Annotated in this window: 63 protein-coding genes and 8 pseudogenes (1 of these 71 cut by a window edge); 48 read left to right on the forward strand and 23 right to left on the reverse strand. The window is 62.6% G+C overall.

Annotation, left to right across the window (positions count from 1 at the left end; all coding sequences use genetic code 11):
* The coding region (locus AUQ37_RS03445; RefSeq protein WP_235584883.1) for a phosphoribosylformylglycinamidine synthase subunit PurQ at positions 1 to 235 on the forward strand (235 nt) is incomplete at its 5' end.
* 80 nt (positions 236 to 315) lie between these two features.
* Here the strand turns inward: AUQ37_RS03445 and AUQ37_RS03450 are convergent.
* The 3 genes from AUQ37_RS03450 to AUQ37_RS03460 form a co-directional block, all read right to left on the reverse strand.
* A complete protein-coding gene (locus tag AUQ37_RS03450) occupies positions 316 to 978 on the reverse strand; it encodes a DUF120 domain-containing protein (protein ID WP_235584884.1) in 663 nt (220 codons plus the stop codon).
* A gap of 99 nt (positions 979 to 1,077) precedes the next feature.
* Complete coding sequence (locus AUQ37_RS03455) at positions 1,078 to 1,347, reverse strand: hypothetical protein (RefSeq protein ID WP_058747419.1); 270 nt, start codon at positions 1,345 to 1,347, stop codon at positions 1,078 to 1,080.
* A 103-nt stretch (positions 1,348 to 1,450) separates the two neighbouring features.
* The gene (locus AUQ37_RS03460) at positions 1,451 to 2,077 is read right to left on the reverse strand and encodes a DUF998 domain-containing protein (protein WP_058747420.1); all 627 of its coding nucleotides are present in this window, start codon (positions 2,075 to 2,077) and stop codon (positions 1,451 to 1,453) included.
* Positions 2,078 to 2,251: 174 nt separating this feature from the next.
* On the opposite strand from AUQ37_RS03460, the gene AUQ37_RS03465 reads away from it, so the two are divergent.
* Positions 2,252 to 3,031 carry an ATP/GTP-binding protein gene (locus AUQ37_RS03465; protein WP_058747421.1) on the forward strand — a complete coding sequence of 260 codons (780 nt, stop codon included), beginning with the start codon at positions 2,252 to 2,254 and terminating at the stop codon, positions 3,029 to 3,031.
* Between the two features lie 28 nt (positions 3,032 to 3,059).
* On the opposite strand, the gene AUQ37_RS03470 is transcribed toward AUQ37_RS03465, so the two are convergent.
* Both AUQ37_RS03470 and AUQ37_RS03475 read right to left on the reverse strand, forming a co-directional pair.
* The gene (locus tag AUQ37_RS03470; protein ID WP_058747422.1) at positions 3,060 to 4,040 is read right to left on the reverse strand and encodes a radical SAM protein; all 981 of its coding nucleotides are present in this window, start codon (positions 4,038 to 4,040) and stop codon (positions 3,060 to 3,062) included.
* A gap of 8 nt (positions 4,041 to 4,048) precedes the next feature.
* Complete coding sequence (locus AUQ37_RS03475; protein ID WP_102134593.1) at positions 4,049 to 5,314, reverse strand: proteasome-activating nucleotidase; 1,266 nt, start codon at positions 5,312 to 5,314, stop codon at positions 4,049 to 4,051.
* 215 nt (positions 5,315 to 5,529) lie between these two features.
* On the opposite strand from AUQ37_RS03475, the gene AUQ37_RS03480 reads away from it, so the two are divergent.
* Complete coding sequence (locus AUQ37_RS03480; RefSeq protein WP_235584885.1) at positions 5,530 to 6,054, forward strand: multiprotein bridging factor aMBF1; 525 nt, start codon at positions 5,530 to 5,532, stop codon at positions 6,052 to 6,054.
* Between the two features lie 118 nt (positions 6,055 to 6,172).
* On the opposite strand, the gene AUQ37_RS03485 is transcribed toward AUQ37_RS03480, so the two are convergent.
* Positions 6,173 to 6,694, reverse strand: a complete 522-nt coding sequence (locus tag AUQ37_RS03485; protein ID WP_058747424.1) for a DUF2240 family protein — start codon at positions 6,692 to 6,694, stop codon at positions 6,173 to 6,175.
* 138 nt (positions 6,695 to 6,832) lie between these two features.
* Here AUQ37_RS03485 and AUQ37_RS03490 point away from each other — a divergent pair, with 138 nt between their 5' ends.
* From AUQ37_RS03490 to AUQ37_RS10785, 5 genes and pseudogenes are all read left to right on the forward strand, one after another.
* Positions 6,833 to 7,003 carry a DNA-directed RNA polymerase subunit K gene (locus AUQ37_RS03490; protein WP_058747425.1) on the forward strand — a complete coding sequence of 57 codons (171 nt, stop codon included), beginning with the start codon at positions 6,833 to 6,835 and terminating at the stop codon, positions 7,001 to 7,003.
* Between the two features lie 12 nt (positions 7,004 to 7,015).
* Positions 7,016 to 7,642 (forward strand): annotated as a pseudogene (gene rpsB / locus AUQ37_RS13490) (30S ribosomal protein S2).
* Positions 7,643 to 7,706: 64 nt separating this feature from the next.
* Positions 7,707 to 7,991: pseudogene (gene amrB / locus AUQ37_RS13495) on the forward strand (AmmeMemoRadiSam system protein B); the annotation flags it as partial.
* 115 nt (positions 7,992 to 8,106) lie between these two features.
* Positions 8,107 to 8,223 (forward strand): annotated as a pseudogene (locus AUQ37_RS13500) (AmmeMemoRadiSam system protein B); the annotation flags it as partial.
* Between the two features lie 145 nt (positions 8,224 to 8,368).
* Positions 8,369 to 8,524, forward strand: coding sequence for a hypothetical protein (locus AUQ37_RS10785; RefSeq protein WP_201013705.1), 156 nt, complete (start codon positions 8,369 to 8,371; stop codon positions 8,522 to 8,524).
* Positions 8,525 to 8,587: 63 nt separating this feature from the next.
* On the opposite strand, the gene AUQ37_RS03505 is transcribed toward AUQ37_RS10785, so the two are convergent.
* Complete coding sequence (locus AUQ37_RS03505; protein WP_201013706.1) at positions 8,588 to 9,535, reverse strand: RPA family protein; 948 nt, start codon at positions 9,533 to 9,535, stop codon at positions 8,588 to 8,590.
* Positions 9,532 to 10,878, reverse strand: a complete 1,347-nt coding sequence (locus AUQ37_RS03510; RefSeq protein ID WP_058747427.1) for a hypothetical protein — start codon at positions 10,876 to 10,878, stop codon at positions 9,532 to 9,534. The genes AUQ37_RS03505 and AUQ37_RS03510 overlap by 4 nt, the downstream gene beginning before the upstream one ends.
* A gap of 237 nt (positions 10,879 to 11,115) precedes the next feature.
* Between AUQ37_RS03510 and AUQ37_RS13505 the strand changes: the two are divergent.
* The 9 genes and pseudogenes from AUQ37_RS13505 to AUQ37_RS03545 all read left to right on the forward strand — a co-directional run bounded on the left by AUQ37_RS13505 (position 11,116) and on the right by AUQ37_RS03545 (position 18,955).
* Positions 11,116 to 12,188: pseudogene (locus tag AUQ37_RS13505) on the forward strand (formate--phosphoribosylaminoimidazolecarboxamide ligase).
* A 188-nt stretch (positions 12,189 to 12,376) separates the two neighbouring features.
* Positions 12,377 to 12,874 carry an aminotransferase class I/II-fold pyridoxal phosphate-dependent enzyme gene (locus AUQ37_RS12890; protein ID WP_255354876.1) on the forward strand — a complete coding sequence of 166 codons (498 nt, stop codon included), beginning with the start codon at positions 12,377 to 12,379 and terminating at the stop codon, positions 12,872 to 12,874.
* Positions 12,841 to 13,536, forward strand: coding sequence for an aminotransferase class I/II-fold pyridoxal phosphate-dependent enzyme (locus AUQ37_RS03520; protein ID WP_255354877.1), 696 nt, complete (start codon positions 12,841 to 12,843; stop codon positions 13,534 to 13,536). Before AUQ37_RS12890 ends, AUQ37_RS03520 begins: the two co-directional genes overlap by 34 nt.
* 207 nt (positions 13,537 to 13,743) lie before the next feature.
* The gene (locus AUQ37_RS12130) at positions 13,744 to 14,157 is read left to right on the forward strand and encodes a hypothetical protein (protein WP_235584890.1); all 414 of its coding nucleotides are present in this window, start codon (positions 13,744 to 13,746) and stop codon (positions 14,155 to 14,157) included.
* Entirely contained in the window at positions 14,157 to 14,756 is a 600-nt protein-coding gene (locus AUQ37_RS12135) for an aminotransferase class V-fold PLP-dependent enzyme (protein ID WP_235584891.1), read from the forward strand. Before AUQ37_RS12130 ends, AUQ37_RS12135 begins: the two co-directional genes overlap by 1 nt.
* Positions 14,756 to 16,336 carry a phosphoglycerate dehydrogenase gene (gene serA, locus AUQ37_RS03530; protein WP_058747428.1) on the forward strand — a complete coding sequence of 527 codons (1,581 nt, stop codon included), beginning with the start codon at positions 14,756 to 14,758 and terminating at the stop codon, positions 16,334 to 16,336. Before AUQ37_RS12135 ends, serA begins: the two co-directional genes overlap by 1 nt.
* Positions 16,337 to 16,340: 4 nt before the next feature.
* Positions 16,341 to 16,619 (forward strand): DUF6015 family protein, encoded by a 279-nt coding sequence (locus AUQ37_RS03535; RefSeq protein WP_235584892.1) that lies wholly within the window; start codon positions 16,341 to 16,343, stop codon positions 16,617 to 16,619.
* Positions 16,620 to 16,719: 100 nt separating this feature from the next.
* Positions 16,720 to 18,606 carry an ATP-dependent DNA helicase gene (locus AUQ37_RS03540; RefSeq protein ID WP_058747429.1) on the forward strand — a complete coding sequence of 629 codons (1,887 nt, stop codon included), beginning with the start codon at positions 16,720 to 16,722 and terminating at the stop codon, positions 18,604 to 18,606.
* 61 nt (positions 18,607 to 18,667) lie between these two features.
* Positions 18,668 to 18,955: a hypothetical protein gene (locus AUQ37_RS03545; protein ID WP_058747507.1), complete on the forward strand. Its 288-nt coding sequence runs from the start codon at positions 18,668 to 18,670 to the stop codon at positions 18,953 to 18,955.
* Between the two features lie 38 nt (positions 18,956 to 18,993).
* Here AUQ37_RS03545 and AUQ37_RS12895 read toward each other — a convergent pair whose 3' ends face one another.
* The 5 genes from AUQ37_RS12895 to AUQ37_RS03560 all read right to left on the reverse strand — a co-directional run bounded on the left by AUQ37_RS12895 (position 18,994) and on the right by AUQ37_RS03560 (position 20,978).
* Positions 18,994 to 19,323: a hypothetical protein gene (locus AUQ37_RS12895; protein ID WP_102134594.1), complete on the reverse strand. Its 330-nt coding sequence runs from the start codon at positions 19,321 to 19,323 to the stop codon at positions 18,994 to 18,996.
* A gap of 136 nt (positions 19,324 to 19,459) precedes the next feature.
* Complete coding sequence (locus AUQ37_RS13510; RefSeq protein WP_394325619.1) at positions 19,460 to 19,561, reverse strand: hypothetical protein; 102 nt, start codon at positions 19,559 to 19,561, stop codon at positions 19,460 to 19,462.
* Between the two features lie 53 nt (positions 19,562 to 19,614).
* Positions 19,615 to 19,791 carry a hypothetical protein gene (locus AUQ37_RS10795; RefSeq protein WP_201013709.1) on the reverse strand — a complete coding sequence of 59 codons (177 nt, stop codon included), beginning with the start codon at positions 19,789 to 19,791 and terminating at the stop codon, positions 19,615 to 19,617.
* Entirely contained in the window at positions 19,788 to 20,348 is a 561-nt protein-coding gene (locus AUQ37_RS03555; protein ID WP_058747430.1) for an exosome complex RNA-binding protein Csl4, read from the reverse strand. The genes AUQ37_RS10795 and AUQ37_RS03555 overlap by 4 nt, the downstream gene beginning before the upstream one ends.
* 36 nt (positions 20,349 to 20,384) lie before the next feature.
* The gene (locus tag AUQ37_RS03560) at positions 20,385 to 20,978 is read right to left on the reverse strand and encodes an METTL5 family protein (RefSeq protein WP_058747431.1); all 594 of its coding nucleotides are present in this window, start codon (positions 20,976 to 20,978) and stop codon (positions 20,385 to 20,387) included.
* Positions 20,979 to 21,110: 132 nt separating this feature from the next.
* Here AUQ37_RS03560 and purH point away from each other — a divergent pair.
* Positions 21,111 to 22,671, forward strand: a pseudogene (gene purH, locus AUQ37_RS13515) (bifunctional phosphoribosylaminoimidazolecarboxamide formyltransferase/IMP cyclohydrolase).
* 85 nt (positions 22,672 to 22,756) lie between these two features.
* Positions 22,757 to 23,131, forward strand: a complete 375-nt coding sequence (locus AUQ37_RS03570) for a hypothetical protein (protein WP_058747432.1) — start codon at positions 22,757 to 22,759, stop codon at positions 23,129 to 23,131.
* A gap of 59 nt (positions 23,132 to 23,190) precedes the next feature.
* Here AUQ37_RS03570 and AUQ37_RS03575 read toward each other — a convergent pair whose 3' ends face one another.
* The 7 genes from AUQ37_RS03575 to AUQ37_RS03600 all read right to left on the reverse strand — a co-directional run bounded on the left by AUQ37_RS03575 (position 23,191) and on the right by AUQ37_RS03600 (position 27,709).
* Positions 23,191 to 23,394 carry a hypothetical protein gene (locus AUQ37_RS03575; protein WP_058747433.1) on the reverse strand — a complete coding sequence of 68 codons (204 nt, stop codon included), beginning with the start codon at positions 23,392 to 23,394 and terminating at the stop codon, positions 23,191 to 23,193.
* A 36-nt stretch (positions 23,395 to 23,430) separates the two neighbouring features.
* Positions 23,431 to 23,766 (reverse strand): transposase family protein, encoded by a 336-nt coding sequence (locus tag AUQ37_RS03580; RefSeq protein WP_058747434.1) that lies wholly within the window; start codon positions 23,764 to 23,766, stop codon positions 23,431 to 23,433.
* Between the two features lie 50 nt (positions 23,767 to 23,816).
* Complete coding sequence (nadC, locus tag AUQ37_RS03585; protein ID WP_201013710.1) at positions 23,817 to 24,473, reverse strand: carboxylating nicotinate-nucleotide diphosphorylase; 657 nt, start codon at positions 24,471 to 24,473, stop codon at positions 23,817 to 23,819.
* On the reverse strand, positions 24,464 to 24,634 hold the full coding sequence (locus AUQ37_RS10800) for a hypothetical protein (protein WP_201013711.1): 171 nt from the start codon (positions 24,632 to 24,634) through the stop codon (positions 24,464 to 24,466). Before AUQ37_RS10800 ends, nadC begins: the two co-directional genes overlap by 10 nt.
* Positions 24,631 to 25,158 (reverse strand): transglutaminase domain-containing protein, encoded by a 528-nt coding sequence (locus AUQ37_RS03590; RefSeq protein ID WP_058747435.1) that lies wholly within the window; start codon positions 25,156 to 25,158, stop codon positions 24,631 to 24,633. The genes AUQ37_RS10800 and AUQ37_RS03590 overlap by 4 nt, the downstream gene beginning before the upstream one ends.
* A gap of 259 nt (positions 25,159 to 25,417) precedes the next feature.
* Positions 25,418 to 26,371 carry a hypothetical protein gene (locus AUQ37_RS03595; protein ID WP_058747436.1) on the reverse strand — a complete coding sequence of 318 codons (954 nt, stop codon included), beginning with the start codon at positions 26,369 to 26,371 and terminating at the stop codon, positions 25,418 to 25,420.
* Positions 26,372 to 26,467: 96 nt separating this feature from the next.
* A complete protein-coding gene (locus AUQ37_RS03600; RefSeq protein ID WP_082662386.1) occupies positions 26,468 to 27,709 on the reverse strand; it encodes an MBL fold metallo-hydrolase in 1,242 nt (413 codons plus the stop codon).
* A gap of 592 nt (positions 27,710 to 28,301) precedes the next feature.
* Here AUQ37_RS03600 and AUQ37_RS09885 point away from each other — a divergent pair.
* From AUQ37_RS09885 to AUQ37_RS03635, 9 genes are all read left to right on the forward strand, one after another.
* Positions 28,302 to 31,283 carry a hypothetical protein gene (locus AUQ37_RS09885; protein WP_058747438.1) on the forward strand — a complete coding sequence of 994 codons (2,982 nt, stop codon included), beginning with the start codon at positions 28,302 to 28,304 and terminating at the stop codon, positions 31,281 to 31,283.
* A 59-nt stretch (positions 31,284 to 31,342) separates the two neighbouring features.
* Complete coding sequence (locus tag AUQ37_RS09890) at positions 31,343 to 31,510, forward strand: hypothetical protein (RefSeq protein WP_157844268.1); 168 nt, start codon at positions 31,343 to 31,345, stop codon at positions 31,508 to 31,510.
* A 161-nt stretch (positions 31,511 to 31,671) separates the two neighbouring features.
* Positions 31,672 to 31,917, forward strand: coding sequence for an RPA12/RPB9/RPC11 RNA polymerase family protein (locus AUQ37_RS13520; RefSeq protein ID WP_394325620.1), 246 nt, complete (start codon positions 31,672 to 31,674; stop codon positions 31,915 to 31,917).
* 37 nt (positions 31,918 to 31,954) lie between these two features.
* On the forward strand, positions 31,955 to 32,692 hold the full coding sequence (locus tag AUQ37_RS03610; RefSeq protein ID WP_058747439.1) for a DNA polymerase sliding clamp: 738 nt from the start codon (positions 31,955 to 31,957) through the stop codon (positions 32,690 to 32,692).
* A 4-nt stretch (positions 32,693 to 32,696) separates the two neighbouring features.
* Positions 32,697 to 33,524: a transketolase gene (locus tag AUQ37_RS03615; protein WP_058747440.1), complete on the forward strand. Its 828-nt coding sequence runs from the start codon at positions 32,697 to 32,699 to the stop codon at positions 33,522 to 33,524.
* Positions 33,521 to 34,465 carry a transketolase family protein gene (locus AUQ37_RS03620; RefSeq protein WP_058747441.1) on the forward strand — a complete coding sequence of 315 codons (945 nt, stop codon included), beginning with the start codon at positions 33,521 to 33,523 and terminating at the stop codon, positions 34,463 to 34,465. Before AUQ37_RS03615 ends, AUQ37_RS03620 begins: the two co-directional genes overlap by 4 nt.
* Before the next feature lie 4 nt (positions 34,466 to 34,469).
* Positions 34,470 to 35,126: a fructose-6-phosphate aldolase gene (gene fsa, locus AUQ37_RS03625; RefSeq protein ID WP_058747442.1), complete on the forward strand. Its 657-nt coding sequence runs from the start codon at positions 34,470 to 34,472 to the stop codon at positions 35,124 to 35,126.
* A 6-nt stretch (positions 35,127 to 35,132) separates the two neighbouring features.
* Positions 35,133 to 36,278, forward strand: coding sequence for an NAD(P)/FAD-dependent oxidoreductase (locus AUQ37_RS03630; RefSeq protein WP_058747443.1), 1,146 nt, complete (start codon positions 35,133 to 35,135; stop codon positions 36,276 to 36,278).
* A 156-nt stretch (positions 36,279 to 36,434) separates the two neighbouring features.
* Complete coding sequence (locus AUQ37_RS03635) at positions 36,435 to 37,331, forward strand: class I SAM-dependent methyltransferase family protein (RefSeq protein WP_058747444.1); 897 nt, start codon at positions 36,435 to 36,437, stop codon at positions 37,329 to 37,331.
* Here the strand turns inward: AUQ37_RS03635 and AUQ37_RS10805 are convergent.
* Together AUQ37_RS10805 and AUQ37_RS10810 are read right to left on the reverse strand one after the other, a co-directional pair.
* Entirely contained in the window at positions 37,309 to 38,211 is a 903-nt protein-coding gene (locus AUQ37_RS10805) for a hypothetical protein (protein ID WP_201013713.1), read from the reverse strand. The genes AUQ37_RS03635 and AUQ37_RS10805 overlap by 23 nt on opposite strands.
* A gap of 8 nt (positions 38,212 to 38,219) precedes the next feature.
* Positions 38,220 to 38,810 (reverse strand): hypothetical protein, encoded by a 591-nt coding sequence (locus tag AUQ37_RS10810; protein ID WP_201013714.1) that lies wholly within the window; start codon positions 38,808 to 38,810, stop codon positions 38,220 to 38,222.
* A gap of 134 nt (positions 38,811 to 38,944) precedes the next feature.
* Here AUQ37_RS10810 and AUQ37_RS03645 point away from each other — a divergent pair.
* The 13 genes and pseudogenes from AUQ37_RS03645 to AUQ37_RS12170 form a co-directional block, all read left to right on the forward strand.
* Positions 38,945 to 39,841 (forward strand): annotated as a pseudogene (locus AUQ37_RS03645) (ribose 1,5-bisphosphate isomerase); the annotation flags it as partial.
* Between the two features lie 76 nt (positions 39,842 to 39,917).
* Positions 39,918 to 41,168, forward strand: a complete 1,251-nt coding sequence (locus AUQ37_RS03650) for a RuBisCO large subunit C-terminal-like domain-containing protein (protein ID WP_058747445.1) — start codon at positions 39,918 to 39,920, stop codon at positions 41,166 to 41,168.
* A 26-nt stretch (positions 41,169 to 41,194) separates the two neighbouring features.
* A pseudogene (locus tag AUQ37_RS12915) lies at positions 41,195 to 41,347 on the forward strand (molybdopterin dinucleotide binding domain-containing protein); the annotation flags it as partial.
* Between the two features lie 49 nt (positions 41,348 to 41,396).
* Complete coding sequence (locus tag AUQ37_RS12150; RefSeq protein WP_235584893.1) at positions 41,397 to 42,368, forward strand: hypothetical protein; 972 nt, start codon at positions 41,397 to 41,399, stop codon at positions 42,366 to 42,368.
* Positions 42,329 to 42,679, forward strand: coding sequence for a hypothetical protein (locus AUQ37_RS12155; RefSeq protein WP_235584909.1), 351 nt, complete (start codon positions 42,329 to 42,331; stop codon positions 42,677 to 42,679). The genes AUQ37_RS12150 and AUQ37_RS12155 overlap by 40 nt, the downstream gene beginning before the upstream one ends.
* Entirely contained in the window at positions 42,676 to 43,515 is an 840-nt protein-coding gene (locus AUQ37_RS03660) for a polysaccharide deacetylase family protein (protein ID WP_235584894.1), read from the forward strand. Before AUQ37_RS12155 ends, AUQ37_RS03660 begins: the two co-directional genes overlap by 4 nt.
* 92 nt (positions 43,516 to 43,607) lie before the next feature.
* A pseudogene (locus tag AUQ37_RS13525) lies at positions 43,608 to 44,488 on the forward strand (bifunctional 5,10-methylenetetrahydrofolate dehydrogenase/5,10-methenyltetrahydrofolate cyclohydrolase).
* Entirely contained in the window at positions 44,485 to 45,099 is a 615-nt protein-coding gene (locus tag AUQ37_RS03670; RefSeq protein ID WP_235584910.1) for an RNA 2'-phosphotransferase, read from the forward strand. Before AUQ37_RS13525 ends, AUQ37_RS03670 begins: the two are co-directional and overlap by 4 nt.
* A 48-nt stretch (positions 45,100 to 45,147) precedes the next feature.
* Complete coding sequence (locus tag AUQ37_RS03675; RefSeq protein ID WP_058747446.1) at positions 45,148 to 46,110, forward strand: DUF1743 domain-containing protein; 963 nt, start codon at positions 45,148 to 45,150, stop codon at positions 46,108 to 46,110.
* 93 nt (positions 46,111 to 46,203) lie between these two features.
* Positions 46,204 to 46,353 carry a hypothetical protein gene (locus tag AUQ37_RS10815; protein WP_201013716.1) on the forward strand — a complete coding sequence of 50 codons (150 nt, stop codon included), beginning with the start codon at positions 46,204 to 46,206 and terminating at the stop codon, positions 46,351 to 46,353.
* The gene (gene uppS, locus AUQ37_RS03680) at positions 46,341 to 46,901 is read left to right on the forward strand and encodes a polyprenyl diphosphate synthase (protein ID WP_235584911.1); all 561 of its coding nucleotides are present in this window, start codon (positions 46,341 to 46,343) and stop codon (positions 46,899 to 46,901) included. Before AUQ37_RS10815 ends, uppS begins: the two co-directional genes overlap by 13 nt.
* Positions 46,879 to 48,300, forward strand: coding sequence for a TIGR04190 family B12-binding domain/radical SAM domain protein (locus AUQ37_RS03685; protein WP_235584897.1), 1,422 nt, complete (start codon positions 46,879 to 46,881; stop codon positions 48,298 to 48,300). The genes uppS and AUQ37_RS03685 overlap by 23 nt, the downstream gene beginning before the upstream one ends.
* On the forward strand, positions 48,297 to 48,638 hold the full coding sequence (locus AUQ37_RS12170; RefSeq protein WP_235584898.1) for a hypothetical protein: 342 nt from the start codon (positions 48,297 to 48,299) through the stop codon (positions 48,636 to 48,638). Before AUQ37_RS03685 ends, AUQ37_RS12170 begins: the two co-directional genes overlap by 4 nt.
* Before the next feature lie 77 nt (positions 48,639 to 48,715).
* On the opposite strand, the gene proC is transcribed toward AUQ37_RS12170, so the two are convergent.
* Complete coding sequence (proC, locus tag AUQ37_RS03690) at positions 48,716 to 49,522, reverse strand: pyrroline-5-carboxylate reductase (RefSeq protein WP_058747447.1); 807 nt, start codon at positions 49,520 to 49,522, stop codon at positions 48,716 to 48,718.
* 220 nt (positions 49,523 to 49,742) lie between these two features.
* Between proC and AUQ37_RS03695 the strand changes: the two genes are divergently transcribed.
* The 7 genes in view from AUQ37_RS03695 to AUQ37_RS03720 are tightly spaced (at most 9 nt apart) and all read left to right on the forward strand, a layout consistent with a single transcriptional unit that may run on beyond the window.
* Complete coding sequence (locus tag AUQ37_RS03695) at positions 49,743 to 50,039, forward strand: NADH-quinone oxidoreductase subunit A (protein ID WP_201013717.1); 297 nt, start codon at positions 49,743 to 49,745, stop codon at positions 50,037 to 50,039.
* Complete coding sequence (locus tag AUQ37_RS03700) at positions 50,030 to 50,593, forward strand: NADH-quinone oxidoreductase subunit B (protein ID WP_058747448.1); 564 nt, start codon at positions 50,030 to 50,032, stop codon at positions 50,591 to 50,593. The genes AUQ37_RS03695 and AUQ37_RS03700 overlap by 10 nt, the downstream gene beginning before the upstream one ends.
* A gap of 9 nt (positions 50,594 to 50,602) precedes the next feature.
* The gene (locus AUQ37_RS03705) at positions 50,603 to 51,085 is read left to right on the forward strand and encodes an NADH-quinone oxidoreductase subunit C (protein WP_058747449.1); all 483 of its coding nucleotides are present in this window, start codon (positions 50,603 to 50,605) and stop codon (positions 51,083 to 51,085) included.
* Positions 51,076 to 52,317, forward strand: coding sequence for an NADH-quinone oxidoreductase subunit D (locus AUQ37_RS03710; RefSeq protein ID WP_235584899.1), 1,242 nt, complete (start codon positions 51,076 to 51,078; stop codon positions 52,315 to 52,317). The genes AUQ37_RS03705 and AUQ37_RS03710 overlap by 10 nt, the downstream gene beginning before the upstream one ends.
* A 6-nt stretch (positions 52,318 to 52,323) precedes the next feature.
* A complete protein-coding gene (locus tag AUQ37_RS12920; RefSeq protein ID WP_201013718.1) occupies positions 52,324 to 52,956 on the forward strand; it encodes a complex I subunit 1 family protein in 633 nt (210 codons plus the stop codon).
* On the forward strand, positions 52,953 to 53,513 hold the full coding sequence (locus AUQ37_RS12925) for a complex I subunit 1 family protein (RefSeq protein WP_201013719.1): 561 nt from the start codon (positions 52,953 to 52,955) through the stop codon (positions 53,511 to 53,513). Before AUQ37_RS12920 ends, AUQ37_RS12925 begins: the two co-directional genes overlap by 4 nt.
* A protein-coding gene (locus AUQ37_RS03720) for a 4Fe-4S binding protein (protein ID WP_235584900.1) crosses the window boundary here: on the forward strand, positions 53,510 to 53,767 show its beginning. It continues 489 nt past the right edge of the window; 258 of the gene's 747 nt are visible here — the first part of the coding sequence; its start codon is at positions 53,510 to 53,512; the stop codon falls past the right edge of the window. Before AUQ37_RS12925 ends, AUQ37_RS03720 begins: the two co-directional genes overlap by 4 nt.

Raw genomic sequence — 53,767 nt, forward strand, 5'->3', positions numbered from 1 at the left:
GGAGGATGCCGACCAGGTCGTCTTCAGGTACGCAGGCCCGGACGGAGGGCCCGCCCCGTACCCGTGGAACCCCAACGCTCGCCCTCGGGCCATCGCCGGGATATGCAATTCCCAGGGCAACGTCATGGGCATGATGCCCCACCCCGAGAGGGTCATGACCGCTTACAACAATGCGGATTGGACCGCGGGCATGCATCTGAGGACGGCGACGGGAAGGCCGTCTTCGAGTCTGTGATGGATTATCTCTCTAAGAGGTGAGGGAGCGGGCGGGTCCCGCCCCCATCTTCCCGCCGCAAACGCGGCGGGATCTTTTTTTCAAAGGACGATCTTAACTTCGACCTTGTCGCCGGTGCTCAGGCCTAGAGTGCGCCTGATGTGGTACTGGCAGATGATCTCGATGACGTCCGCATAGATCGTCCTCTCCGGGACGACGACGGCGCATTCGAGGTTCTTGATGCTCGCTTTGTAAGCGATGACGTTTCCGAAGGTCCTCCCGTCGTGGGTGAACCCTTTGATGAAGATCCCGGCGGTGGCGCGGATGACATCGAGCTTCCCGATGTCCTCCTTGTCGACGGCGACATTGAACGTGCCGTTGAACGGCTTGAAGCCGAGCTTGTCGACGAACTGGTCGACGTACCCCTTCTGGCCGATGTAATATCCTCCCTCGCCGAGCCCGTCCTTGACGGTGCCGTGTATGGTTATGTGGTCCGTAAGTTCGAAGATCCTCCTGTATTCATTATATTCCTGTTTAAGGGCCTCCGAACCGGACGGCGTGATCTTTATGCGCTGCTTCCTGGCCCCCAGGTCGCGCACGATGAGGCCTTGGTCGAGAAGTTCGAGGATGCGTTTGGATGCCGACTGCTGGCTCATTTCCAGGGCATCTCCGAGCTCCCTTGAGGAGACGGCGATGTAGTCATCGAGCCCTCCGAGAAGCGCGAGTTTCCGCAAAGCGAAGGTGTATTTCTCGTCCAAGGACATTGCCCGACGAATGTTGGTTCAATTGTTTAAAGATAACTAAATCTCCGAAGGAGAATGAACATAAAAGTACCGGCCCGAAGGCCGGTGTTGAAGTTTGGATCAGGCCTCGTGGGGCTCGGCAGTCCAGAGTTTGCCGTCCTTGCTGTAGGAGATCACGCAGATGAGCGCGATGCAGACGAACTCGACGCATCCGAACCAGAGCTCGAAGTACTGGGCGGCGGTGGCGCCGGCGATGACTCCGAGGGTCAGGAAGTTCATGAACATGAGGAGGTTCCAGTTCCACTGCCCGTGCATCCCGAACGCGCCTGCGAGGGCGAAGGACAGGCACATGACGAGCAGCATGAGGGCCGCGGTCCCGAGGGAGTCCATGCGCCGTCGCCTTCGAGGTCCAGATACAGTACGAGTCCGATGACGGCGATGATCCCGCCGATGATGCCGAGGGCCTGTCCGGCCTTGATGGTGCTGTTGAGTTTCATTCGACGGCCTCCTTGCCGATAGCGGAAACGGGGTTCTTAGGCTGGACGTTCACGCCGATCGTGTAAGAAGCGGCGATGAAGAGCCAGACGAGCCCGGCGACGATGCTGATGACCTCCCACTCCTCCTCCGCGAAACCGAACGCGCTGAAGAGGGAGACGCAGAAGAGGACCACTGCCGCACCGGCGACGATGACCTTCCCGTCGTACCAGGTCTGGGCGGCCCAGGACGCGGCGGCGAAAGCGAAGAGCGTCGCGGCGAGGACGGCGAAGAATTCGTGGATGTCCCCGCCCTCGTAGTCCGAGTCGTAGAATCCGACGAAGATAAGGCATATCCCGGCAAGCGCGAGGAGGATCCCCTCGGCCAGATATCCGGATTTTCTCTTGTCGTTCAGGGCCTCGCCGACTCCGAAGAAGGCGAGAAGGATGGCAGAAATGACGCATCCCCATTCAAAATAAGTCGCGGCGTCGGTATCGGATACCCCGAAGTCAGAGAGAGCGTTGGTCCCCCATTCCCAGGAGGAATCCGCGCCGTAACAGGCGAGCCACATAAAGCAGAAAGCGACTCCTGCGCAGATTCCGAACCATCCGAAAGCGGCGGCGTGCTTCTTTGCATCCGCATTCATGGGAGCCACGTATTCTATGTTATTTTATTAACCTTGCTCACACCCAACCGCCCCTAGACTCCGGAATTTCCCCGTGCCGGCCGTGCGCCTGACAGGGGCCGGGGCTTACCTTCCGCGGCCGATGCGAAGGAAAGTGCTATATCCGCTCCTTCCGTCCTCACGGGCGAGATACTCATGAACAACGTTTACTTCGTGGGAACCGCCGGGAGCGGGAAGAGCACCATGGTCGGGGCCTTCAAGAGGTGGCTGGACGACAACGAGATCGATTCCTGCACCGTCAACCTCGATCCCGGGGCCGAGAAGCTCCCCTATCAGCCGGACATAGACATCAGGGAGTGGATAAACCTCGACGAGGTGATGTCCCAGTACGGCCTCGGTCCCAACGGGGCGCAGATCGTGGCGGCCGACCTGATGGCGGTCAACATCAGCAAGGTCAGCGACGCCCTCGACTCCTACGACGTGGACTACGTCCTCATAGACACGCCCGGACAGCTGGAGCTCTTCGCCTTCAGGGAGAGCTCCAACATCGTCATCGACGCCCTCGGCAAGGACAGGTCCATCATCGCGTACCTCTCCGACCCGACCCTCTACAAATCCGCCAACGGCTTCGTCTCGGCCATGACCCTGGGCGCCCTGGTGCAGTTCAGGCTCGACATGCCGATGATCAACCTCCTCTCGAAGGTGGACACCCTCAGGGAGAAGGACTCCGACAGGATCATCGACTGGTACAACAACCCGGACACCCTGTACGGCGACCTGCTGGACGAGGACAAGGACCCCCAGTCCGTCATCGGTATGGAGCTCTTCCGCGCGCTAGAGGACACCGGCGTCTTCGGCGAGATGAGGGGAGTGTCCGCGGAGAAGGAGATCGGCCTGCAGGAGATATACGCGGCCGTCCAGCTCCAGTTCCACGGCGGGGACGACGCGGAGAAGGACGACTCGGACACCGAGTGAGCTCAGGCTCACATCGAGCCCGTCTGCTTCAGGTATGCCAGGGTGAGGTCGGCACGCTTGCCGTCAGCCCTGGCGATTCCGTCGTAGCCGGCATTGAACAGCTTCCTGCGGGCCGCCCTGAGCTCTTCTTTTCCGTTCGCGCCGTAGACGAAGTTCGCCACGTTTCTGCCCTCGACGAACGTGCCGCGGTAGGCTCGAACGCCGGGAAGTCGTAACGGGACATGGCCAGGGTCAGCACGGCGCGTATCTGGGACATGCGGGCCGGGAGGATCTTGCCGTTACCGCAGAGGGGCGCGCCCTCGGCCGGTTCGCGCGGGTATACCTGCATTCCGTCGCATCCCATCCCGTCGGTGGCGTAGAACAGGTCGACGATCTCCTTCGGGGTGTGCTCGGGCCCTATCGGGCCGGTCCCGGCCACCGTGCGCAGGCCCGCCGAGATGAGGGTCCTTATGGTGTCCAGGCGTTTCTCGGCCGAGACGCCGGTCTCCGTTCCCTCGCCCAGGCGGACCGAATGGTAGGCGCCGGTCACGCCGGCATCCTTCAGGGTGCCTGCTTCGGAGGCGTCGAGGTCGCGGGTGTCGACGTAGATCTCGGTCCCTTTGGGCGCGGAATCCGCCGCGATGCCGGCGAGCTCCGCCAGCCTGCCGATGTCCGCGTCCCCGATGGTGGACAGCCTGATCCTCCTCACGTCGGAGAACGCCCCGAGCTCCCGGCATCTGCGGGCGAGGTCATCCCCGTCTATGTCCCAGAAGAGCGAATCGGTGGTGCTTTCGGCCCACTTGCAGAACCTGCAGCCCACGGGGCAGGGTCCGGTGGAGACCGGGATCTCGGCCACCAACAGGCCGGTCGATTTGCATTCGGACCTGGTCAGCCTGTCCGCCAGGGAGACGGCCATGGCCGCCTCGGGAGACCTGTCCCTGAAGGTCAGGAGGTACTTGCATTCGTCAGGCTCCAGGCGTTCCTTGTAATAGCCTTTGGAGAGCAGGTCCGCCGCTCTGCTGTCGAACATGGGCGGCATTATCGAGAAGAACCGATAAAAGGTTTGAGGGATGTGCCAGGAGGGGAAGGCTCCCCTTCCGGCTCATCCGTAGAGGTACGCCGGAGGGGCCTTAACCTTGTTCCTGTCGGTGGCGATGACCTTGTCCCTGGCCTCGGCGAAGTCTCGGGGCTGACGGTGTCGCGGCCCGCTCTGATGGCCAGCATACCGGCCTCGGTGCAGATGCTCTTGATCTCCGCTCCGGAAGCGCCCTCGGTCGCCTCGGCGAGCTTCTTCGCGTCCACCTTCTTGGAGACGTTCATGTGCTTCAGGTGGATCTTGAAGATCTGCTCCCTGCCGTCGATGTCAGGCAGGCCGACCTCGATGATCCTGTCGAACCTCCCGGGCCTCAGCAGGGCGTCGTCGAGGATGTCGGGCCTGTTGGTGGCTCCGATGATCTTGACGTTGCCGGTGGGGGTGAACCCGTCGAGCTCGGCGAGGAGCTGCATGAGGGTCCTCTGGACCTCGCGGTCGCCGGAGGTGGCGACGTCGGCCCTCTTCGCGCCCACGGAATCAATCTCATCGATGAAGATGATCGAAGGCGCCTTCTCCTTGGCGAGCTCGAACAGCTCGCGGACGAGCCTCGCGCCCTCTCCGATGTACTTCTGCACGAGCTCCGAGCCGACCAGCCTGATGAAGGTGGCGTTGGTGGCGTTCGCGACGGCCTTGGCCATGAGGGTCTTCCCGGTGCCGGGCGGGCCGACCAGGAGAACTCCCTTCGGAGGCTCGATCCCGACCTTCTTGTAGAGCTCGGGGCGGAGCAGGGGGTCCTCGACGGCCTCGCGCAGCTCCCTCATCTGCTTGGACAGCCCGCCGACGTCCTTGTAGGTGATCGTCGGCTTCTCGAGGATCTCCCCGCCGGAGACGACGGGGTCGATGGCGCTGGGCAGCACCTGCATGACGGCGAGGGACTGCTTGTTGAGGGTGACCCTGGAGCCGGGGATGAGGTCCTTGCGGTCCACGTAGTCCGACACCCCCACAAGGAAGTCGGGGCCGCTGGAGCTCTTGACGACGACCTTCCCGTCGGGGAGGATGTCGCGGAGGCTGCCGATGACCAGCGGAGGGGTCTTGAGCCTCTCCAGCTCGCCCCTGACCCTTGCCATGTCCTTCTGCAGCCTGAAGAGCTCGCTCTCCGCCGCGCGCTTCGAGTTCTCAGCGTTCTGAAGGTCCTGCATGAGGCGCACGTTGCGCTCTTCGAGCGAAACAACCTTCGCTTTCAAATCGTCGGTCTCGTTTTCCTCGGGCATATCAAACACGAGGTGATGGCGTTCGCTTTTATTAAAGCCGAACTTACACGCAGGAAAGTACATCCGTCGGACCTCCGGCCTCTTCCTGCAGTCTGGCACAGTCGCGATGCCGGAAATGCAGTTTGCACTTCATAAAAACTTGTTCTAGGGATCCCGGCCCTGCGGAGCTCGATACGCTGATTAACTATATTTACGAGTGCAAACATGGAAGATGCATGATTTGCGAGATGTGCGGCAAGGACGTGCCCACCACCCGCCTCATGGTCGTGCAGGGAGCGAAGCTCAACCTGTGCCCGAACTGCATGAGGTTCGGCGACGATTACCACGCCCCCCGCGAGGAGGACGGCGGTCGCAGCTTCGAAAGCAACAGCGCGATCATCCAGCAGAGGCTGGAGAAGCGCCAGAGGCGCATGCAGACCAAGGACATCTATGCAGGCACCGCTTCCGTGGCCCTCATCGAGGACTACGGGAAGGCGATCAGGAAAGCCCGCGAGAAGAAGAACCTCGACATGGAGTCCTTCGCCAAGTCGATCAACGAGAAGAAGGGGATCCTCGAGAAGGTCGAGGCCCAGAACCTCGTCCCCGATGAGAAGCTCATCAAGAAGCTCGAGAAGGCCCTCGGCATCAAGCTCACCGAGATCGTCCAGGAGGGCGGCTCCGTGAACGCCAGGGGAGATGCCAAGGGCATGACCCTCGGGAACTTCATCATCAGGGAAGAGAAGGATAAAAAGAAGAACTGATCCAGGAAACCTTTTCCGCCGGGCCTTTCCGGCGGTTTTTATAATGCATCCTGAACAGGATGCCGGAGCAGGCGGCCGGGCCCGCATATCCATCCGTCCGGCCGCGCTCATTCAGCTGTCAGTGCACAGCGATCTTCTCGTAGATCTCGCCGGCGAGCGCTTTCACGTCCGCACCTGAGTCCCTCAGGACGAGCAGCGCCGCGACCGAGATGTCCGTGCTGAGTTTCCTTTTGATGCTGTTGCATTCCGAGATGAACTTCCCGCGGTTGTCCCATCCGTACTTTCCGGAGAGCGCGACGAGCTTCGGGAACATGTCCTCGGAATCGGCGGCCGGCGGCGTCTGGGTCTTCGCAATCTTCGCCGGCTGCTTTCCTGTGGCAGCTGCTTTCCTGAGAGCTTCGGAAGGGCGGTAGGCGATGGGGACCTGCAGGCCGGAGTAGTCCGCTCCCGGCCTTATGTACCCGCCGGCCTGCTTCATCGCGCCGGAGGAGATCATGGCCGCGATCAGGGCATCCGCTTCCTTCGCGGACATCCATTTGAGGTCCAGGGAGATGTACATCCTCATCTCCTTCGGGGTCATCGCGTCCTTGCCTTTGCTGCGGAAGAGCGCAGCGGCGCATATGCTCATCTCGTCTGACATCCGTGCCTCGTACTCTGTTCCCGTTTATAAGATGTGCGCGTTATACGCGCGCGTGCGTTATTTGATATTCCACTAACTGAAAGAAAGGTTTATAACGGACATGCGGCTAGAGGCGAATCGATTCAGTGTGGTGACCTTATGAAGTACACTAGGTTTGAGAAGGCTAGGATCATCGGAGCCCGCGCGCTTCAGATATCCTACGGCGCACCTGTCCTGGTCGACTATCCTTCGGATATGATCGACCCCATCGACATCGCCATGCTGGAATTCAAAGAAGACGTGATCCCGATCACGGTCGTTAAAAACTGAAAGGTGACAAACATGGCAGACAATGATGACGTGCAGGTTATTACCCAGGAGCTCCTCGTCCCCGAGGACATCTATCTGACCTCCGGAGTGCACATCGGTACCCAGTACAAGAGCGCCGACATGAAGCAGTTCATCTACAAGGTGAGGCAGGACGGACTCTACGTCCTCAACGTCACCAAGACCGACGAGAGGATCCGCGCCGCGGCCAAGTTCCTCTCCAGGTTCGACCCCTAGCGCATCCTCGTGGCCTCCGCCAGGCAGTACGGACAGCGCCCTGCCAGGGAGTTCTCCAAGGCCATCGGCGCCCCCGCGTTCGCCGGACGTTTCGTCCCCGGGACCATGACCAACCCCGCCAACCCCTCCTTCGTCGAGCCCGATGTGCTGGTCGTCACCGACCCCGCCGCCGACAAGCAGGCGCTCAACGAGGCCCTCAACCTCGGGATCCCGATCGTCGCCCTCTGCGATGCCAACAACGAGTCCCGCAACGTCGACCTCGTCATCCCCACCAACAACAAGGGAAGGCGCTCCCTGGCGTGCATCTACTGGCTCCTTGCCCGCGAGGTCCTCCTTGCCCGCGGAGACATCAAGGACGCCTCCGAGTTCACCCTGACCATCGACGACTTCGAGGCCAAGTACTGAGCCGGACCGGGGGCCCCGCGCCCCCGCCCTAAACCCTTTAGGTTCCTTCTTCTATTATCCTCATATGCGCAGTCCCGCAGTTGCTGGAAGTTTCTATCCCTCCGACCCCTCCGAGCTGAGGGCGTCCGTCGCCAGGTGCTTCAGGTCCGGCCCCGGCGAGCCCGGCGAATGCACTGGGAAGAGGTCGATATCGGCAGTCCTGGCCCCCCATGCCGGCTATGAATGCTCGGGCATGTGCGCGGCCCATGCCTTCAAGGCCCTGGCCGAGGACGGCCGGCCGGACGCGTACATCGTGATCGGCCCCGACCATTACGGCGTGCCCTATGAGAGCGTCATGTGCAGCGACGATTACCTCACCCCCATGGGCCGCGTCCCCGTCCATAAGGACATCGCGATGAGGCTGAGAGAACTCATCCCCCGACGACCCGAGGGCGCACCTCAGGGAGCACTCCGTAGAGGTGGAGATGCCGTTCATACAGTACATCGATTCCGGGGCGCAGGTGGTCCCTGTCATCATGAGCAGGCAGAACCCCGGCGCGGCCGAGCGCCTGGCACAGTCGATAAGAACGGCCTGTGCAGGGTACGACGTGGTCATCGTGGCCTCGAGCGACCTGGTCCATTACGTGCCCCATCCTACGCGGAGAGCGCCGATGCCGACTTCCTCAGGGCCGTCGCATCCGGGAACCCCGATGCGTCTTCGACATCGTCAGGAGGGAATCCCTCACCGTGTGCGGCTACGGCCCCATCGCCGTCGCCATGATGCTGTCCGCGCCCGGCAGGATAAGCATCCTCGACAGCACGGATTCGTCGGTGACCCTGGGCATGGGCGCCGGCAGCTGCGTGGGATACGGCTCCGCCGTCATGTACAAGCCCGGGCACTGATGCCCGGATCAGAATTTATCGGCCCGCACCCCGGACCGGGGTGCGGGCCCGGCGGTCTCCCGCCTAAAGCTCAGATGACCTTGACGTATCTGAGGTTGGGCTCGTAAGCGAGCCCTTTGTTGAGCAGGCCGTCGGTGATCTCCTCGAGCTCCATGCTGGAGATGCCTCCTGCTCCGCCCTGCGCTCGAGCTCGTCGCGGGCCGCGCCCTTGCCGTCGGTGTCGAGCTCTTTGATGAGCTTCAGGACGGCGGCCTCCTTGGCCTCCCTGTCCTCGGAAGAGGGGGAAGCGTCCGCGGCGGCCTTGGGGTCCCCGGGCTGGACGTCGATGTCGATCTCCTCGGGCCCCTCGGGCACGGAATCCTCCGGAAGACCCAGATCGATGTTGTCATCGGGGAGGATTGCCCTGAGGGCGTTCTGGATGCTGATCAGGTAGGTCCCGGCCTCGGGGGGCCCGTAGACCTCGATGGCCTGGCTGATGCCGGCCGCCTCGGTGTCGGAGAGGCCGGTCTTCTTCAGCCCCTCGGCGGACCTGTCCTCGGCCTTGAGCGCCTTCTGCATCTTGACCATCCTGTCCCAGGTGGAGCGGGCGGTGTCGAGGAGCCACTCGCTGCGGATGCTCTCGGTGATGGGCACCACCCTCTCAGGGCGGACGGACACGAAGGTCCTCTGGTCCTCGGTGGTGTACGATTTGACCTTCCCCATGACCGCGATGAGGCACGGAGCCTCGATCTTGGCCATGGCGGCCGCCGCGTCAGGCTGGAACCTCCCGATGTTGATGTACACGGTCCCGGACGCGACGTCCTGGATCCTGCCCCTCCACATGGGCTCGTCGTCGGTGCCGACGTTCTCCTTCTCGGTCAGGATGCCCGCGATGAGGACGCGGTTGATGCGCGCCCCCAGGCGGCTGAGCTGATAGGACGGCATCTTCTCGGCCTCGGCCTTGATCTCGTAGCTGGCACTGTTCAGTTCAGTGGAGAAAACCCTCCACGCGGTCTCTCTTGCGTTGGTCAAAGCGATCCCTCCACTTCCTCGTACAGCTTACGCGCTTCCGCCTTCACGTCCACCGGCGACAGCTGGGCGCTGTGGACGATGATCGACGGGCCGAAGTCGTCCGTCATGGCGTTCCCTTTGAGAGTGACCCTCTTGAGGACCAGCGCGGAGGCGATCCTGTCGGCGACCGCCCCGGGGTTGCCGGAGGACTCGGCCAGGGCCTCCGCCTCGTCGAGGGTCATGCCGGTGAGCTTCTCGGTGTCGGCGCGTCCGATGATGGCGCTGATGGCGCCGGTGCCGTCGTCGACGGTGGCCTTGATCCTCAGGTCCTTCACCGGGTTCTGGACGGGCCCGTGGACGGCGCACTCCCCGTTGCTGATGGCGCGCCTGCACTGCGGGCACCTGTCGATGAGCCCTGATCCGGACCTGATGTCCACGACCGTGCCCTTGATGACGATGTCCAGGCCTCCTCCGATGCGGACGATCTCGCCGACCGTCTTCTGGCTGTCCTCGGCCTTCACGCCGGGGATCTCCCCGGAGATCTCCTCGACCGTGGTCTTGTCGATGTTGAGCTGGGGTATGCCCTTCCAGGCCCTGATGTAGGCGTTGGCGATCTTGACGTTCTCGCCCTCGCGCAGCTTGAAATCGTTCCAGGCGGTGAAGGTGATCTTGCCGGTGTCGTCGGCGATGGTGCCGGACCAGACGGTCTTGGGCTCTCCCTTGATCGAGATCTCCCTGGTGGCGACGTCTATGATCTTGCCGGTGATGCAGACGTTCCCGCTCTTATCAGTTATCTCGGAAATCTTGACAGGCTTGGCCTGGGGCGAAACCGCCTCCGAGCTCTGGCTGATCGATCCGAACGATACGTCCGGCGCGGGGATGACCTTCCCGCGGTTGCCGATGTTGAGCTGGGGCGCGTCGCGGAACTTCTTCGTGTAGGCGTTCTTGAACGTGTACACAGAACCCTTCTCGTACTCCCCTTCGTCGCTCCAGATGGTGAACGGTATGGAGCCGGTATCGTCCGCGCATATCCCGGAAATGATGGTCTTGGGAACGCCTCTGGCGGTGATCTCCCTCTTCTCGACGAAGAGTATCTTCGCGGTGACGGTGACGTTCATCTCCGTCCCGGTGATCTCCCCGACCTTCTTGGTCACGCCCGACGACGAGACCTGCACGCCGTCCGACGGTTTCCTGCCGCCGAGCTTCTTCATGATGCCGCTTTTGGCGGTCTCAGGCTCTATATGGTACACATTGATGTACGTGTCCGCTTCCTTGCGGATGGTTTCCATGTCGACCTTTCCGCCGAGCGCGCCGAATATCTCCTCGGCGATCGGCCCTATGTCGATCTTCCCGGAATCCTCCATTCTATCTCCCTCTTGTTCATTTTCAGCGAGGTTTTTACATGCTTTTTGGGCAGGTTTCCGCTGTACTCGGAACATCGCCGGCTCACCTTTTAACTTATCTATTGCAACCAAGGGAACATGCCGGACCCCGGAATACGGCCCTCCGAAGGAGGGCCGGGCCCCATCCGCCCTGTCCAGCGGTCCGCCGCCCCTGCGGAGGTTGGCATATATTTAAAAAGTGAAACGAGATAGAACGGCATGGTTCCAAGAAAGAAGATCGACGAGATCCTCGACGGCTATGACCTCGGGAATCTGACCATAGCCACCCTTTGTTCCCACTCGTCGCTGCAGATCTTCCACGGAGCGAAGAAGTTCGGGTTCAAGACGATAGGGCTCGTCACCAGGGACAACGAGAAGATATACGACGCCTTCCCCCTCGCGAAGCCCGACAAATTCTACAAGTACCAGGATTACGACGAGATGATCGAGCGCAAGGACGAGCTGCTCGACGAAAACGTCGTCCTCATCCCCCACGGGTCGTTCGTGGAGTACATGGGCCACAAGGCGTTCGAGGAGTTCGAGGTCCCCTCGTACGGCAACCGCGCCGTTCTCGGATGGGAGTCCGACAGGGACAAGCAGAGGGAGTGGATCACCTCCGCCGGCGCGCCCATGCCCAAGCTCATCACCGACGCAGGGAGATCAAGGAGCCGGTGATGGTGAAGTATCACGGCGCCAAAGGCGGCCGCGGCTTCTTCATCGCCAAGGACTACCCCGACTTCAAGCAGGGGATCGACACCAGCCAGCCCTACACGATCCAGGAGTACTGCCTCGGAACCAGGTATTACCTCCACTTCTTCTACGACCCCCTCAAGACCGACGGGTACCGGATAAAGCAGGGCGGATCGCTGGAGCTCCTCTCCATGGACAGGAGGGACGAGTCCAACATCGATGAGATGTACAAGCTCGGCAGCATCGAGGACGCGAAGAAGCACGGGATCTACCCCAGCTTCGTCGTCACCGGCAACACCCCGGTCGTCATCAGGGAGTCCCTGCTGCCCAAGGCGTTCAAGATGGCCGAGGACATCGTCAACAGGTCCTACGAGCTGTTCGGCGGCATGTGGGGCCCGTTCTGCCTCGAGACCGTCGTCAACGACAAGCTGGAGTTCAGGATCTTCGAGATCTCCACCAGGATCGTCGCCGGCACCAACCCGTTCATCAACGGGTCCCCGTACGCCGAGATGATCTACCCCGGCCTCAGCACCGGCGGCAGGCTCGCCATGGAGATCAGGGACGCGAACGCGGCCGGGCACATCAAGGACATAATGTCCTGAAGGAGTCCCGCGGGCGCATCCGGCCCGGCCTCCGGGCAGTTCAATTGTCCAGTCCGGAGGCTTTCCGCCGTTCAATTGTACATTATCCGGTCCGGGAACCGCCGTGCCGCCGCATACGCGCCCGCGCGCATTCAGCAATGTATTTAACGGAAGTTCCTTATGGACGGCGAGAACAAGGGGTTCGCATCATGGTCAGCGTATCGGACAGGGTACAGAAGATCCCGGCCTCGGGCACAATCGCAATCGGAAACTTAGTCAGCGAGCTCAAGGCTCAGGGCATCGACATCGTCTCCTTCTCGATGGGGGAGCCGGACTTCACCACCCCTGCCAATATCGTGGACGCGGCCAAATCCGCCCTCGACAGCGGGTTCACCCACTACACCCCCAGCACCGGCATCCCCGAGCTGAAGGAGGCCATCGCCAAGACCGCACGTGCCAGGAACGGCATGAACGTCTCTTCCATGAACGTGCTCGTGACCCCCTGCAAGCATGCCATCTTCATGACCGCCCTCGCCTTCCTGAACCCCGGGGACGAGGTCATCCTCCCGGACCCCGGCTGGGTCACCTATGAGGCGGACATCAAGCTGTGCGGCGCCAAGCCCGTCTACGTCCCCCTGGAATACGACGACGCTTCATCCTCGACCCCCGCAGGGTGGAAGAGGCCGTCACGCCGAAGACCAAGATGATCATCCTCAACACCCCTGCCAACCCCACCGGGTGCGTCATGCCCGAGAAGCAGGTCAGGGAGATCGCCGAGATCGCCGAGAAGCACGACCTCATCGTGCTCGCCGACGAGATCTACGAGCAGATCATCTACTCCGGGAAGCATTTCTCCATCGCGTCCGTCCCCGGCATGCTCGACCGCACCGTCACGGTCTCCGGCCTCTCCAAGACCTATGCCATGACCGGATGGAGGGTGGGCTGGGCCGTCTCGAGCGTCAACAACATCACCGCCCTCAACAAGCTGCAGTCCCACTCCATCTCCTGCTGCGTCTCCTTCGCCCAGAAGGGCGCTGTCGAGGCCCTCGACGGCGACCAGTCGTCCATCAGGAAGATGACCGACGAGTTCAGGACCAGGCGCGACCTCGCGCTCGACCTCCTGGAGGAGGTCCCCCGCGTGGAGTGCCAGAAGCCGGAAGGAGCGTTCTATCTCTTCCCCCGCTACGATGCCGACATCCACTCCGTGGACCTCGCCAAGAAGATGCTCAAGGACGCCCATGTGGCGGTCACCCCCGGAGCGGCCTTCGGGCCCCACGGCGAAGGGTTCTTCAGAATCTCCTACGCCACCGGCGAGGACCAGATCCGCGAGGGCATCTCCCGCATGAAGAAGTTCATGTCCGAGCTCTGATCCCGGGAGGGCCGCCCCGGCCCCCGCGCCTTCCCTGCCGAGCGCCGCATCCGCGCATGCATCCTGTTTCCGCGTGCGCGCGCATAGTTAAAAATAAGGGTTGCCAATAACCGATTCATTCCGCCCCCAGGGGCGCTCAGGGATCCAAATGAGCAGGAAATTATTCACCGTCGGTCCGGTCACGTCCCGGACGACGTTCTCAAGGCAATGGACAGGCCGATGATCACCCACCGCTCCTCGGAGTACAAGCAGCTGCACGCCGACATCGAGGAGAAGCTCCACAAGGCCCTCGGGACCGACAACGACATCTTCATGGTCGCCGGGTCCGCGACCGTCCTCCTCGAAGGGGCGGCCAGGAACGGCATCAGGGAGCACTCCCTCGGGCTCACCTCCGGGTCCTTCGGCGACAGGTCCATCGAGGTCGCCACCACCAACGGCCGCAAGGTCGACGTGGTCAGGGTCCCCATGGGCAAGGCCGTCAAGCCCGCCGACATCGAAGGCAAGGTCGGCAAGGACATCGAGGCCGTCCACTGGGTGAGCAACGAGTCGTCCACCGGCGTCTACTGCGACAATGCCGCCCTGGCGGAAGAGGTCAGGTCCCAGAACCCCGACGCCTCGTGATGATCGACGCCGTTACCTCCATGTTCGCCATGGACCTGGACTGGAAGCGCACCCAGCCCGACTCCGTCGTCTTCGGCTCCCAGAAGGACCTCGCGCTCCCGCCCGGGCTGGCCTTCGTGGTCGTCTCCCCCGAGTTCATGAAGAAGTCCGAGTCCATGGAGAACAAGGGCTTCTACACCGACTTCGTGAAGCTCAAGGAGAAGAACGACGAGAACTACGCGCTCACCACCCCTCCTGTGTCCATCATGTTCGGCCTGGACTACCAGCTCGACAAGATGCTGAAGGAGGGCATGGCGGCCCGCTACCGGAGGCACCGCGAGATGGGCGACCTCCTGAGGGCATGGGCCAAGGAGAAACTGGAGGGCATCTTCCCCGAGGAAGGCTACCAGTCGGACTCCCTCGCCGTCATAAAGAAAGGGGACCTGGACTTCGATGCCTTCCACAAGGTCATCAAGTCCAGGGGATACGAGATCTCCAACGGATACGGGGATATCAAGAAGCAGACGTTCAGGGTCGGCACCATGGGGGACCTCACCCCCGCCGACATCAGGTCGCTCATCGGCGTGATGGACGAAGCTCTCGAGGAAGTGAAGCAGTAATGGCAAAGATTCTTGTTTCGGATAAGCTCAGCAAAGACGGCCTGGACATCCTCGAGGCGTCCGGGATGCCGGTGGTCATGAAGACCGGCATGACCGAGGACGAGCTCTGCAAGGAGATCGTCGACTACGATGCCCTCATCATCAGGTCGGGCACCAAGGTGACCAAGAAGGTCATCGACTCTGCCAGGAAGCTGAAGGTCATCGGCCGCGCCGGCGTGGGCGTCGACAACGTCGACGTCCCCTACGCGACCGAGAAGGGTATCCTCGTGATGAACACCCCCACCGCGAACATCCTCTCGGCGGCGGAGCACACCTGCGGCATGATCCTCGCCATGGCCAGGAACATCCCCGCGGCCCACATGTCCATGCACCAGGGGAAATGGGACAGGTCCAAATTCACCGGCGTCGAGCTGAACGGCAAGGTCCTCGGCATCATCGGCGTCGGCCGCGTCGGCGGAGAGGTCGCGAAGAGGCTGAAGCCCTTCAACATGACCATGATCGGCTACGACCCCTTCCTGCCCAAGGCGGTCGCGGACGAGATCGGCGTCAGGCTGACCACCCTCGAGGAGGTCCTCCAGAAGTCTGACTTCATGACCATCCACACCCCCCTGCTGCCCAGCACCAAGAACATGATCTCCACTGAGCAGTTCAAGATGATGAAGCCCAACGCGCGCCTCGCCAACGTGGCCCGCGGCGGCATCGTCGACGAGGAGGCGCTCTACAACGCTCTGAAGGAACACACCATCGCCGGCGCGGCCTTCGATGTCTGGTGCAGCGAGCCCCTCGACGAGTCCGAGAAGAAGCTCCTCGAGCTCGACAACCTGGTCACCACCCCCCACCTCGGAGCATCCACCGTCGAGGCGCAGGAGAGGGTCGCCGTCGACATCGCCCATGCGGCGGTCAAGTATCTCAAGGACGGGATCATCACCAACGCCATCAACGCGCCCCGCGGGAAGCTCACCCCCGAGACCGAGCCCTACGTCCCCCTGGCGGAGAACATGGGCTCCCTCATCAGGCAGCTCGGCGGCGACGCCCCCATCAGCTCGGTCGAGGTCTCCTATTACGGCGGCCTCGCCCAGACCGACAGCAAGCTCCTGACCGTCTCCGCGGTCAAGGGGATCATCAAAGGCATCGTGGGCGAGGACGGGGCCAACATCATCAACGCCCTCCCCGTGGCCAAGTCCAAGGGCATCGAGGTCAAGGAGACCAAGATCGACAAGTTCGAGAACTACGCCAACATGATCGAGGTCAAGACCGTCTCCGGAGGCAGGACGATCACCGTCCGCGGCACCGCCTTCGGGTCCGAGGCCAGGCTCGTCAACTACAACGGCTACAGGTTCAACGTGCCCCTGTCCGGCGACCTGGTGTTCGTGACCTACCCCGACGTCAAGGGCGTCGTCGGCAGGATCGGCGCCGCCGCGGCCGACGCCGGCATCGACATCAGGGAGATGGCCGTCTCCACCAAGGAGAACGACAGCACCGCCCTGACCGTCCTCGTCCTGGGCTCCGCCCCCGGGAAGGAGACCGTGGCCCGCATCGCGGCGGCCGCCGGCGGGGACGCCAAGTGCGCCGAGCTCTGATCCGATGATCGGAGAGAACGACCTGACCCTCGCCGTCAAGAACAGCATAGAAGGCGAGATGGGAATCAACGAGGAGGACGCCCGCAGGCTGGCGCAGCATGTGCTGAACTTCTTCGGGTACTCCGACAGGATCATCGACAACGTGCTCGAGCCTGAGGACCGCGACGCCTTCTACATGATGGAGGACTCGGGCATCCTCTACACCGAGAGGGAGGAGATCACCCTCTACGACGCCGCGAATGGAGGATCCACTACTGGCTCTTCAACCGCGACCGCATCATGAAGCTCAGGGACCTCGAGCCCGAGCAGCGGGCGGCCCCTGACGCCTCCCAGTCGGTCTACGCCGACATCCCGGACGACGTCTGGAACAGGAGCAGCGCCCAGTGAGCGGGCTTTTCCCCTACGCTCCGCGTCCCGGCCAGGCGGAGATCGTCCGCACCGTCAGGGACGCGGTCCGCGGCGGGAGGAGCCTGGTCATCGAATCGGGCACCGGAACCGGGAAGACGTCCGCGTCCCTGGCCGGCGCCCTCGAGGGGATATCCGGCACCGGGCGCCGGGTGATCTACCTCACCCGCACCAAGAGCCAGCAGCGCCAGGTCTCTGTGGAATGCCGCGCGATCGGCAGGAAGATCCCGATATTATCGGCGGCGATCCAGGGCAGGGGCCCGGCCACCTGCCCGTTCATGGCCTCCGACCGCGACCTGTCCGACGGTACGCCGGAGGAGCTCTCCAAACTGTGCTCTGCCCTCAAGAAAGGCGACGGGCCGGCCGGCAAGTGCCCGTTCTACGAAGCCCTCGGCAGCTCGGCCGTCGAGCGCTGCATAACATATGCCAGGTCCGCACATCCGGACCCGGAGGAGTTCAGGGATTTCTGCATCGCGTCGAGGATATGCCCCTACGAGGCGGCCAAGAAGGTCCTCCCGTACGCGGAGGTGGTATCGGCGCCGTACGCGTTCTTCTTCATTGCGCCCATCAGGAACCGGCTGCTGCAGTGGATGGGCATCTCCGAGAGGGACGCGGTGGTGATCGCGGACGAGGCGCACAACCTCCCCCAGTACCTCAGGGAGACGATGACCTACAGGATGACCTCCAAGTCCCTCAGCCTCGCGATGTCCGAGGCCGTGTCGAACGGGGACCCGCCGATACACGGGGACATAGCCTGCTCCGATCTGATACAGGCCCTGCAGGAGATCCTCTCGGACGCCTGCCGGGATTACCTGAAAGGCGAGAACGGCATCATCCCGCCCGAGTACCTGAGCGACGAGCTCATGATGCGCCTGGGTCTGTCATCGGCATCCATCTCATCGGCCGTGGGCCGCATGAAGGAGGCCGGGATGCTGATCGAGGACGCTAAGAAGGCCAGGAGGAAGCTCCCGCGCTCCCGGCTTTCCCATCTTGCGGACTTCCTGACCTGCTGGGCGTCCTGCGACGGCTGGAGCCATGCCTTCCTGGTGTCCGGCGGAGATAACCCCGCTTTCGAGGCTTACTGCCTGGATCCGCACGAGGCCGCCGAGCCCCTCAGCACCTGCTTCTCTAGCATCAGCATGTCCGGCACGCTGTCCCCCCTGAACGATTACTCGGCGGAGATGGGGCTTTACAATCCGGAGACGGCTGTGTTCCCCTCGCCCTTCCCCTCCGGGAACCTGAGGACGCTTTACGTTAACGATGTCTCGACGAAGTACGACGAGCTGGGGGACGCCGGGAACTATGAGAGGCTCCGGAAGCATATCATCGATATAGTTACGGCCACAGAGCGTTCGTCGGCGGTGTTCTTCCCTTCCTATTCCCTGATGGAGAGGTTCACTGACGACGGCCTTGCCGATGAGCTCGGCAGGCCGGTGTACTACGAGAGCAGGGGCATGACCCAGTCAGAGTTAATGGACCAGGTCACCGATTTCCGCTGCAGGCCAGGGGGAACGCTGTTCGCGGTCACCGGCGGGAGGGTGAGCGAGGGGCTGGATTTCCCGGGCAGGGAGCTGGAGGTGGCAGTGATAGTAGGCATCCCGTATCCTCGGCCGTCCGCCAAGCAGGATGCCCTTGTGAGGTACTGTGCCAGACGTTACGGCGACGGCTGGAGGTCGGCGGTCAGGATCCCCGCTGTGAGGAAGATGAGGCAGGCCGTCGGCCGCCTCATAAGGTCGGAGACGGACAGAGGAGTGGCGGTCGTCCTCGATCGGAGGGCGGGCACGCTGGAAGGCTTTAATGCCGAGCTCACAGACGATCCGGTCAGGGACATACTGGCATTCTTCGGCGGCGGGGAGAAGCACTGAGCCTCAGGCATGCCGGTCCGGGACTGATTCTTTATTAATGACATCCGACATGCAGAATGCCATGGAAATCGCCGTGGATGATGACGTCAGGAAGATGGTGGAGGAGTCCGGAGAGGATTACCGCATCTGCACCGCCTGCCTGGGCCCGGCCCTGGTCCCGGTATCGGTCAAATCCCCCAAAGCCTCCGATGAGGTCATCCCCCTCGGCAACGGGCGCAAGATCTTCGTTTCCCGCGTGCAGGCCCGCTATGTCACGAGGATAACGATGGACATGCTCTATGACGAGGAGGAGATCGACTCCTGCCCTGCGTTCTACGCATACTCGGAGAAGAAGCACTCGCAGGAATGAGCCGGCCGGGGACGGCATCGGAATATGCCGTCCTGCGATCAGGATAATCTCCCGATCCCGGCGGCGCTGGCGTCAGCCAGGCCCTCTATGTCGCAGGCCTCGGAGTACCTGTCGGTCAGGGCGATATCGGCCTCGGTGACGACCTTCTTCGGGAGCGCCGTGCATCCGATGGCCGGGAGGTTGGAGAGATCGTAGGTGCCGATGGCCTTAGCGATCTGCATTATCTCCTCTTTGTCGTAGCCGATGAGGGGCCTGAGGATGACCGTGTTGATGCCGCGGACCTCCGAATTGATGTTCAGCAGGGTCTGGGAGGCGACCTGTCCGAGCGAATCGCCCATGACGATCGCTCCTGCGTCTATCTCCTTCAAACGCGCTCCGCCGTAAGGAGCATGGCGTGTTTGCAGAGGACGCACTGGTACAGAGTGTCGGCCTTCTCCGCGATGGCCTTCTGGGTGGGGCCGTGGGGGGCGCTGTAGAGGGGCATCTCCTGCCCGGTCTCTTCCCTCAGGCGCGCGGCGATGCGCATCGCCCGGTCGATCGACCTGTCGTCCGCGTACGGGCGGTTGTCCATATGGAGGAGCGCCACCTCGCGCCCGCATGCGCCATGACGTACGCTGCCACGGGGGAGTCTATGCCTCCCGAGATGAGGACCAGGACCTTCAAGTGTTCACCCTTCCGAACTCGACCCCGCCCTCGTAGTCGTCCGGCTGGTATTCCTCGTCCTCGTTGAGCAGGGCATAGAGGGACTTCACGAACTCGCGGAGCTGCCTGACCTCTGCCTTCAGGTCCCTGACCTGCAGGCGGAGGTTCTCGATCTCAGCATCGTTGCGGGTCATATCTTCACGTCGCCGTAGTCGTCGGCCAGCTTCCTGGGCTGGCTGGTCTTGCATTTGGGGCAGCTCAGGGTGCCCGGGCCGGTGCGCCTGAGCTCGGTCTTGCAGATCCCGCACTGGGCGCGGACCACTCCGAGGTGGGCGTCCTTGGTGGTGAGCTGCAGCGACGGCTTGACGCCGATGACCCTCGCCCTCACGAGGTCCCCTTTCCTGAACTCTCCGGAGACGCTGTCGGTGTAGTCGGGGGAGATCTTGGAGACGTGGATGGTGGCCACCGTGCTGCTGGCTATCGCGCGGCAGGTCCCCTCGCGGATGAGGGCGGTGGCGGTCGCCATGGTCTTCCTCGTGTCATCTATGGTGGCGTACACAATGTCGCCCTCCTTCAGGATGTTCGGCGGGTTGGGCGATACCACCTTCGCCGTGCAGTCGTTATCGTCCAGCACCAGGGTCCCTACCTGGGACGCGTAGATCTTCCCGTTCCTGGCATATGTTCCGTCGGAGGCGACGTACTCCTCCTCCGCGGCGATCTCGTCGCCGGGGAGCACATATCTTTCGGCCATTTGATTCACCAATCATCGCCGCACGAGGCGTCTGGTTCATTCTATGACGACGGAGACGATTTCCACCGTCTGTTTCGCCTTCGTGTGGAATGAGAAAGTATGCGGGATTACGTACTTATAAAGTCTGCAGTCCGTCACCCGCCTGTCCTTCTCCTCCGCATAGCCTTTCACGAACTCCAGCGTGCCTGCCATGTGGATGGAGTAGACTTTCTCGGCGGATTCCAAGGCCTTGTCGAGGAAGGGACGGTCCGCGTTCCTCTTCTGGCTCCCGAAAGGAGGGTTCATCAGGACGGTGTCCGCCCCCTCGGAAACATCGCGCACGTCCGACAGCCTGAGCTCGACGTCCGCTCCCAGCTCATCGGCGGCCTTCCGGGCGATGCCGAGGGCCTTCTGCGAAATGTCGTAGCCCACCGACATCCCGGCGCCCATGAGCGCCGCCCCTATGCAGAACACGCCGGTGCCGCAGCCGAGGTCCATCACCTTCATGCCGGTGATGTCCCCCGCGGAGTACGCCCGGTAGATGATATCGGCGGCGATCGGCGCGGGCGTCGGGTACTGCTCCAGGGACGGGTCGGGGTCCTCGAACGGGGGTATGCGTTGCAGCGCCATCTCCAGTTCCTTCTTCCTCATCCGGGTGAGTTACCGCGGCATCCGCTATAAAAGGAGCATGGGGGCCCATGGCCATCCCGAACCATTTATCTAATCAATCACGATACGTTTTCAATGCCGAATGGCGCGTTTCCCAAGGGAGCATGAAAACACATGGTAAAGGTAAAGAGGGCAATCATCAGCGTGTCGGACAAGACCGGCATCGTCGACTTCGCCAAGCAGCTGAAGACACTCGGTGTCGAGATAATCTCCACCGGCGGCACCTACAAACTGCTCACCGACAGCGGCGTGGAAGCCACCGAGGTATCGGACGTCACCGGGTTCCCGGAGATGCTGGACGGCCGCGTCAAGACCCTCCACCCCAACATCCATGCCGGTATCCTCGCCCGCAGGGACAAGCCGGAGCACATGAAGGCCATCGAGGAGATGGGGATCAAGCCCATCGACATGGTGGTCATCAACCTCTACCCGTTCAAGCAGACCGTCCTGAAGGAGGGCGTCTCCTTCGACGAGATCGTCGAGAACATCGACATCGGAGGGCCCAGCATGATCAGGGCCGCGGCCAAGAACTACAAGAGCGTCGCGGTCGTGACCGATCCCGGCCAGTACGAGTCGGTCATCGGGCACCTCCTGGCGGACGACGGGGAGCTCGACGAGAAGTACCTCGGCAGGCTCATGGCCCAGGCGTTCACCGTCACCGCTGAGTACGATGCCATGATCGCCACCGTTATGAACAGGAAGCTCGGGAAGGACCTCTTCCCGTCCTCCTGGCCCCAGGCCACCGAGAAGAAGTGGGAGCTCAGGTACGGCGAGAACCCCAACCAGAAGGCCGCCTACTACGTCGACCCCTTCACCCCCCGGCGTGACCATCGGGAAATGCGACATCCTCCACGGTAAGGAGCTGTCCTACAACAACATCATCGACATGGACGAGGCCATAAGCATCGTCATGGACTTCGAGAGGCCGACCGCGGTCGTCATGAAGCACACCAACCCCTGCGGGCTGGCATCCGACGACACCATCGCCAAGGCGTTCAGGACCGCCTACGATGTCGATCCCCTCTCCGCCTTCGGATGCGTCATCGCCCTGAACAGGAAGTGCGACCTCGAGACCGCCAAGATGATCCACGAGTACTTCGTCGAGGTCGTCGTCGCGCCCGACTTCGACCTCGGGGCCCTGGAGATCCTCAAGCTCAAGAAGAGCATCCGCCTGGTCAGGACAGGGATGCCCATCGGCCCCCAGTACCGCGTGAGGGAGATGAAGACCAGGAGGACCCAGGGAGGCCTCCTCGTCCAGACCGACGAGGACGTCGCCGTCGATCCCGCCAACCTCCGCGTGGTCACCAAGAGGGCGCCGACCGAGGAGGAGGTGCACTCCCTCCTCTTCGCGTGGAAGCTCGCCAAGCATGTGATGTCCAACGCCGTCGTCTACGTCCGCGGGGAGCACGCGGTCGGGATCGGCGCCGGCCAGATGAGCCGCGTCGACTCGGCGAAGATTGCCTCCTTCAAGGCCAGGGAGCCTACCGAGGGATGCGTCATGGCCTCCGATGCGTTCTTCCCGTTCAGGGATGCCGTCGATGCGGCCGCCGAGGCGGGCATCACCGCTATCATCCAGCCCGGAGGGAGCATCAGGGACCAGGAGTCCATCGATGCCGCCAACGAGCACAACATCGCGATGGTCTTCACCGGCTGCCGCGTGTTCAGGCACAGCTGAAACTCTTCTGCGGGGCTGTATGCCCCGCCGTAATTCTCCGCGTGATGCGTTAGTTTAATCATCCCGTCCTGTCGTTCCCGCACCAATGTCGAAGAAACAGAAGTCGGGAAGCTCCGTCGCCGAATCCTTCGTCGGCGGACTGATATGCACTCTGATCTTCCTCGTCCTGGTACCGGTGGTGTGCGACATCATCATCCAGCCCATCGTGGAGGACGAGGTCGGCGATACGACCTTCATGACGCTGTCGTCATCGCTCATCGTCGCGATCATCATGCTGATCGTGATGTTCGCCTTCTCGTTCGTCATCGGGGCCGGAGGCATCCTCAGGAAGTTCGGGATCGTCGGCATCATCGCGATGATCCTCGCTTACTGGCTCATCGGAAGGATTGAGGACTGCGTCATACCCCTGCTGTGCCTTGTGATCGTCTGGGCCGTCACAGGCAGGAAGAAAAAGAATTGAACGGGGCGCCTTCCGGCGCTTCATATTTTTCGGAACCGGAGGGGGCCTGCCTCCCGCCGTCATTCCTTCTTTTCGGCCTTCTCGGCCGCTTCGACGACCACGGGCGTGATGGGAGCGCGCCTCTTCATGTGCCCTCCCGGGCCGCCTCTGGCATTGTAGGCCTTCTCCACGCATGCTGGGTCATCGCAGACGAAGGCCGCGAAGACCACCTGGGTGCAGGTCTTGCCGCAGAACTCGCACTTGTACTGGCTGAAGTCTAGCATATGCGGGGAGATATGCGCCGCAGATAGAAACGGCTTTCACTCGACAAGTTTGAAGCGAGACCCTGGTCCCGCCCAAGGCACCGGAACGGACAGCTGACCGCAGGTCCTGCAGTCCGTCCTCGGAACCTCCGCATGGAGGTAGGTGCAGACGGCGGAGATGTCCATGCTCCGCCAAACCCGTTCCTCGCCGCGGTCGAAGCATGAGCACATCCTCCCGCATCCCGGACACAGGGGCCTTACCGACGGCGGAACACGTATGCGGACGTGTATGTTGCCGTCTGCGCTCTCGGATGGGCCCTCGGCCTCGCAGATCTCCCACGGTTCCTGCAGCCCGATGCAATCCGCCAGGAAACTCTTCAGGTCCTTCGGCATAGACGGTTGTACTGCGCTGTTCCTTTATTTCATCCGCGCACTGGGATCGATCACTCGATGTCCATGGAGAAATGCGTCGCTTTCGGCGAATGGGTGAGCGCGCCTATCGAGACGATGTCCGCGCATCCGGCGTAATCCGCCGCAGTATCGGCCGTGATGTTCCCGGACGCCTCTATCTTTATGCTCGGATCGATCCTGCGAACCGCCTCGCGGAGCTTCCTGCATTCCTCGGGCGGGAAATGGTCCGCCATGATGATGGCGGCCCCGCTGCCTGCGGCCTTCAGCCCTTCTTCGAGGTCCAGGACCTCGATCTCGACCGGGATGCCCTTCGGGACGTCCTTCATCCTGGCGAGGACAGCGTCGATGCCTCCGCATGCGGCGATGTGGTTGTCCTTGACCATCGCCATGTCCCAGAGCCCCATCCTGTGAGGCCATCCGCCTCCCAGGGCGACGGCCTTCTTCTCGAAGTAGCGGAACCCGGGGGTGGTCTTCCTGGTGCCGGCGATCATGAGGCCCGGGTCCTTCTCGTGGACCCTGGCCGAGATCTCGGAGGTCATCTCGGCGATGCCGCTCATCCGCATCAGGAAGTTGAGCGCCGTGCGTTCGCAGGTCATGAGAGCGCGCAGGTCGCCTTCGCACATCATGACGACGGTCCCTCCGCTCACCCTGTCGCCGTCCTTCACGAACGTCCTGCATTTCACTCCCATGATGTAGAAGATCCCGGCGGCCTCCTCCAGCCGGCCACGACCGAATCCGATTCGCAGGTGATGATCGCCTTCCCGTTCCCCGGAGGGAGGAACACCTGGGAGGTGACGTCGCCGTCCCCGACGTCCTCCTCCAGGAAGGGCCTCAGGTCGGGCGCTCTCACGGTGCCGCCTCCTCCAGGCCCTTCACCGTGTAGACGGTGATGTCCTTTTCATCCAGCTTATCGAGGCCGGTGGAGGACGGCACCTCTCCGATATGCCATCCTGTTCCGGTGGTCTCGCCGTAGTAGTACTTCACTCCGCCGAGCTCGACGTAATGGATGTCCGCGATCGAGTTCTTGCTCCCGGTGTAGTTCATCTCCCACTCCACGCTCACTCCGGCCGCCATGTGCCCGGGCATGATGATCATCGCTGTACCGTATCCCATTTCGCGCATGATAGCGCAGTACAGGATAGTTGTATCCTCGCAGTCCCCGTTCTGGTCGAACAGGGTCTCCAGCGGGTATTTCCAGTACTCATCGTAACCGACCGAGTCCGAATCGTACTTGTACTCTATGTACTGGACGAACGCCAGGACGAAACCGGCGGTCTTCTGGCCGCTCCATCCCTCGGCCTTGTCCGCGAAGTAATCGGCGAGCGTCTTCAGATATGAATCATCGGCGGTATCTGCCGTGACAGCAAAGTTCACGTCGCTCGAATTCCCTCTGTCGCGCCTGTCGGAGGGCGCGGTGAGGTCCCGGAAGTGGTCATAGTCGGCCCGCTTGATCGAGAGGCTGTACTCGTAGCCGGTGCCGTCAAATTTCCACGCGAATGTCTTCAGCAGGCTGATGTCGGCGTTATCTTCAGGACGAACGTCGCCGGGCTGCCGTCCGCTCCGGTCCCCGAGACCACCAGTATGTGCGTCCCGCCGTCGATGAACGTGTAGTTCTAAGAGGCAAGGGTGTTGTTTATTTCCCTCTCGATGCCTCCGTCGGGCCCGTACATGCGCCAGTTCTCAGGCTGATGCCGCTGACACTGAAATTATGGGTCTCTTCGGTGACAGTCTCGTCTTCCGAATCCACGGCGGCTATCGTCACATCGCCGATCGCGGTAAACGAGCACGAGGTCCCAGTCCCCAGCTGTTCCATGGTGGAGAGGTCGTACCATCCGCCGAAACCCTTCCCGGAGGCGGATGCGGTCAGCGTGACCTTCTCGCCGAAACCGTACGTCCCGCTCCCGGTGACATCGATGCCGTCCTCGGCGACCACGGTCACGGTCGGCTTCTCAGCGGTCCCGTCCTCGGTCCATCTGCTGAGGGTGTAGGTGTAATCGATCTCAGGGGCGGCGGTCAGCTGGCTGAGCGTGCTCTCGACCGTGATCCTGTATATGATCCAGCGGTCGTCGCCGGTCCCCACCCATCTCTTCTCCACGATCTTGGCCCCGTCCTGATCGTACACCGTCTGGTAGAGGTTCGCCTCGACGGTGCCGAAGCTCTCGGTCTCCAGGCTCACTTTGGATGTGGGGCTCTTGCCGTCGAAGATGTTGCGGAAATTGAAGTTGGCCCAGGTGCGGCTGCCGCCTTTGTTCCAGAACCTATCCGTCGTCGTCTCCGGATCGGCGCTGCCGGAGCCTCCGCCCGAGGACCCGTCGCTCAGGACGGTCTTCGTGAACTCGCTGACCCTCTCCATGAGGTAATCTTCCCTGTCCTCCACGTAGGCCAGGTAGGTCAGTTTCTGAGTGCCTTCGACCGAGACGGAGTACGTGTTGGTCTTCTCCTCGCCTTCGACATCGAAGACGAGGCTCTTGCCGTCCAGCCCAGGGGGCAGGTCGTTCGGGTCTTCGGCGAGGACGTTCTCATGTATCCACCATCCCGCGCCGATCAGTACCGCGATGATCACGATTGCTGCGATCGCTCCCTTCATGGGTAAACATCAGGCAGCACTGTTATTATGATTGCCCCGGACGACAAAAAACAAGGGGAAATCCCGCCCGGAAAGGCGGGAAAGGTGTTTCGGGCCTCAGATGTCGAGCTCGAAGGGCTCGTTGGGCATCGGGAGGATGATCTTGTAATCGTCCTCGAGGTCGGGCAGGAAGAGCTCCCTGTTCTCGGAGTGCATGAACACCACGGTCTCCGGGTCGCAGTCCCTGATGAACTGGACGATCTGATCGTGGCCGGCATGCGCTGAGAAGTCGAACTTCTGGACCTCGCAGGCCACCTTGACGATCTCGCCGTCGAGGTCGATGCAGCCTTTGTCCATGAGCATCCTGCCGTTGGTGTCGTCGGCCTGGTATCCGACGAGCAGGATGGCGTTCTTGGGGTCGTCCTTCAGGGTCCTCAGGTAGGTGAGGACGGGCCCGCCGTCGAGCATGCCGCCGGTGGTGACGATTATGGGGCCTTTGACGGCCTTCTTCCTGTCGGAGCTCGTCCTGATCTCGTTGAAGGTCCTCTTGGCGGCCTTGAGCGACTTGGCGTTCCTGATGTACTCGGGGTAGTCGAGGAACAGGTTGGTGACGGACCTGCCCATCCCGTCGACCCACATCTCGTATCCGAGGTTCTTCAGGAGCAACATGATCTCCTGGGTCCTTCCGACGGCGAAGCAGGGGATGATGACGATGCCTCCCCTGTCGATGACTTCGTCGATCTTGGCGATGAACTTGCTGATGGTCTCCTCTTTCGGGGGGTGGTTCCTGCCTGCGTAGGTTCCCTCGATGAAGAGGGTCTTGCAGTCCCTGGGCCTGGCCCCGAGGACGAGCTTCTGGTCCTCGGTGTGGATGTCGCCGGTGTAGAGCATGCTGCTGTCGCCCTGGAACTCGAACATGGCCGCTCCGGGCACATGTCCCGCCGAGTGGAGGGTAACGTCGATGTTGCCCAGCTCGATGGTGTCCTCGAACGTCAGGGGGACGACATGGTCCATGGTGACCTCGATGTCCTTCTGAGTGTAGGGAGCCGGATATCCCTCGGCCTTGGCGATCTTCAGGCTGTCGTACATCATCAGCTCCGAGATCTCCGCAGAGAGGGGAGTGGTGAACAGCTCGCAGTTGTTCTTTCCGCAGACCGCGGGAACGTATCCGCAGTGGTCGAGATGGCTGTGGGTCAGGAACATATGGTCGATCTTGCCCTCGACGGGGAGAGGGTACTCGGGAGGCTTGGTCGGGCTGACCCCGCACTCCATAAGCATCCTCTTGCCGTCGCCTTCCATCGTCATGGCCATGCGGCCGACGATGTTGGCGCCTCCCAGGAAGTTGAATTTCATTTTCATGTTAACACTTCTACCGTGATATGTGAAGCGCTCGGGATGAGCGCATGACGGAGGCCTTCCGGTCTCTCACACGGCGCCATGGCCGGCGCCGATGCAGTTCGGTTATCGGCTTATCCTATATTTATCTAAGGAATAGGAAACGCGCGCGCGGGACTCTGTCGCAGCGGCTTCCGCCAGAGCGGGCATGAGGCACGTCTGGCTGGAATCGATAAGTGCCAGATGACGGAATATGCCAGACTCGCGGGATACAATAGCCAGACGCGGAAAGGGGGATGGACGGGCGATCCGGGACGTCCCTCCCCCGGTCTTTTTGATGAAACCATTATAAGTCTCGATTGTACTGTCTGGGTATGAACGGGTGCACAAAAGGCGCGGCATGGCTTTCCATCCTTGCCGGGCTGATATTCATTCTGGCAATCGCCCTTGCAGAACTGGACGATATGCAGGTTTCGTCGGTCGCAGCGGCCGACTTCTATGACGACTACGAGATTTACGGCATATTCGCAGGCGCGATAGCCCTCATCGCCGGCTTCGTCGGCGTGTACGGCGCGTACGCGAGAACAGAGGTTTCATCTCGGCCGCCAATTTCTTCGTGGCCTGCCTGGGAGCGCTCATCCTGGCGACCGCGTACGGCACCATCGAGATGGGAGACAAGGTCGAGTTCTTCGTGAGGATGATCCTCATCGTCGCCACCGTCGTGGCCCTTGCCTACTTCGCATACTACAAGAGATGGGTCGCTTCCATCATCTTCATCCTCATGGTCGTTGCATCCGTGGCCTTCCTCGGCAACGACTTCAACGGGGACCACATGGACATCTTTGGCTACAAGTTCCCGCTGTTCGCTTTCGATTCCGATCTGATGCTCCTCGGGTTCTCCGCCCTCTATATGGTGTTCATCGGCATCTTCACCCTCATCTTCGAGAGGACCCTCACCAGCGTCGCCTTCGCGACCGAGGACCAGGGACAGGCCGAGGCCGAGGAGGCAGTCGCCGTCGAGGCGGCCGCTCCCGCCGCATCTGCCGAGGACATCGCTTCCAAGGCCGCCGAGGAGAAGGAGGCCAAGCAGAAGGCTGTCATCGCCGATGCCGTGAAGGCCAACGAGGACGCCGCCGCCCAGAGGGCAGCGGCTGTTAAGGCTGCCGAGGAGGCCGAGGCCAAGCAGAAGGCCGATGAGGAGGCCGCCGCGAAGGCGGCCCAGGAAGAAGAGGCCAGGAAGCAGGCCGAGGCTGAAGCTGCGGCTGCCAAGGCCGCTGAGGAAGAGGCCCGCAAGAAGGCCGAGGAAGAGGCCGCGGCCAAAGCTGCCCAGGAAGAGGAGGACAGGAAGGCCCAGAACATCGCCAGGATCGCGGAGCTCGAGCGCGAGAACGCGGAGCTCAGGGACCAGATCGCCGCCAAGACCGCCGCGGCAGACCAGGCTGCGGCCGAGAACGAGCAGGCAGAGAAGCAGATCGAGGATCTGAAGGCAGAGATCGCCGCGGCCGATGAGAAGGCCGAGAAGCAGGCTGAGCAGAAGGCAGCCGCCGACGAAGAGGCCGGGAAGCAGATCGCGGACCTGAAGGCCGAGAACGAGAAGCTCAGGCAGGAGCTCAGAGAGGCCAGGAAGGAACAGGCCGAGGCCGAGACCAATGCCAAGGAGAACGAGCAGAAGGCACTTTATGCATCCGCTAAGTGCCAGGATGTCCAGGCGAAACTGGATGCTGCGGTCTCCGAGAACGAGGGGCTCAGGAAGCAGGCCGAGGCCGCCGCCGGCAAGGCGGAGGACGGGGCCGCCCTGAAGGCCCAGCTCGAGGAGGCCAAGAAGTACCAGGCGGCGGCCGAGGCCAATGCCAAGGACAATGAGCAGACCAGGATGGCCGCCGAGCAGAAGGCCTTCGATGCCTCTGCTCAGTACCAGAGCGCCCAGGAACAGCTGGACGCCGCTACGGCTGAGAATGAGAAGCTGAAGCAGGAGCTCGAGGAGGCCAAGAAGGCCGCTGAGGGAGCCGCTGTCGCAGACAACCTCAAGATCCAGCTCGACGACGCCAAGAGGTACCAGGCCGCCGCCGAGGACAACGCCAAGGAGAACGAGCAGACCAGGATGGCCGCCGAGCAGAAGGCCTTCGACCTCTCTGCCCAGTATCAGAACTCCCAGGAGCAGCTCGCGGCCGCGAAGGCGGAGAACGAGAAGCTGAAGCAGGAGCTCGAGGAGGCCCAGAAGGCCGCCGGTCAGGCCGAGGAAGCGGAGGTGCTCAAGGCCCAGCTCGAAGAGGCCAAGAGGAACCAGGCAGCTGCCGAAGCCAACGCGAAGAACAGCGAGCAGAAGGTCTCGGACACTGCCGCCCAGTACCAGAGCGCCCAGGAACGCCTTTCCGTCGCTCTGGCCGACAACGAGATGCTCAAGCACCAGGTCGAGGAGGCCAGGAAGAACCAGGCCGCCGCTGAAGCCGCTGCCAAGGAGAACGAGCAGGCCAAGGCCGACGCCGAGCAGAAGGCCTCCGACTCCGCCGCCCAGTACCAGGCCGTCCAGGAGAAACTGGACGCCGTCCTCGCCGAGGATGAGGCGCTGAAGCAGGAGATCGAGAAGGTCAGCAGGGAGAACGAGCAGGCCAAGGCCGACGCCGAGCAGAAGGCCTCCGACTCCGCCGCCCAGTACCAGAGTGCTCAGGAGCAGCTTGCATCCGCGAAGGCGGAGAACGAGAAGCTCGCGCAGGACCTCGAAGAGGCCAGGAAGAACCAGGCCGCTGCTGAGTCGAACGCCAAGGAGAACGAGCAGGCCAAGGCGGATGCCGAGCAGAAGGCTTCGGACTCTGCTGCTCAGTACCAGCATGCCCTGGAGCAGCTCGCTGTCGTGAACGCGGAGAACGGGAAGCTCAGGCAGGAGCTCGACGAGGCCAAGGCGGCGCCTGTGAAGGCCGCCGACGATCTGAAGGCCCAGCTCGAGGAGGCCAGGAAGTATCAGGCCAATGCCGAGGCCAACGCCAAGGAGAACGAGCAGGTCAGGATGGTGGCCGAGCAGAGGGCATACGATGCCGAGAAGAGGATCGAGGCTCTCCAGGAGGAGAACGCTGAGCTGAAGGTCAGGATCGAGAACGCGGAGAACGCCAAGGAAGCGGCCCCTGCCCCGGCACCGGCCATCTCCATCAGCGCGATGTCCGCTCCGGCCTACACTCCGGCCCAGGCCACCGCCCCGGCGGCCGTCCCCGAGCAGCCCCAGACGTTCGAGGAGCCTGCCGAGGAAGAGGAGGGATTCGACAAGGATGCCGCCCTCAGTGCGCTCGGCATCGAGCCCGAGACCCCCGAGACCTTCGTCCGCAGGGCTTCCTGGAACAAGGGCCTCAGGTGCAGGCGCGACTACGGGAAGTACAAGATCCCCGTGGCCTTCGTCAAGGGCAAGGTCGCCGTCTTCATCGACGGCGATGAGCCTGTGACCTCGAAGGACGAGCCTCTCGCAAGGGAAGGCTGGACTGTCTTCCACTTCGCCGCTTCGGACATCACCGACGGAGAAGCGCAGGCGACCGTGATCGATGAGGCCGTCAAGGCGAACATCAAGGCCGCCAAGAAGCCCAAGCGCAAGACCGCTGCGAAGAAGAACTGAGAGCGGCCGAGGGGGCCGGTGTCCGGCCCCCCGGCAAACTCCTTACGGAGCATTTTTTCATGGACGGAACAGAAGATCGCCGCGATAAGGAACGCCGCGCCGACGGCATCACCACCGATACCGTAGCGGAGGCTCCCGAGGCATCGGGGGAGAGTCCGTTCAAAGCCATTATGAAAAGGGAAAAGGCCCTGTCGGAGAGCAAATCCGCCCGCCGCGGATCCGATTGAACGGCATATCCAGGTTCCGCCGCGCCCCTCCGTCATCGGGTCCCAGCGCCCCCTTAATAATATTAAATATCGGCACCACTTAGGGTCGGGCGATAGAGGCTGATAAGTTTGTTCTGCCCTAAATGCGGCTCGATGATGTTCCCCAAGGATGGAAAGTACAAGTGCACCTGCGGATACGAAGAGGAGACCGCCGGCAAAGCACAGGTCTACAAGACCAACTCCCAGGACAAGGAGATGACCGTCATCAGCGACACAGATGCCACCCTCCCGAGACCCGCATCACCTGCCCTGAGTGCGGTCACACCGAGGCATACTATGTCATCAGGCAGACCAGGGCGGCGGATGAGTCCCCCACCAGGTTCTACCGCTGCTGCAAGTGCAACCACACGTGGAGAGAGTACAGCTGATCTTTCCTCCACAGCCTCAGGTACAAGGTGAGATAGGATGTTCAAAGCGGAGATCAAATCAGAGACTCTGAAAGGCATTGTTTACGTCATCTCGACCCTGGTGGACGAGGTGAAGTTCTCCATCAGGCCCGACTCGGTGACGCTTAAAGCGATCGACCCGGCGCACGTCGCCATGTCGGAGATAACGGTCAGCAGCAGGGCCTTCCTCTCGTTCTCCGCCGACGAGTCCGAGATCGGCCTCGACCTCGACAAGGTGAAGTCCGTCCTGAAACTGGCGGGCCCCGGCGACATGGTGTTCCTCGAGCACGATCCCGACCAGGGAAGGCTCATCTTCAGGATCGGCAACATCACCAGGCGCATGAGCCTGGTCGACACCGCCTCCATGAGCAACCCCAAGATCCCCGAGATCAACACCTCTGCTGACGTGACCCTCAAGGTCGACAGCCTCAAGAAAGGCATCAGCGCTTCTGAATCGATCTCCGACCACATCTCGCTGGAGGCATCTCCCGACGGGTTCAGGCTGGCATGCGAGGGGGACACCGATATGGCCGACCTCTACATACCCAAGAGCGACCTCGACGGGCTGAAATGCGAGAGCAAGGTCGTTTCCAAGTATCCTCTCGATTACTTCTCCAACATCGTCAAGGTCATACCTGCCGGAACGATAGTCACGATCAAACTCGACAACGATTACCCTATGGAGCTCCTTTTCAAGCTGGCCGAGGGGACCGCCGACGTGCTGTACCTCCTTGCCCCGAGGATAGAGAGCGAGTGATAGCATGGCGATGTCCGTAGCAGACCTCGAGGACGTTGCCAGGCGCATCCGTATAGACATCATCGAGATGACGACGGCCGCGGGTTCCGGGCACCCGGGTGGATCGCTCTCCTCGGCCGATCTCCTGGCCGCATTGTACTTCCGCATCATGAAGATCGATCCCGCCGACCCCTACGCGGACGGCAGGGACCGTTTCATTCTCTCCAAGGGCCATGCCGCTCCCGCCCTGTACTCGGCGCTCGCCGAGAGGGGGTACTTCCCCGTCGAGGAGCTCAAGACCCTCCGCCGGCTGGGATCCAGGCTCCAGGGCCATCCCGCATACCGCGATGTCCCGGGCGTAGAGGTGACCACCGGGTCCCTCGGCCAGGGGCTGAGCATGGCCTGCGGCATCGCCCTCGCCGCCAAGATGGACGGCAAGGACTACCGGACTTACTGCCTCCTCGGCGACGGGGAGCTCCAGGAGGGCCAGAACTGGGAGGCTGCCATGTTCGCCCGCAAATACGGGCTGAACAACCTCACCGCCTTCGTCGACAGGAACCGCCTGCAGATCTGCGGGAACACCGAGGAGGTCATGCCCCTGGACCCGCTCCCGGAGAAGTTCCGCGCTTTCGGATGGAACGTCATAATAATCGACGGCAACGACATGAGGCAGATCATAGACGCCTGCGAGAAGGCCGCCGCATCGAAGAAGAACCCGACGGTCGTCATCATGAAGACCATCAAAGGGAAAGGGGTCTCGTTCATGGAGAACAACGCCGACTTCCACGGCAAGACCTGCACGCCCGAGCAGTATGCACAGGCCATGAAGGAGCTCAGGGGTGAGGCGCAATGACCGGAGAGCGTCTGGCACAGCGCGATTACTACGGCAAGGCGCTTGCGGACCTGGCGCCGTCCAGGCCCGACATCGTGGTCATGGACGCCGACCTCGCCGGCTCCACCAAGACCTCGTCCTTCAAGGCCGTCGCTCCCGAAAGGTTCGTGGAGGTAGGCATCGCCGAGGCCAACATGATCGGCGTCGCGGCGGGCCTGGCGGTCTCCGGGAAGACCGTCTTCGCCTCCACCTTCGGGGTCTTCGCCAGCGGGAGATGCTGGGAGCAGATCAGGATGGCCGTGGCCTACCCCTGCCTCAACGTCAAGGTCGTCGCCACCCACTGCGGGCTCTCCGTGGGCCCCGACGGGGCGACCCATCAGGCCCTGGAGGACATAGCCCTGATGCGCGCCCTCCCCAACATGACGGTGGTCGTCCCCGCCGATGCCAACGAGGCCTACGCGGCCACTCTGGCACTTGCAGACTTCAAGGGTCCCGCCTACATGAGGATGGGACGCTCGAAATTCCCGGTCATAACCCCCGCAGGCCAGACCTTCGAGATCGGGAAGGCTTCCGTCATGAGGGAGGGCTCCGACGTCACCATCGTCGCCTGCGGGCAGCTGGTCGTCTCCGCTCTGGAGGCGGCCGACAAGCTCGCCGCTTCCGGGGTCTCGGCAGAGGTCATCAACATGTCCACGGTCAAGCCCCTGGACGGCGAGACCCTGCTCAGGTCCGTCCGCAAGACCGGCGCGGCCGTCACCGCGGAGGAGCACAGCATCATCGGCGGGCTGGGCTCCGCCGTGTGCGAGTTCCTCTCGGAGAACCTGCCTGTGCCGGTCTGCAGGGTGGGCACCAAGGACATCTTCGGAGAGTCCGGGGAAGCCGACGAACTGCTGGTCAAGTACGGCCTGACCGCCGACGGCATCGCCGATGCCGCCGTGAAGGCCGTTTCCAAGAAGAAGTGATACCATGAAGATCTTCATAGACACCGCGAACCTCGATATGATCAAAGAGATCAACAGCTGGGGAATACTCGACGGAGTTACCACCAACCCCAGCCTCGTCGCCAAGGAGAACACCGACACCCCTACCCACGTGAAGGAGATCGCCAAGATCCTCGGCGACCGCCCCGTATCCGCCGAGGTCATGGCCGTCGACCACGAGGGCATGATCAAGGAGGGCGAGAAGCTCCACGCCATCGCTCCCAACGTGAACGTCAAGCTGCCCATGTGCATCGAGTCCTTGAAGGCCACCAAAGCGCTGTCCGAGGAGGGCATCGATGTCAACATGACCCTGATTTTCGACCCCCTGCAGGCGCTCATGGCCGCCAAGGCCGGCGCCAGGTACGTGTCCCCCTTCATCGGGAGGCTGGACGACATCGGGGCCCACGGAGTGGACATGCTCTCGGAGACCGTGCAGATCATCCACCAGTACGGCTACGACACCGAGATCATCGCCGCCTCCATCAGGCATCCGACCCACGTCCTCGATGCGGCGGAGATGGGATGCGACATCGCCACCATCCCCTACGACATCCTCAAGAAGATGGTGGCCCACCCCAAGACCGACGAGGGCATCGCCAAGTTCAAGGCCGACTACGAGAAGGTAAACGGACCCTCCCAGTGAGGTGCCATGTCAGGGATCACCGTCGTCGGCGGGGGACCTGCAGGGTCCATGTCCGCCATGTACCTCGCGGCATCCGGCCGCGATGTCACGGTGATCGAGGAGCACAGGGAGAGCGGGAAACCGGTGCATTGCGCCGGGATGCTCTCCCCGGAGACGGTCAGGATGTCCGGGGTCAGCCCCGACATCCTGGGGTCCGCGAACTCCGCGGACGTCGTATTCCCCAACGGGAAAGTTCTTTCCATCGGGCGCCGGGCGCCCATGGTGTATTTCGTCGACCGTGCCGACCTCGACCGCAGGATGGCCGAGAGGGCCATGGATTCCGGCGCCGAGTTCAGGTACGGGATCAAGTGCCGGAAGGTGGAGGTATCCCGCGATTACGCCCTGGTGCAGACCAACCAGGGGGACATGCGCTCCGACATCGTGGTGGGGGCCGACGGCTTCCGCTCCGTGGTATCGGACTCCATCCCCGGCAATGAGCCCAGGGAGCTCCTGACCGGGGCGCAGTACGATATCGAATACCGCATGGAGGACCAGAACAGGATAGTCCTCAGGATGGGCAGCGAGGTCGCCCCCGGGTTCTTCTCGTGGCAGATCCCCATGGGCGACACCACCCGTCTGGGTCTCTGCATATCCGCGCAGGGTTCGGCGCCGGATTACCTCAGGCACCTCATGAAGATCTCCGGCATGGAGGACCGCAGGATCATCGCCCGCTACGGCGGATGCATCCCCATCGGCAGGAAGACCAGCCATGCGGACAGGATCATGCTCATCGGCGATGCCGCCGGGCAGGTCAAGCCCGTCTCCGGCGGAGGGCTCAACCCCATCTTCAGGGCCGCGCCGTACGTCAGGGATGCGGTCGATAGGGCGTACGGGATCGGGCTGTTCTCGGCCTCAGTCATGTCCCTCTACGAGGCAGGCTGGAGGAAGGAGCTGTCCCGCGAGCTCTCCCGCGGCGAGAGGATGAGGAAGTACTTCCTGAAGTTCTCCGACGCGGAGATGAACCTCGTCGGGCAGCTGTTCGACACCCCGGCCATCCGCGAGAAGCTGGGCATGATCGATTTCGACGACCCGAGCGCCATCGTCCGCCCCATCCTGGCGGAGAAAGGCGTCAAGTCCGGGTTCCTGAAGATCAGGCTCAGGGGAAAGCTATGAGGAAGGTCCTCCAGGCGAAGGTCCCCTCGGACAGGGCCTCCGACATCATACCCAGGCTGTTCTCTTCGGGCATCGCGGACCCGGCGCCCGCATCACGGGAGGGCAGGGGTTCAGGCTGGTCCCTATCAAGGAGGGGAGGCTCGCGACGCGGAATCGATGGGGCTGGAGATCCTCTCCGGGGACGCCTATTCCGAGGCATCGCGTCCCCCCATGGAGAGGATCCGCGAGGCCCTGTCCGATCTTCCCGCTTACGACCTGGCACGTCTGCCGGAGAAATGGGAGAGGGCAGGCTCGGCGGTGACGATCAAGCTGGGCCCCAGCCTGTTCCAGTACGGGGAGAGGATCGGGAAGGCCTACGCCGAGGCCCTGGGCGCCGGATCCGTTCTTGCCGACGTCTCCGGTGTCTCCGGCGAGTTCAGGCTGCCGGATATGCGCCTCCTTTACGGGGAAGGCGGGGAGTCCGTCAAGACCGAGAACGGCATCAGGTACAGCTACGACGTCACCAAGGTGATGTTCGCCTCCGGGAACCTGGAGGAGAGGCGCCGCATGGAGCGCCTGGACTGCGCCGGGGAGACGGTCGTGGACATGTTCTGCGGCATAGGCTACTTCACGCTCCCGATAGCCAGGTTCGCCGGCGCCCGCTGCGTCCTGGCCTGCGAGAAGAACCCGGACTCCTACCGTTTCCTGCTCGAGAACATCAAGCTCAACGGCGTGGAGGGCACGGTCATACCCATGCTCGGGGACAACCGCGCCATACCCGGGGCGCATTTCGCCGACAGGATCCTCATGGGGTATGTGCAGACGACCTCGGAGTTCCTGCCGAAGGCCAGGGAACTGGCCAAGCCGGGGTGCATCATACACTACCATGACACCTTCCCGGTGGGCGTCCAGGATGAGCGTGTGCGCAGGATATTCTCGGAGGTCTTCGGGGAGGACGGGTACGAGGTCCTCGGCATCCGCGAGGTCAAGTCGTTCGCGCCGTCGGTATCCCATTACGTCGCCGACGTCCGCGTCCGGCGATCGGCGCGGTTCAGACCTTCTCGCCGCAGCTGAGCGCCATCAGCAGCGTGTTCATGTCCTCGCGGTACTTCTCGCCGGAGGCCCCGATCACCTGCTTTATGAACGGCACCAGGAACTCGGCGAACTCCTTCTCGTCCTTGGAGAACGATGCAGGCACCGAGCCTCCGCAGGCGAGCGCGAAGCCGGCGGCCAGCCCTTTGGACTTGGAATCCCTCATGGGGATCCCGGCCGCGGTCTCCTCCACCATCGTCAGCCCTCCGACCTTCGCCGCCTTGGCCAGGGAATCGGCCGCCTGGGTCATCGGCCCGGGGCGGCGGAAGGCCGGCAGGTCCTCGATGACGTCCTTGGAGATGAACGCCCTGCGGGCCTCGGCGATGGCGTCGGCCGCAGGCAGCCTGGGCATCTCCGAGTACCTCTCGGCGAACTCGGCGGAGGTGGCGGCCGCTATGAGGCCCTTCCAATCCGCGCTCCAGAGCCCGGCGACCGCCTCGGAGGCCTTCCCGCTTTTGATGACCACGGACCTGGGGTTCCCGGAGAGGAAGCTCTTCAGGAGCTCCTTCTCCCCGTCGGTGCCGGAGAGGCCGGAGATGAACGAGTCCAGGTCCGAGCCGTAGTTCCTGTCCCCGGAGATGAGGGTCAGCGAACCGCTGGACGCCAGGTCGGAGAGGTCGCTCCTCCGGACGGATTCGATCAGCGCCCGGTCGGTGGTCTTGCCGAGCATGTACTGCTTCAGCTGGTCGCCGGTGACGGCATGCTTCCCGTCGCTGCCCTCAGAGTGGTACTTGCTCTGGACCCAGACCGAGATGTCGTCCAGGGGGTCCTCGGCGGAGAGCCTGGACACGATGTAGGCGAGCGTGGAGACATCCTTGGCGCAGTCCGAGCATATGTGGATGGTGCATCCGCAGGACTTCACGCCGATGTTCAGCGAGACGTTGCCTCATGGCCGCAGTCGATCCCGTCGCCGTCGAATTTGTAGGGGGTCTCCCACCAGGTGTCGTAGAGGTAGTCCTCCGGCATGTTGGGGGCATCGGAGCAGACGGACTTGTCCCCCCAGGAGTAGAGGTGGAGGCCCTGCTTCTTGATCAGGCCGTTGTAATAGAGCAGCCTCAGCTTCGGGTCGTCGTAGTGCTGGCACCCGATGAGCAGGGGGGCCGGCACCGTCCCCCTGACCACGTACGGCACCCTCTGGCCGCCGATGACGGCCGTGGCCATAAGCGGGACCTTCCCGGCGGCCGCGACGGATATGGTGCCGGCGTAGGCCTTGGCCATGCTGTCGAGGCCCTTAGAGGCCATCTTGATGAGCGCCTGCTCGTCGCCGCGGTACTTCGCGTATTTGTCGATGTCCTTGAACACCTTGTCGAAGACGCATTTCCTGCAGTTCCCGGCGCAGAGGGGCCTGAGGAGCCCGGGGTTGTCGGCCAGGTCCTTAGCGCGCCCTATCACATCGTCCTCCAGTCTCTTGGAAGGCTGCTTGACGCCTCTGATGTGCAGGCGCTTGTTCTTCTCTGCCATGCTGCCTGCATCGGAAGACGCACGTAAAAACAATATGACTGCATCCAGGGGCAATTGCGGCCGGGACCATCTGCACAGGCGGCCGCAGGCGCGTTTCCCAGCCTATATTTACGTCCTAGGCCGATACGGTGGGCGTGAAAGACATCATATCCGCCACGGCGGACGATATACGGAGCATGCGCGTCCGCGGAGCCGGGCGCATCGCCCGCGCCGGGGCCAATGCCCTGGCCGATTATGCGGAGTCGTACCAGGGCTCTGACCTGGGGTCGTTCAGGGAGGACATCTCCAAGGCGGCCGATATCCTTCTGGGATCGAGGCCCACGGCGGTCTCGCTGTGGAACGGCGTGCACGCCACCATCCGGGACGTCGATTCCGCATCCGACCTCGCGGGCGCCCGGCAGTCGGTCATCGACAACGGGAGGCGCTTCGCCGAGGATTCCGAGAAGGCGGTCGAGGCCATCGCCAAGTTCGGCGCCAAGAGGATCAAGGACGGCGACGTCCTGATGACCCACTGCAACAGCAGCGCGGCCATAGGCGTGATCGCCGAGGCCATCCGCCAGGGGAAGGACGTCAAGGTGTACGCGACGGAATCCCGCCCGTGGAGGCAGGGGATCCTGACCGTCCGCGACCTGAAGAACGCAGGGGCGGAGGATGTCACCCTCATCATCGACAGCGCGGTCAGGACCGTGATGCAGAAGGTCGACCGCGTCTTCGTCGGCGCGGATACCGTCACCTCGTCCGGGACGCTGATCAACAAGATCGGCACGTCCCAGGTGGCGATGGCGGCCGCCGAGGCGAGGGCGGAGTTCAACGTGTGCGCAGAGACCTACAAGTTCTCGCCCAAGACTCTCTTCGGCGACGCTGTGACCATCGAGGAGAGGGACATCGGGGAGATCGTCCGCCCGGGGGAGATCCCCGAGGGAGTGAAGGTCTTCAACCCGGTGTTCGACACCACTCCTGCGAAGTACATAGACAGCATCATCACCGAGATAGGGATCATGTCCCCCGGCTCGGTGTACGGTGTCATGGCCGAACAGCTGGGCGGGGCGCTGCGGAAGCAGCGATGCCGGCAGAGGCGAAACGATCGATCAATAAAGAGGTGCCAGAATGGAATCTTACAAATCTTACAGCTATCTCGACCTCGGGGCCGAACTCGACCCCGAAGGGTATGTGTTCGCGACCTACCGTGTGACCACGGACCTCCCGATGGAGAAGGCGGCCGAAGCAGTGGCCGCCGAGCAGTCGACCGGGACTTGGACGGGGCTGTCCACCCTCAAAGACGACGTCTTCGAGAAATACGCCGGCAGGGTGACCTCCATCGAGGGGGACAGGATCGTCATCGCCTTCCCCGTGGATGATTTCTCCGGCAGGTACGGCGGCGTCCCGCAGATCCTCTCGGTGATCGCCGGCAACCTCTTCGGGCTGGCGGCCGTGAAGGGCATCAGGCTGGAGGACGCCGTGTTCCCCCAGAAGTTCCTGAAGGAGCACTTCAAAGGTCCGAAGTTCGGGAGCGAGGGCATGAGGAAGATGCTGCAGAGGCCCGAGAAGCCCTTGGTCGGCACCATCGTGAAGCCCAAGATCGGGCTGTCGCCCGAGGACACCGCCAAATACGTCTACGAAGCGGGGGTCGGCGGGCTCACCAACGGCAAGGACGACGAGACCCTCGTCGACCAGACCTTCTGCCCGATCGAGGCCAGGACCAAGGCGGTCGCCGAGGCCCTGGACAGGGTCGATGAGGAAGGCGGGCACATGATGCACGCCATCAACATCAGCTCCAACGCGGACGACATCGTCGGCCTGGCCGAGGACGTGCAGTCCTGGGGCGCCAGGGAGATAATGGTCGATGTCCTGACCAGCGGGTTCGGAGCCCTGCAAGCGGTCGCCGAGGACCCCAAGATCAAGGTGCCCATCCACGTCCACCGGACCATGCATGCGGCCATCACCAAGGACCCGCTCAACGGGGTGGCGATGAATGTCTTCGCGGAACTGGTCAGGATGTGCGGCGGGGACGCCCTCCATATCGGGACCCTCGGGGTCGGGAAGATGGAAGGGGACATCGCCGGCGGCAGGAAGAGCCTGGAGGCGTGCAGGGGCGATGAGCTCCCGTTCAGGAAGGTCATGCCGGTCTGCTCCGGCGGGATGTTCCCCGGGATAGTCCCGGATGTGATCGCGGCCACCGGGAACGAGGTGCAGATCCAGGCAGGAGGCGGCGTGGCCGGCCATCCCGGAGGGGTCCGTGCCGGTGCGGCCGCAATGTGCCAGGCAGTGGATGCGGCCTTCTCGGGCGTGCCTCTGGCGGAATACGCCGCGGACCATGCAGAACTCCGCGAAGCCCTTGCGAAGTGGGGATCGAGATGAAGCTGAAGGTCAAGCAGGTCGACGTCATGGCCGGCGTCATGGCCGCCGGCATGGACCCCAAGGACTGCGCGGTCGTCGGCGTCAAGGACGGGGACCGCGTGAGGATCTCCGGCCCCAAGGACTCGATCGCGGTCATCCTGATGGTGTCAGACGAGTTCATCTCCCCCGGGACCGTGCTCCTCTCGGCCTCGGTCATCGCCCGCATCGGCGCCGCCGACGGGGGGCGAGGTGGACGTGTCCTATTCGCCCAGCCCGGAGAGCGTGCGCACCATACGCCGGAAGATGGACCGCCAGAAGCTCAGCGAGACCGAGATCCGCGCGGTGGTCAACGACATCTACTCGGGCAGCCTCTCCAACATCGAGATCTCCAGCTGGCTCACCGCCCTGTACATCAACGGGATGGACATCGACGAGATCGCCGCCTTCGCGCGGGCCATGGTGGACACCGGGGACGTCATCAGGTTCGACAAGGGCCCGGTGTACGACTTCCACAGCATGGGAGGCGTCCCCGGGAACAAGATCACCCCCATCGTGGTGTCCATCTGCGCCGCGGCGGGACTGATGATCCCCAAAACATCATCCCGCGCCATCAGCAGCGCCTGCGGGACATCCGACTTCGTGGAGACCTTCTGCAACATCGAGGTGTCCGCCGAGAAGCTCAAGGAGATCGGGGAGACCGTCGGCGGGGCGTTCGTATGGGGAGGGGCCATGAACATCGCTCCCGTGGACGACATCGTCATCAAGGTCGAGCATCCGCTGGGCATCAACCCCCGCGCCCAGATGCTGGCATCCATACTCAGCAAGAAGCTCGCCATCGGCGCGAAGTACCTCCTGGTCGACATACCCACAGGGGCCGGCACCAAGGTCCCGACGCTGGACGATGCGAGGGCCTACGCCCGCGACTTCATGGACCTGGGGGAGAAGCTCGGCATGCACATCGAGTGCGCCATAACCTACGGCGACCAGCCCGTCGCTCCGCCATCGGCCCCAACCTGGAGGCCAGGGAGTGCATACGCATCCTGGAGGGCGCGGAGCATCCCTCGTCCGTCATCGAGAAGGCGTGCGAATGCGCCGGCATCCTGCTGGAGATGGCAGGGTTCCAGAACGGGGAGGAGAAGGCGGCCGAGCTGCTCAGGAGCGGGGCGGCCCACAAGAAGTTCATGGAGATCGTCCAGGCCCAGGGCGGCAGGCCCGACCTGAAGGCCGACGACCTCGTCCCCGGGAAGTACACTGCCGACATAGCCTCCGACAAGGCCGGGTACGTGCACTCGCTCAACAACAAGGACCTGGTCGCCGTGGCCAAGGCCCTCGGGGCCCCCAACGACAAGGGCGCCGGCCTGCTGATCCTCAAGAAGAAGGGCCAGAGGGTGGAGAAGGGCGAGGTGCTCTTCAGCCTTTACGCCGACAACGAGGCGAAGCTCGCCCGCGGCAGGGAGCTGGCCATGAGGTACGCTCCGGTGGACATCGAGGGGATGCTCATCAAAAGGGTCGCCTCGATGCAGGCGAGATGAAGCTCGTCTTCACCGTGGACCTCGACCGCGACGCGAACATCGAGGTCCCGGGGCAGACCGAGGCGGGATCGGCCGACCGGGGGGAGGGCACCGCCCCGAGGTTCTCGTCCTCGGGATGGGCCCTGGCCCGCTACGCCGACATGCTCGACAGCATCGGCATGCCGGCTGCCTTCTTCTGCGAGGGCCGCACGGCCGAGGCCCTGAAGGACGAGATGGGATGCCTGGACCGTTTCGAGCTGGGCATCCACGGGTACGACCACGAGAACCTGACGCACCGCATCCCGAGGGCGGAGGCGGCCGCCGCCGTGAGGCACGGGTTCGATGCGGTGAAGGACGTCACGGGCAGGACGCCCTCGGCGTTCCGCGCCCCGTACATGCATCAGCCCAAGGCCGTCGCGGCGTTCCTGAGGGACACCGGGACGGGGATACTCACCGATTCGTCGATGTACGCCTCCGGGCCAGGGTCCTTCCCGTTCGCGCTCCCCGGCTATGTTGCCGAGGTCCCGGTGACAGAAGGCACGGGACCGGAGGGCGGGGCCATGTCCGGGTATTTCTGGGCGATGCATGAAGGCAAGCGCCCCCCGGAGGACTACTCCTTCCTGGCGAAGAGCGTTCCGGAGGACGGCACCCTGGTGCTCGCGGACCATGTCTGGCACATACGTGAGTCCCGTGCTTCCGGCGTCCGTTCGGATGAGGATTCCCAGAAGGAGCTGGACTTCGTGTCCGAAGTCCTCCGCGCGCTGATGGATGCGGGCGCTGAGCCGGAAACCCTTTCCGATGCGGCCTCGGACGCCTACATGAACCCCGGCCCCTCGGACGGCGCGGACTCCGAATGACAGCGTGGTATGCGACGTCCGGCAGGCCTGCCGCCGGGCATGCGCGCGTGCCTGCGCTAACTTCTTAACGGGCGCGCGTATAGGCGGATGGGATGACCGCCAAACTGATCCTCGGGAAGGAGGTTTCCGAAAGCATTTATGCGGACCTCCGTGTCCGGATCGCAGCCCTCAAGAACCGCGGGATCGAGCCGACTATCGCGCTCATCGCCGTCGGGGACGACCCCGCGTCGAAGGTCTACCTGCGCACGAAGAACCGGAAGTGCGAAGAGCTCGGCATCAGGGCGGTCAACTACACCTATCCGTCATCTGCCTCCGAGGAGGAGGTGCTGGGGCGCATCATGAAGCTGAACGACGACCGTTCGGTGCACGGCATCCTCGTCCAGCTGCCCCTGCCCCCGGGGTTCGAGGAGAGGTACGTCCTCGATTCGATCTCCCCGGACAAGGACATCGACTGCTTCCATCCGGTCACGTCGGCCACATGTTCATCGGAGACCCCCATTTCCTGCCGGCGACGGCCGGAGGCATCCAGCAGATGCTGATACACTGCGGGATCGAGACCAGCGGGAAGCATGTCGTCATCGTGGGCAGGAGCAACATCGTCGGCAAGCCGATGGCCGCCATCCTGATGCAGAACAGGGACTACGCCAATTCCACCGTTACCGTGCTGCATTCCCGCTCCGAGTGCCTTAGAGAGATGACAAGGAGCGCGGACATCCTCATCTGCGCCGTCGGGAAGCCCAATTTCATAACCGCGGACATGGTCAAGGAAGGCGCCGTCGTCATCGATGTCGGCACCAACAGGGTGCCTGACCCGTCTTCCCCCAAGGGCACGAAGCTGGTGGGCGATGTCGATTTCGATGCCGTGAAGGAGAAGGCATCGTACATCACCCCGGTTCCCGGCGGGGTGGGCCCGATGACCGTCTGCATGCTGATGGCCAACACGGTGAAGGCCGCGGAGGGGCAGTGGCGATGATATCGGAGTGCCGCGAGCACGGCCCGTTCCGCGGGGACTCCTGCCCCGTCTGCGGGGCCGAGGGCCGCCTGGTCCTGAGCGATATCGAGACGGACCGTCTCGGGAGGCTCATGGCGGCCGTGCTCAGGCACGGGAAGTACGGCCTGGAGATGTCGCCCGACGGCTATGTGTCGGCAGACGACATCGCCGCGGCCGCCAGGGGCGGGGGCCGCATGGGCTGGCTCACCGGCAGGCATTTCCTGGCCATCGCCGCCACCGACCCTCGCGGGCGCTACCAGGTGCTGGGGGACCGCATCAGGGCCACCTACGGGCACACGATCGACGTGGACCTCAGGCTCCCGTCCGAGGCGTCCCGCCCATCCTATACTATCCGGTGTCCGAAGAGGAGGAGGCCGCAGTCCTGGAGACGGGGATCATGCCGACCGGCAGGGCCAGGGTGCACCTGTCCTCCACCCCGGAAGAGGCGATGGCGGCCGGAAAGGTCCGCCTGGGCGGAGGGAAGGTGCTGCTGCTGGAGATCGACCCCGCGGCATGCGCCGCCGCCGGCTTCCCGGTCGGGAAGGCATCGGACACGGTATGCACTTGCGACAGGGTCCCGCCGGAATGCCTGAAGGCATCGGACGAAGGGCCGTCCGGAAATAACGAAGGAACTGATTGAGATGGTTACAGTACTCACGCCAGATCAGGTAAGAGCGAAATACGGTCCCCTCTTCAACAGGGGTTTCCTCACCATAGTGGACGAGAAAGCAGGGAAGGCCAGGATCATCGAGTCCTGCATGGCCCGCGGCCCGGGGGAATGGGACGTCTGCAACCGCAGGCGCACCGGCGGGATGATCGAGAACATCCGCATGGAGGGCACGGTCATCACCATGGACGTGGGGATCGGCGAGAAGGACCTCAGGTTCGGCCCTGTCTCCGCCGACCTCGGCGGCCAGGGGCTCCGCGCCGTGAAGATCGAAGGGGACGAGGTCCGCACCACCTGGTACGGCATCGCCGGGGCCTCGGTGGGCATCGGGGCCTGCCTGCCCCAGTCCAAGGACGTCATCCGCACCGAGTACCCGGACGATTTCAAGATCGGGGGCGGCCACACCGCCCACGTCGACATCATCACCCCCAAGCTGGTCCGCGTCGTCATAGGCGTCGACGACACCGACACCAAGGAGAAAGGGGCCACATGGGCGTCCGCGCTGAAGATGGCGGTGAACACCCCCGTGGGGCACTTCATGGAGCACAAGATCATCCAGCTCAACCCCAGGTCCCCCACGAAGACGACCAACTGCTGCTCCACCGCGGTGTCCTTCGCCGTCAGGGAGGACGAGGTCCAGAAGCTCATCGAGTACTGCTACGGGTTCCTGAAGAAAGAGTCGGTCTCCGAGGACGCGGTCATGACGGTGTTCCAGGGGCTGGAGGTCCCGAAGGAGCTGACTTCCTGGGCATGGAGGTGCAAGACCGTCCTCGTCGACCGTTCCGAAGCGGTCGCCATGGCGGAGAAGCACGGGGTGCAGATCATAAGCATCACCGGCGAAGGCGGCACCATCGGCGCCGTGGCCGCCATCGGCTGCGCCGACCTGGGGCCGGAATGCGCCGGGGTCCCCGAGGATTTTCCGGACATAGTGCACTGAGGGGGAACGCGGACGGAAGTTCCGAAGATCGTCACCAAGCAGGTCTACTCCACCTACGAGAAGAAGCTGGAGGAGGAGATCAGGGGAGGCCCGATGCCGAACCACATCGGCATCATAATGGACGGCAACCGCAGGTATGCCAAGGAGTTCCTGGGCGACGACATAGATGAGGCCACAGGGCCGGCGAGCGCAAGATCCGCGAGCTCCTGGACTGGTGCCTCGACCTCAAGATCCGCTACATAACGGTGTACGCGTTCTCCTCCGAGAACTTCTCCCGCGGGGAGGACGAGGTGTCGTTCCTTATGGGCATGGCGGCGGACTCCATCCGCGAGATCGCCGACGACGAGCGCATCGTGAAGAACCACGTCCGCATCCGCGTCCTCGGCAACCGCGAGCTCCTGCCGGAATCCGTCAGGGAGTCCATAGAGTACTGCGAATCGAAGACCGCCGCCTTCAGCGATTTCACCTTCAGCATATGCCTGGCCTACGGCGGCAGGCAGGAGATCATCAGCGCCGTCCAGAGCATAGCCAGGAAGGTGCAGGCGGGCGAGATATCCCCCGAGGACATCGACGAGGACATGCTGTCTCAGCACCTGTACACCTCCGACATCCCCGACCCGGACCTCATCCTGAGGACCAGCGGGGAGATAAGGATCTCCAACTTCCTCCTCTGGCAGCTGGCCTATTCGGAGCTCTACTTCACCGACATCTATTGGCCGGGTTTCAGGCGCATCGACCTGATGAGGGCCATCAGGTCGTACCAGGCACGTGTCCGGCGCTACGGGAGATGAGCATCTGGCACATTACGATGCCGTGATGCTCCACGCGCCGAGCGTGTACGATTTCCGGAAGAAACCGATATTCTACGGGCCTGTCAGCGACGTAATCCCCTCGTCCCCCGTCTTCGAGATGTACCCCATCGGGTTCATGACCATCTCGGCCCATCTGCAGAGGGCGGGCTTCAGGACCAGGATCGTCAACATCGCCAACCTGATGCTCTCCGATCCCAAGTTCGACGCGGAGAAGCGCATCGCCGGCCTCGACGCCGACGTCTATTTCATCGACCTCCATTGGATGCCCCATGCCCACGGGGCGCTGGAGCTCGCCAAGCTGGTCAAGAAGCACCATCCGGATGCGCGGACCGAGCTCGGAGGATTCACCTCCTCGTACTTCTGGAAAGAGCTGATCGAGCGCCCGGAGGTCGACCTGGTCATGCGCGGGGACGCCACCGAGGAGCCCACCGTCCGCATGATGGAGGCGCTGTCCGAGGGGAAGGACCTCTCCTCCGTCCCGAACCTCGTATGGAAGGATGCGGGCGGCGCTGTGCACGACAACGGCCTCACCTATGTGCCGGACGACCTGGACAGCGTCATATTCGACTACGGGGTCATGATAAAGGGCGTGATGCGGACCATGGACATCGCCGGGTCCCTGCCCTGGCGGACCTGGGCGCAGGTCCCCCTGACGTCCGTTTTCACTGTCCGCGGATGCTCCGTGGGGTGCGCCGAATGCGGAGGCTCCCGCTATGCCAACCAGAAGGTGTGCGGCCGGCATCATCCCGCCTTCCGCAGCCCGGAGAAGCTGGCGGAGGACATGGCAGGCATCTCGGATTACCTCAAGGCTCCGATATTCATCGTGGGGGACATCCGTCAGGCGGGCCCGGACTACCGTTCCCGTTTCCTGAAGGCCGTCAGGGAGGAGGATATCGACAACCATGTGGTCATCGAGCTGTTCGGCGGGGCCGGCAGGGATCATTTCAGCGAGATCGACAGGTCCTTCCCCGGAGGCTGGTCGATCGAGTTCTCCCCCGACTCGTACGACGAGGCGGTCCGCCTGGGCATGGGGAAGGGGTACACCAACGCCGCCATAGACAGCACGATCCCGGCGGCCTTCGCCTCGGGCTGCTCCCGGCTGGACCTGTTCTTCATGACCGGCCTCCCCCATCAGACCAGGGAGTCCGCTATAGGGACCGCCGAGGCCGCCGAGCACCTCTGGGGGCTGGTCGGGAAGGATGACGGGCTGTTCATCTACGATTCCCCCTTCGCGCCGTTCGTCGATCCCGGGAGCCGGGCGTCGAGGAGCCGGAGAAATGGGGATACAGGCTCCGCGCGAGGACGCTGGAGGACCACAGGAAGCTGCTGGACAGCCCCTCGTGGAAGCTTGTGCTCTCTTACGAGACGGACTGCATGACGCGCGACGATATCGGAGAGGCTTCCTACGACGCCGCCGTGGTCCTGACCGATGCCGAATGCCGGTCCGGGAGGATAACGAAGGAGGAGGCCGATGCCAGGAACGCCCGTACCGAGACGGCCAGGGACATCATGCACCGCATCGACCGCATCATGGAAATCAAGGATCCGGCCGAGCGCGATTCCAAGCTCTGGGACATCAAGGAGGAAGGGGTCAGGATGATGGACAGCACCATCACCGACAAGAACGACCTTGATTGGCGCTCGGGCTCGGTCTGGAGCAACGTCCCGAGGATAGCCTACGGGCTCCTCAAGGGGCTGGTCCGCGGGAAGCGCTGAATCCCTGCCCCCGCGGGCCCATTGAAAAGATTTCAGATTTCTCGTGCCTGGCACATATGAGATTGACGGTGAGTTCCTCACTCTCTGCCCATCTCTATCGAGCGGGCGACGGTGGCGTCGATGCACTTCTCGGTCAGGCTATCGAGCCCGCCCTCGCGGAGCACCTTGACCCCTTCGATGGTGGTCCCGCCCGGAGAGCAGACGCCGTCGATGAGCGATTCCACCGACATCCCGGATTCGAGGATCATCTTCCCGGAGCCGATGAGGCTCTGGGCGACCAGGATCTTCGACTGCTCCTCGCTGAGGCCGTACTTGACCCCTGCTTTGATGATCGCGTCAGCGAACATATATATGAACGCGGGGGAACTTCCGGATACGCCGGTGACGGCATCGAGGTCGCTTTCCCTGACCTCCACTGCCTTGCCGGTGGCCTCGAGGATGCCTTTAACGATGCCCCTGTCCGCATCGGTGCATCCGGGGCCCATCACATACCCAGAAGCGCCCTCGAACACCAGGCAGCAGTGGTTGGGCATGACCCTGACGATCCTGCATCCCGGAGCGTATTTTGCCAGCGTCTTCATCTTCACGCCTGCTGCGATGCTGATGAGGAGGCTTCCCTCTTTCAGCTCCGTGCCCTCTTCGGCGAACAGGGGGCCGATGTTCTTCGGCTTCACGGCGAGCACGAACACGTCGGCCGAGCCCTCGAGCTCTTTGGCGGACCCGTACATGCTGATCCCGTACGTCTGGGACATGCGGTCGCGAGTGGCCTGCGTGGGGGCGCAGGCTGCGATCTCATCCTTTCTGTAGACCCCTTTGGAGAGGAGCCCTCCGATCATGGCCCCAGCCATCCTGCCGGCCCCGATGAAAGCGATCCTGTATGCCATGCCCTTCCCAGCGGTGCGCTTTCTTATAATATTTTCATGGATTCTTAAACGAATATTTAGAATAAATTAAATTCAATTATTAATTGCCATTTATAAAGGAAGTTGGCATTTCCCGCGTTCCTTATTATATACGTTGAAGGCATCGCGAAAACCAATGTCACTAGTCTTAAGCTACCTGCCATTACTATTCGTGGGGATTATTTCCCTCGGATTCGCGCCGTTGGCATGGCTGGTCTCCAGGCTCATCAGGCCTGCGAGGTCATCCAAGTGGACTGAGGAGACATATGAGTGCGGTTCCGTCCCGATCGGGGATACGCGCATCATGTTCAGGTTGCAGTACTACGCATTCGCTCTGATATTCGTGGTATTCGACCTCGTGGTCACGTTCCTTCTGATCTGGTCGGTGGCGTTCGACGGTCTGTCGGACGCGGCCACCTGCTACGTTCTCATATTCCTCGGCATCCTGCTGATGGGCGTTGTGTACTCTCTCAAGAAGGAGGAGAAAATATGGATATGAGCCTCTACCCCCACGCCGTCGCCATGAGCGCGGACGAGTTCATGAGCTGGTCCACAGCCATGATCAACGACCTCATGAGCTCCGGCACCAGGAGGACCATCGACAAGCTCACCGGACCTATCTGGTCCTGGGCCATGAAGAACTCGATGCACCCTCTGCACTGGGGGCTCGCCTGCTGCGCGCTTGAGATGTCCCAGGCGTCCGCTTCGCGTTTCGACGCGGAGAGGTACGGGATGATCTACAGGTCGTCGCCCAGGCAGACCGATATCCTTCTCGTCAACGGATGGATCTCCAAGAAGATCCGCCCGCACCTCAGGAGGCTCTGGGAGGAGATGCCTTCCCCGAAGTGGGCAGTCGCCATGGGCGAGTGCGCCATCTCCGGCGGGCCTTGGTATGACTCTTACAACACCGTCCAGGGTCTGGACCAGATCGTCCCGGTGGACCTTTACATCCCCGGATGCCCTGCCAGGCCTGATGCGATGATCGACGGGTTCATGCTCCTCCAGAAGAAGATTGACAGCTACTTCAGGCGCGGAGCCTTCCTCAAGAACTGAGGTGCGCAAATGGCTGCAGAACTACGCGAACATGATGACACGTGGGAGCCCGAGATCCAGAAAGGACTCGAGTCCAAGTTCCCCGGGCACATCCAGGTCACCAAGACCGAGGTGCGCAGGGTCTACGCGAAGACCGACCGCGAGAACATCCATGCTGTGTGCCAGTATCTTCATGACGAGCTGAACTTCGAGCACTGCTCGACCGTCATCGGCGTCGACCTGAAGGACCGCATGCAGGTGGTCTACCACATCAGCAATTATACCAACTACAAAGGAGAGGTCGTCGAGCTTACCATCGATGTTCCCAACGACGACCTGCACGTTCCTACCGTCTCCGACATCTGGGGCGGCGCGAACTGGCACGAGAGGGAGACCTGGGAGCTCTTCGGGATCGTATTCGACGGCCACCCGAAGCTCGAGAGGCTCCTCACTCCGGACACCTACGAGTTCTTCCCGTTCAGGAAGTCGTACAAGCTCAGGGGATGGGACTGATGGCATGGCTTAAGAAAGATGACAAGGAGATCCCCGTCGACAAAGAGGGGAAGCTCGATGCCGCCGCTATCGCGCAGGGCGCCCTCAAGGAAGAGGAGTCCAAAGCGATATTCCAGGCGGAGACCCAGAAGATGGACACCGACAAGATGTGGGTCATCATGGGCCCCCAGCACCCGTTCTCGCACGGGCTCTGGACCCTCAAGATCCAGGTCGACGGTGAGATGGTCACCGATGCCGAGCCCATCGTCGGATACCTTCACAGGGGATGGGAGAAAGAGGTCGAGAACAGGACTTACCCCAAGATCATCCCGATGGCGGACCGTCTCTGCTACGCCGCCTCGATGACCTACACCCACCTCTACTGTATGACCGTCGAGAAGGCCCTCGGCATCGAGGTGCCTGAGAAGGCGAAGTACATCAGGATAATCGCCGACGAGATCAACCGTCTCCAGTCCCACCTCATGTGGCTGGCGGCCATCGGAACCGATCTGGGTAACTACACTGGATTCCTCTGGGCCTCCAGGGAGAGGGAGTTCTGGATGGACATGAACATCAGGCTCTGCGGAGCCCGTATGACCACCAACTACCCCCGTATCGGCGGTGTCAGGAACGATACCACCGACATTTTCGACAGGGATATCATCAGGTGCTGCGACAGGTTCGACAAGGCCCTCTGGGACATGATCGGGCTCATCGACGACAACTCCACCTTCACCCACAGGCTCATCGGCAACGGTATCCTGACCAGGGAGAGGTGCGCGAACCTCGGCATCACCGGCGCCGCCGCAAGGGGTACCGGGATCGACTTCGATGTCCGCCGCGACGACCCCTACGACAACTACGACAAGATTGACTTCGATGTCCCCTGCCAGACCGCGGGAGATTCCTACTCCAGGTATCTCGTCAGGGTCGAGGAGATGTTCCAGGCGACCAGGATCATCAGGGAGGCCATGGAGAAGGTCAGGGAGCTCGGCAAGAACGCCCCCTACAGGCTCAAAGCGCCCACCAATGTTCCGGAAGGGAGGACCTTCTGCAGGATCGAGGACTGCCGCGGCGAGGCCGCCATGTACCTCGTGTCCGACGGCACCGACAAGCCCTATAGGCTTAAGGTGCGCAGCCCGATCTTCGTCAATGTGTCGGCATCGAAGGACCTCTGCACCGGGTGCAGGATCGCAGATGTGCCGGTCATCATGGCCCAGATAGACATGTGCCTCGGAGAGACGGACCGGTGATCCAAAATGGCTGATTACGTCTCTATCCGCGACTGGATCAACTATCCGGACCCCATGTCGAACGAGTTCTACCCGTTCGGCGATGCCTACAACCTGCCGTACGACATCTCCCTGAAGCTCTGGGACATCATCGGCGGCACTCTCGCATGGCTCCTCGACCTGCTGTTCCCCGGGAACACTGTGTCCGAGTGGCTCGTCTGCGACGGCACCAGCAACTTCTTCGCGCTCGTCATCTTCATGATCGTCATCTTCGCGGTGGCCTTCCTGGCCGTCCTGGTAGCCCTATGGGAGGAGCGTAAGGTCCTCGGAAGGGGCATGGACAGGCGCGGAACCATGATCGGCATGTGGGGATTCCTGCAGTGCGTCGCCGATGGTTTCAAGACCTTCATGAAGGACAACATCGCCTCCACCCGCATCGACAAGATGGGATACTGGTGGACCGTTTCCCTCATCGTCGGCACCTCCGTCCTCATCGACTGCATGATCCCTCTGTCCAACAGGTGGTTCGTGGTCGACTACGGCACCGGTCTGCTGATCATCATGGCGCTTTACGCGCTGGCCCCTCTGTTCATCCTGGTGTCCGGATGGTCCCAGAACAACAAATACGCCCTCATCGGCGGTATCCGTGCCGCGAGATGATGATGGCGTACGAGGTGCCGATGCTCATCACCATCGCCGCTACCTGCCTGCTCGCCGGCACGTTCAACATCAACGAGCTGGTCGCTGCCCAGTACGACAATGTCTGGTTCATCATCCCCGAGTGCATCGGTGCGGTGTCCTTCTTCATGTGCGCCGCTGCCGAGTCCGAGCGTTCTCCGTTCGACCTCGCTGAGGCCGAGTCCGAGCTCGTCGAGGGATGGCAGACCGAGTACGGCGGTATGAAGTGGGGTCTCATCATGCTCGGAGACTACCTGAGGGGCGCCTGCTCCTGCAGCATCTTCGTCATCCTCTTCCTCGGAGGCTGGACCCTGCCCTTCATAGACCTCAACGCATGGGACCTCTGGTGGCCCGTGCCCGAGATGGTCATGCTGCTCAAGACTTGGGGAGTGTTCTTCTTGGTCGTCATGCTCAGGCTCGGAACCGCCCGTGTCAGGACCGATACCATCCTCAACCTCGGATGGAAGGTCTTCATGCCCCTCTCGATCGTCAACCTGATCATAGTTCTCATGTTCAGAATGGGAGGTGTGTTCTGTTGAGCGAATATTACGAGAAATACAGGGACGGAAGGCACCGCAACTGGAAGGACCTGTGGATCGTCAAGCCCATCATGGTATGCTGCAGGCTGCTCGTGAGGACCACCATCCACAGACCGGTCACCGTGCTCTATCCGTATGAGTCGCTCTGGGAGCCCGACAACTACCGCGGACGCCCGGCGCTGGACTTCAATAAATGCATCGGATGCGGGATGTGCGCCAGGATGTGCCCCTGCGCGGCCATCATCCTGGTCGAG

This window comes from Candidatus Methanomethylophilus sp. 1R26 (assembly GCF_001481295.1).
GTDB lineage: Archaea > Thermoplasmatota > Thermoplasmata > Methanomassiliicoccales > Methanomethylophilaceae > Methanomethylophilus.

Coding starts and splice junctions, on each gene's coding strand:
- AUQ37_RS03460 (WP_058747420.1), bottom strand. CDS start 2,077: ATGAATGCGGATGCAAAGAAGCACGCCGCCGCTTTCGGATGGTTCGGA.
- AUQ37_RS03490 (WP_058747425.1), top strand. CDS start 6,833: ATGAAGTACACTAGGTTTGAGAAGGCTAGGATCATCGGAGCCCGCGCG.
- AUQ37_RS03450 (WP_235584884.1), bottom strand. CDS start 978: ATGTCCTTGGACGAGAAATACACCTTCGCTTTGCGGAAACTCGCGCTT.
- AUQ37_RS03710 (WP_235584899.1), top strand. CDS start 51,076: ATGGGACTGATGGCATGGCTTAAGAAAGATGACAAGGAGATCCCCGTC.
- proC (WP_058747447.1), bottom strand. CDS start 49,522: ATGGCATACAGGATCGCTTTCATCGGGGCCGGCAGGATGGCTGGGGCC.
- AUQ37_RS12135 (WP_235584891.1), top strand. CDS start 14,157: ATGATCGACGCCGTTACCTCCATGTTCGCCATGGACCTGGACTGGAAG.
- fsa (WP_058747442.1), top strand. CDS start 34,470: ATGAAGATCTTCATAGACACCGCGAACCTCGATATGATCAAAGAGATC.
- AUQ37_RS03555 (WP_058747430.1), bottom strand. CDS start 20,348: ATGGCCGAAAGATATGTGCTCCCCGGCGACGAGATCGCCGCGGAGGAG.
- AUQ37_RS03635 (WP_058747444.1), top strand. CDS start 36,435: ATGGGGCTGGAGATCCTCTCCGGGGACGCCTATTCCGAGGCATCGCGT.
- AUQ37_RS03660 (WP_235584894.1), top strand. CDS start 42,676: ATGAAGCTCGTCTTCACCGTGGACCTCGACCGCGACGCGAACATCGAG.
- AUQ37_RS03595 (WP_058747436.1), bottom strand. CDS start 26,371: ATGAAGGGAGCGATCGCAGCAATCGTGATCATCGCGGTACTGATCGGC.
- AUQ37_RS03650 (WP_058747445.1), top strand. CDS start 39,918: ATGGAATCTTACAAATCTTACAGCTATCTCGACCTCGGGGCCGAACTC.
- AUQ37_RS03675 (WP_058747446.1), top strand. CDS start 45,148: ATGGTTACAGTACTCACGCCAGATCAGGTAAGAGCGAAATACGGTCCC.
- AUQ37_RS09890 (WP_157844268.1), top strand. CDS start 31,343: ATGGACGGAACAGAAGATCGCCGCGATAAGGAACGCCGCGCCGACGGC.
- AUQ37_RS03545 (WP_058747507.1), top strand. CDS start 18,668: ATGGAAATCGCCGTGGATGATGACGTCAGGAAGATGGTGGAGGAGTCC.
- AUQ37_RS03600 (WP_082662386.1), bottom strand. CDS start 27,709: ATGAAAATGAAATTCAACTTCCTGGGAGGCGCCAACATCGTCGGCCGC.
- AUQ37_RS03705 (WP_058747449.1), top strand. CDS start 50,603: ATGGCTGCAGAACTACGCGAACATGATGACACGTGGGAGCCCGAGATC.
- AUQ37_RS10810 (WP_201013714.1), bottom strand. CDS start 38,810: ATGGCAGAGAAGAACAAGCGCCTGCACATCAGAGGCGTCAAGCAGCCT.
- AUQ37_RS10795 (WP_201013709.1), bottom strand. CDS start 19,791: ATGACCCGCAACGATGCTGAGATCGAGAACCTCCGCCTGCAGGTCAGG.
- AUQ37_RS12130 (WP_235584890.1), top strand. CDS start 13,744: ATGGACAGGCCGATGATCACCCACCGCTCCTCGGAGTACAAGCAGCTG.
- AUQ37_RS12890 (WP_255354876.1), top strand. CDS start 12,377: ATGGTCAGCGTATCGGACAGGGTACAGAAGATCCCGGCCTCGGGCACA.
- AUQ37_RS13510 (WP_394325619.1), bottom strand. CDS start 19,561: ATGGCGCATGCGGGCGCGAGGTGGCGCTCCTCCATATGGACAACCGCC.
- AUQ37_RS10815 (WP_201013716.1), top strand. CDS start 46,204: ATGCCGAACCACATCGGCATCATAATGGACGGCAACCGCAGGTATGCC.
- AUQ37_RS03465 (WP_058747421.1), top strand. CDS start 2,252: ATGAACAACGTTTACTTCGTGGGAACCGCCGGGAGCGGGAAGAGCACC.
- AUQ37_RS12920 (WP_201013718.1), top strand. CDS start 52,324: ATGGCTGATTACGTCTCTATCCGCGACTGGATCAACTATCCGGACCCC.
- AUQ37_RS03475 (WP_102134593.1), bottom strand. CDS start 5,314: ATGCCCGAGGAAAACGAGACCGACGATTTGAAAGCGAAGGTTGTTTCG.
- AUQ37_RS03630 (WP_058747443.1), top strand. CDS start 35,133: ATGTCAGGGATCACCGTCGTCGGCGGGGGACCTGCAGGGTCCATGTCC.
- AUQ37_RS03455 (WP_058747419.1), bottom strand. CDS start 1,347: ATGGACTCCCTCGGGACCGCGGCCCTCATGCTGCTCGTCATGTGCCTG.
- serA (WP_058747428.1), top strand. CDS start 14,756: ATGGCAAAGATTCTTGTTTCGGATAAGCTCAGCAAAGACGGCCTGGAC.
- AUQ37_RS03560 (WP_058747431.1), bottom strand. CDS start 20,978: ATGAGGAAGAAGGAACTGGAGATGGCGCTGCAACGCATACCCCCGTTC.
- AUQ37_RS03670 (WP_235584910.1), top strand. CDS start 44,485: ATGATATCGGAGTGCCGCGAGCACGGCCCGTTCCGCGGGGACTCCTGC.
- AUQ37_RS03620 (WP_058747441.1), top strand. CDS start 33,521: ATGACCGGAGAGCGTCTGGCACAGCGCGATTACTACGGCAAGGCGCTT.
- AUQ37_RS03470 (WP_058747422.1), bottom strand. CDS start 4,040: ATGTTCGACAGCAGAGCGGCGGACCTGCTCTCCAAAGGCTATTACAAG.
- AUQ37_RS03610 (WP_058747439.1), top strand. CDS start 31,955: ATGTTCAAAGCGGAGATCAAATCAGAGACTCTGAAAGGCATTGTTTAC.
- nadC (WP_201013710.1), bottom strand. CDS start 24,473: ATGGGAGTGAAATGCAGGACGTTCGTGAAGGACGGCGACAGGGTGAGC.
- AUQ37_RS03510 (WP_058747427.1), bottom strand. CDS start 10,878: ATGGAGGATTCCGGGAAGATCGACATAGGGCCGATCGCCGAGGAGATA.
- AUQ37_RS12170 (WP_235584898.1), top strand. CDS start 48,297: ATGACGCGCGACGATATCGGAGAGGCTTCCTACGACGCCGCCGTGGTC.
- AUQ37_RS12925 (WP_201013719.1), top strand. CDS start 52,953: ATGATGATGGCGTACGAGGTGCCGATGCTCATCACCATCGCCGCTACC.
- AUQ37_RS03480 (WP_235584885.1), top strand. CDS start 5,530: ATGATTTGCGAGATGTGCGGCAAGGACGTGCCCACCACCCGCCTCATG.
- AUQ37_RS03575 (WP_058747433.1), bottom strand. CDS start 23,394: ATGCTAGACTTCAGCCAGTACAAGTGCGAGTTCTGCGGCAAGACCTGC.
- AUQ37_RS03700 (WP_058747448.1), top strand. CDS start 50,030: ATGGATATGAGCCTCTACCCCCACGCCGTCGCCATGAGCGCGGACGAG.
- AUQ37_RS03570 (WP_058747432.1), top strand. CDS start 22,757: ATGTCGAAGAAACAGAAGTCGGGAAGCTCCGTCGCCGAATCCTTCGTC.
- AUQ37_RS03535 (WP_235584892.1), top strand. CDS start 16,341: ATGATCGGAGAGAACGACCTGACCCTCGCCGTCAAGAACAGCATAGAA.
- AUQ37_RS03615 (WP_058747440.1), top strand. CDS start 32,697: ATGGCGATGTCCGTAGCAGACCTCGAGGACGTTGCCAGGCGCATCCGT.
- AUQ37_RS03485 (WP_058747424.1), bottom strand. CDS start 6,694: ATGTCAGACGAGATGAGCATATGCGCCGCTGCGCTCTTCCGCAGCAAA.
- AUQ37_RS12155 (WP_235584909.1), top strand. CDS start 42,329: ATGGAGATCGTCCAGGCCCAGGGCGGCAGGCCCGACCTGAAGGCCGAC.
- AUQ37_RS03580 (WP_058747434.1), bottom strand. CDS start 23,766: ATGCCGAAGGACCTGAAGAGTTTCCTGGCGGATTGCATCGGGCTGCAG.